This is a genomic window from Streptomyces sp. NPDC020490 (assembly GCF_044335305.1).
Taxonomy (GTDB): domain Bacteria; phylum Actinomycetota; class Actinomycetes; order Streptomycetales; family Streptomycetaceae; genus Streptomyces.
Genome location: NZ_JBIRUY010000026.1, coordinates 56,987 through 112,867, shown reverse-complemented (window position 1 = coordinate 112,867; position 55,881 = coordinate 56,987). Strand labels below are relative to the sequence as shown.

At 73.1% G+C, this 55,881-nt stretch carries 49 protein-coding genes and 3 pseudogenes (2 of these 52 only partly in view); 25 read left to right on the top strand and 27 right to left on the bottom strand.

What is annotated here, in order from left to right; genetic code table 11:
* Positions 1 to 952, top strand: partial view of a sodium:solute symporter family protein gene (locus ACH4ZX_RS25700; protein ID WP_398277071.1) — the 3' portion only. 632 nt of this gene lie to the left of the window's left edge; the window shows 952 of its 1,584 coding nt (coding positions 633–1,584); its start codon lies off the left edge, out of view; it ends in the stop codon at positions 950 to 952.
* Positions 953 to 1,000: 48 nt separating this feature from the next.
* Here the strand turns inward: ACH4ZX_RS25700 and ACH4ZX_RS25695 are convergent, their stop codons facing one another.
* The 3 genes from ACH4ZX_RS25695 to ACH4ZX_RS25685 all read right to left on the bottom strand — a co-directional run bounded on the left by ACH4ZX_RS25695 (position 1,001) and on the right by ACH4ZX_RS25685 (position 7,051).
* A complete protein-coding gene (locus ACH4ZX_RS25695; protein WP_398277068.1) occupies positions 1,001 to 2,116 on the bottom strand; it encodes an ADP-ribosylglycohydrolase family protein in 1,116 nt (371 codons plus the stop codon).
* Positions 2,117 to 2,291: 175 nt separating this feature from the next.
* Positions 2,292 to 5,315 carry a poly(A) polymerase gene (locus tag ACH4ZX_RS25690; RefSeq protein WP_398277065.1) on the bottom strand — a complete coding sequence of 1,008 codons (3,024 nt, stop codon included), beginning with the start codon at positions 5,313 to 5,315 and terminating at the stop codon, positions 2,292 to 2,294.
* Entirely contained in the window at positions 5,315 to 7,051 is a 1,737-nt protein-coding gene (locus ACH4ZX_RS25685; protein ID WP_398277172.1) for an RNA ligase family protein, read from the bottom strand. Before ACH4ZX_RS25685 ends, ACH4ZX_RS25690 begins: the two co-directional genes overlap by 1 nt.
* Positions 7,052 to 7,122: 71 nt before the next feature.
* Here ACH4ZX_RS25685 and ACH4ZX_RS25680 point away from each other — a divergent pair.
* Positions 7,123 to 7,443: pseudogene (locus ACH4ZX_RS25680) on the top strand (DUF2165 family protein); the annotation flags it as partial.
* On the opposite strand, the gene ACH4ZX_RS25675 reads toward ACH4ZX_RS25680, so the two are convergent.
* The 6 genes and pseudogenes from ACH4ZX_RS25675 to ACH4ZX_RS25650 all read right to left on the bottom strand — a co-directional run bounded on the left by ACH4ZX_RS25675 (position 7,427) and on the right by ACH4ZX_RS25650 (position 12,681).
* On the bottom strand, positions 7,427 to 7,990 hold the full coding sequence (locus tag ACH4ZX_RS25675) for a hypothetical protein (RefSeq protein ID WP_398277062.1): 564 nt from the start codon (positions 7,988 to 7,990) through the stop codon (positions 7,427 to 7,429). The pseudogene ACH4ZX_RS25680 and the gene ACH4ZX_RS25675 sit on opposite strands and share 17 nt — an antisense overlap.
* A gap of 80 nt (positions 7,991 to 8,070) precedes the next feature.
* On the bottom strand, positions 8,071 to 10,659 hold the full coding sequence (locus tag ACH4ZX_RS25670) for a bifunctional FO biosynthesis protein CofGH (RefSeq protein WP_398277059.1): 2,589 nt from the start codon (positions 10,657 to 10,659) through the stop codon (positions 8,071 to 8,073).
* 59 nt (positions 10,660 to 10,718) lie between these two features.
* Complete coding sequence (locus tag ACH4ZX_RS25665; protein ID WP_398277056.1) at positions 10,719 to 11,564, bottom strand: LLM class F420-dependent oxidoreductase; 846 nt, start codon at positions 11,562 to 11,564, stop codon at positions 10,719 to 10,721.
* A 73-nt stretch (positions 11,565 to 11,637) separates the two neighbouring features.
* The gene (locus ACH4ZX_RS25660) at positions 11,638 to 11,919 is read right to left on the bottom strand and encodes a hypothetical protein (RefSeq protein ID WP_398277054.1); all 282 of its coding nucleotides are present in this window, start codon (positions 11,917 to 11,919) and stop codon (positions 11,638 to 11,640) included.
* Positions 11,916 to 12,191, bottom strand: coding sequence for a hypothetical protein (locus ACH4ZX_RS25655; RefSeq protein ID WP_398277051.1), 276 nt, complete (start codon positions 12,189 to 12,191; stop codon positions 11,916 to 11,918). The genes ACH4ZX_RS25660 and ACH4ZX_RS25655 overlap by 4 nt, the downstream gene beginning before the upstream one ends.
* Positions 12,192 to 12,241: 50 nt before the next feature.
* A pseudogene (locus ACH4ZX_RS25650) lies at positions 12,242 to 12,681 on the bottom strand (ATP-binding protein).
* Between the two features lie 201 nt (positions 12,682 to 12,882).
* Here ACH4ZX_RS25650 and ACH4ZX_RS25645 point away from each other — a divergent pair.
* A complete protein-coding gene (locus tag ACH4ZX_RS25645; RefSeq protein WP_398277048.1) occupies positions 12,883 to 13,737 on the top strand; it encodes a Scr1 family TA system antitoxin-like transcriptional regulator in 855 nt (284 codons plus the stop codon).
* 10 nt (positions 13,738 to 13,747) lie between these two features.
* A complete protein-coding gene (locus tag ACH4ZX_RS25640; protein ID WP_398277045.1) occupies positions 13,748 to 13,951 on the top strand; it encodes a DUF397 domain-containing protein in 204 nt (67 codons plus the stop codon).
* Here ACH4ZX_RS25640 and ACH4ZX_RS25635 read toward each other — a convergent pair.
* Entirely contained in the window at positions 13,938 to 14,753 is an 816-nt protein-coding gene (locus tag ACH4ZX_RS25635; RefSeq protein ID WP_398277042.1) for an endonuclease/exonuclease/phosphatase family protein, read from the bottom strand. The genes ACH4ZX_RS25640 and ACH4ZX_RS25635 overlap by 14 nt on opposite strands.
* 112 nt (positions 14,754 to 14,865) lie before the next feature.
* Between ACH4ZX_RS25635 and ACH4ZX_RS25630 the strand changes: the two genes are divergently transcribed.
* From ACH4ZX_RS25630 to ACH4ZX_RS25600, 7 genes are all read left to right on the top strand, one after another.
* Entirely contained in the window at positions 14,866 to 15,255 is a 390-nt protein-coding gene (locus ACH4ZX_RS25630) for a nitroreductase/quinone reductase family protein (protein ID WP_398277039.1), read from the top strand.
* A gap of 267 nt (positions 15,256 to 15,522) precedes the next feature.
* Entirely contained in the window at positions 15,523 to 15,954 is a 432-nt protein-coding gene (locus ACH4ZX_RS25625; protein WP_398277036.1) for a DUF4240 domain-containing protein, read from the top strand.
* A 477-nt stretch (positions 15,955 to 16,431) separates the two neighbouring features.
* Entirely contained in the window at positions 16,432 to 17,127 is a 696-nt protein-coding gene (locus ACH4ZX_RS25620) for a DUF4433 domain-containing protein (protein WP_398277033.1), read from the top strand.
* A 37-nt stretch (positions 17,128 to 17,164) separates the two neighbouring features.
* A complete protein-coding gene (locus ACH4ZX_RS25615) occupies positions 17,165 to 18,226 on the top strand; it encodes a macro domain-containing protein (RefSeq protein ID WP_398277030.1) in 1,062 nt (353 codons plus the stop codon).
* Between the two features lie 437 nt (positions 18,227 to 18,663).
* Complete coding sequence (locus ACH4ZX_RS25610; protein WP_398277169.1) at positions 18,664 to 19,071, top strand: tyrosine-type recombinase/integrase; 408 nt, start codon at positions 18,664 to 18,666, stop codon at positions 19,069 to 19,071.
* Between the two features lie 290 nt (positions 19,072 to 19,361).
* Entirely contained in the window at positions 19,362 to 19,721 is a 360-nt protein-coding gene (locus ACH4ZX_RS25605) for a type II toxin-antitoxin system RelE/ParE family toxin (protein WP_398277027.1), read from the top strand.
* Positions 19,722 to 19,731: 10 nt separating this feature from the next.
* Positions 19,732 to 20,082, top strand: coding sequence for a helix-turn-helix domain-containing protein (locus ACH4ZX_RS25600; protein WP_398277024.1), 351 nt, complete (start codon positions 19,732 to 19,734; stop codon positions 20,080 to 20,082).
* A 99-nt stretch (positions 20,083 to 20,181) separates the two neighbouring features.
* On the opposite strand, the gene ACH4ZX_RS25595 is transcribed toward ACH4ZX_RS25600, so the two are convergent.
* The 6 genes from ACH4ZX_RS25595 to ACH4ZX_RS25570 all read right to left on the bottom strand — a co-directional run bounded on the left by ACH4ZX_RS25595 (position 20,182) and on the right by ACH4ZX_RS25570 (position 27,723).
* Positions 20,182 to 21,633: an aldehyde dehydrogenase family protein gene (locus ACH4ZX_RS25595; protein ID WP_398277021.1), complete on the bottom strand. Its 1,452-nt coding sequence runs from the start codon at positions 21,631 to 21,633 to the stop codon at positions 20,182 to 20,184.
* Positions 21,630 to 23,360, bottom strand: coding sequence for an amidohydrolase family protein (locus tag ACH4ZX_RS25590; RefSeq protein WP_398277019.1), 1,731 nt, complete (start codon positions 23,358 to 23,360; stop codon positions 21,630 to 21,632). Before ACH4ZX_RS25590 ends, ACH4ZX_RS25595 begins: the two co-directional genes overlap by 4 nt.
* A 25-nt stretch (positions 23,361 to 23,385) precedes the next feature.
* Positions 23,386 to 24,504 (bottom strand): LLM class flavin-dependent oxidoreductase, encoded by a 1,119-nt coding sequence (locus ACH4ZX_RS25585; RefSeq protein WP_398277016.1) that lies wholly within the window; start codon positions 24,502 to 24,504, stop codon positions 23,386 to 23,388.
* A gap of 124 nt (positions 24,505 to 24,628) precedes the next feature.
* On the bottom strand, positions 24,629 to 25,399 hold the full coding sequence (locus ACH4ZX_RS25580) for an SDR family NAD(P)-dependent oxidoreductase (RefSeq protein ID WP_398277013.1): 771 nt from the start codon (positions 25,397 to 25,399) through the stop codon (positions 24,629 to 24,631).
* 42 nt (positions 25,400 to 25,441) lie between these two features.
* A complete protein-coding gene (locus ACH4ZX_RS25575) occupies positions 25,442 to 26,344 on the bottom strand; it encodes an LLM class F420-dependent oxidoreductase (protein ID WP_398277166.1) in 903 nt (300 codons plus the stop codon).
* Positions 26,345 to 26,499: 155 nt separating this feature from the next.
* Positions 26,500 to 27,723 carry an amidohydrolase family protein gene (locus tag ACH4ZX_RS25570; RefSeq protein ID WP_398277010.1) on the bottom strand — a complete coding sequence of 408 codons (1,224 nt, stop codon included), beginning with the start codon at positions 27,721 to 27,723 and terminating at the stop codon, positions 26,500 to 26,502.
* Positions 27,724 to 27,937: 214 nt separating this feature from the next.
* Here ACH4ZX_RS25570 and ACH4ZX_RS25565 point away from each other — a divergent pair, with 214 nt between their 5' ends.
* Positions 27,938 to 31,006, top strand: a complete 3,069-nt coding sequence (locus ACH4ZX_RS25565) for a BTAD domain-containing putative transcriptional regulator (protein ID WP_398277007.1) — start codon at positions 27,938 to 27,940, stop codon at positions 31,004 to 31,006.
* 204 nt (positions 31,007 to 31,210) lie between these two features.
* Positions 31,211 to 31,396: a hypothetical protein gene (locus ACH4ZX_RS25560; RefSeq protein WP_398277004.1), complete on the top strand. Its 186-nt coding sequence runs from the start codon at positions 31,211 to 31,213 to the stop codon at positions 31,394 to 31,396.
* A 627-nt stretch (positions 31,397 to 32,023) separates the two neighbouring features.
* Here ACH4ZX_RS25560 and ACH4ZX_RS25555 read toward each other — a convergent pair.
* Complete coding sequence (locus ACH4ZX_RS25555) at positions 32,024 to 33,628, bottom strand: FadD3 family acyl-CoA ligase (protein WP_398277163.1); 1,605 nt, start codon at positions 33,626 to 33,628, stop codon at positions 32,024 to 32,026.
* A gap of 108 nt (positions 33,629 to 33,736) precedes the next feature.
* Between ACH4ZX_RS25555 and ACH4ZX_RS25550 the strand changes: the two genes are divergently transcribed.
* The 3 genes and pseudogenes from ACH4ZX_RS25550 to ACH4ZX_RS25540 form a co-directional block, all read left to right on the top strand.
* Positions 33,737 to 34,894, top strand: a complete 1,158-nt coding sequence (locus ACH4ZX_RS25550) for a lipid-transfer protein (RefSeq protein WP_398277001.1) — start codon at positions 33,737 to 33,739, stop codon at positions 34,892 to 34,894.
* A 7-nt stretch (positions 34,895 to 34,901) separates the two neighbouring features.
* Positions 34,902 to 35,321, top strand: a complete 420-nt coding sequence (locus ACH4ZX_RS25545) for a Zn-ribbon domain-containing OB-fold protein (RefSeq protein WP_398276998.1) — start codon at positions 34,902 to 34,904, stop codon at positions 35,319 to 35,321.
* Positions 35,322 to 35,359: 38 nt separating this feature from the next.
* A pseudogene (locus tag ACH4ZX_RS25540) lies at positions 35,360 to 35,848 on the top strand (enoyl-CoA hydratase/isomerase family protein); the annotation flags it as partial.
* 296 nt (positions 35,849 to 36,144) lie between these two features.
* Here the strand turns inward: ACH4ZX_RS25540 and ACH4ZX_RS25535 are convergent.
* Positions 36,145 to 38,478 (bottom strand): PQQ-binding-like beta-propeller repeat protein, encoded by a 2,334-nt coding sequence (locus ACH4ZX_RS25535; protein WP_398276995.1) that lies wholly within the window; start codon positions 38,476 to 38,478, stop codon positions 36,145 to 36,147.
* Positions 38,479 to 38,657: 179 nt separating this feature from the next.
* On the bottom strand, positions 38,658 to 39,380 hold the full coding sequence (locus ACH4ZX_RS25530) for a VOC family protein (RefSeq protein ID WP_398276992.1): 723 nt from the start codon (positions 39,378 to 39,380) through the stop codon (positions 38,658 to 38,660).
* Positions 39,381 to 39,514: 134 nt separating this feature from the next.
* Here ACH4ZX_RS25530 and ACH4ZX_RS25525 point away from each other — a divergent pair, with 134 nt between their 5' ends.
* On the top strand, positions 39,515 to 40,150 hold the full coding sequence (locus tag ACH4ZX_RS25525; protein ID WP_398277160.1) for a TetR family transcriptional regulator: 636 nt from the start codon (positions 39,515 to 39,517) through the stop codon (positions 40,148 to 40,150).
* Between the two features lie 105 nt (positions 40,151 to 40,255).
* Here ACH4ZX_RS25525 and ACH4ZX_RS25520 read toward each other — a convergent pair whose 3' ends face one another.
* Positions 40,256 to 40,732 carry a nitroreductase family deazaflavin-dependent oxidoreductase gene (locus tag ACH4ZX_RS25520; RefSeq protein WP_398276989.1) on the bottom strand — a complete coding sequence of 159 codons (477 nt, stop codon included), beginning with the start codon at positions 40,730 to 40,732 and terminating at the stop codon, positions 40,256 to 40,258.
* On the bottom strand, positions 40,729 to 42,042 hold the full coding sequence (locus ACH4ZX_RS25515) for an acyl-CoA dehydrogenase family protein (protein WP_398276986.1): 1,314 nt from the start codon (positions 42,040 to 42,042) through the stop codon (positions 40,729 to 40,731). Before ACH4ZX_RS25515 ends, ACH4ZX_RS25520 begins: the two co-directional genes overlap by 4 nt.
* A gap of 86 nt (positions 42,043 to 42,128) precedes the next feature.
* On the opposite strand from ACH4ZX_RS25515, the gene ACH4ZX_RS25510 reads away from it, so the two are divergent.
* Both ACH4ZX_RS25510 and ACH4ZX_RS25505 read left to right on the top strand, forming a co-directional pair.
* The gene (locus ACH4ZX_RS25510; RefSeq protein WP_398276983.1) at positions 42,129 to 43,301 is read left to right on the top strand and encodes a thiolase C-terminal domain-containing protein; all 1,173 of its coding nucleotides are present in this window, start codon (positions 42,129 to 42,131) and stop codon (positions 43,299 to 43,301) included.
* 239 nt (positions 43,302 to 43,540) lie between these two features.
* A complete protein-coding gene (locus tag ACH4ZX_RS25505) occupies positions 43,541 to 44,599 on the top strand; it encodes a PCRF domain-containing protein (RefSeq protein WP_398277157.1) in 1,059 nt (352 codons plus the stop codon).
* A 93-nt stretch (positions 44,600 to 44,692) separates the two neighbouring features.
* Here the strand turns inward: ACH4ZX_RS25505 and ACH4ZX_RS25500 are convergent, their stop codons facing one another.
* Entirely contained in the window at positions 44,693 to 45,982 is a 1,290-nt protein-coding gene (locus ACH4ZX_RS25500) for a hypothetical protein (RefSeq protein WP_398276980.1), read from the bottom strand.
* Positions 45,983 to 46,091: 109 nt separating this feature from the next.
* Between ACH4ZX_RS25500 and ACH4ZX_RS25495 the strand changes: the two genes are divergently transcribed.
* The gene (locus ACH4ZX_RS25495) at positions 46,092 to 46,757 is read left to right on the top strand and encodes a pyridoxal 5'-phosphate synthase (RefSeq protein WP_398276977.1); all 666 of its coding nucleotides are present in this window, start codon (positions 46,092 to 46,094) and stop codon (positions 46,755 to 46,757) included.
* A gap of 13 nt (positions 46,758 to 46,770) precedes the next feature.
* On the opposite strand, the gene ACH4ZX_RS25490 is transcribed toward ACH4ZX_RS25495, so the two are convergent.
* From ACH4ZX_RS25490 to ACH4ZX_RS25480, 3 genes are read right to left on the bottom strand one after another with little or no spacing between them, the layout of a single operon-like run.
* Positions 46,771 to 47,382: a GNAT family N-acetyltransferase gene (locus tag ACH4ZX_RS25490; protein ID WP_398276975.1), complete on the bottom strand. Its 612-nt coding sequence runs from the start codon at positions 47,380 to 47,382 to the stop codon at positions 46,771 to 46,773.
* Positions 47,379 to 47,804: a Zn-ribbon domain-containing OB-fold protein gene (locus ACH4ZX_RS25485; RefSeq protein ID WP_398276972.1), complete on the bottom strand. Its 426-nt coding sequence runs from the start codon at positions 47,802 to 47,804 to the stop codon at positions 47,379 to 47,381. Before ACH4ZX_RS25485 ends, ACH4ZX_RS25490 begins: the two co-directional genes overlap by 4 nt.
* Positions 47,801 to 48,253: a DoxX family protein gene (locus ACH4ZX_RS25480; protein ID WP_398276969.1), complete on the bottom strand. Its 453-nt coding sequence runs from the start codon at positions 48,251 to 48,253 to the stop codon at positions 47,801 to 47,803. The genes ACH4ZX_RS25485 and ACH4ZX_RS25480 overlap by 4 nt, the downstream gene beginning before the upstream one ends.
* Before the next feature lie 217 nt (positions 48,254 to 48,470).
* Between ACH4ZX_RS25480 and ACH4ZX_RS25475 the strand changes: the two genes are divergently transcribed.
* Together ACH4ZX_RS25475 and ACH4ZX_RS25470 are read left to right on the top strand one after the other, a co-directional pair.
* Entirely contained in the window at positions 48,471 to 49,715 is a 1,245-nt protein-coding gene (locus tag ACH4ZX_RS25475) for a subtype B tannase (RefSeq protein ID WP_398277154.1), read from the top strand.
* A 163-nt stretch (positions 49,716 to 49,878) separates the two neighbouring features.
* Complete coding sequence (locus tag ACH4ZX_RS25470) at positions 49,879 to 51,066, top strand: flavin-containing monooxygenase (RefSeq protein ID WP_398276966.1); 1,188 nt, start codon at positions 49,879 to 49,881, stop codon at positions 51,064 to 51,066.
* A 37-nt stretch (positions 51,067 to 51,103) separates the two neighbouring features.
* Here ACH4ZX_RS25470 and ACH4ZX_RS25465 read toward each other — a convergent pair whose 3' ends face one another.
* Positions 51,104 to 51,385, bottom strand: a complete 282-nt coding sequence (locus tag ACH4ZX_RS25465; protein ID WP_398276963.1) for a type II toxin-antitoxin system RelE/ParE family toxin — start codon at positions 51,383 to 51,385, stop codon at positions 51,104 to 51,106.
* Positions 51,386 to 51,389: 4 nt separating this feature from the next.
* Positions 51,390 to 51,671, bottom strand: a complete 282-nt coding sequence (locus tag ACH4ZX_RS25460; protein ID WP_398276960.1) for a type II toxin-antitoxin system Phd/YefM family antitoxin — start codon at positions 51,669 to 51,671, stop codon at positions 51,390 to 51,392.
* Between the two features lie 225 nt (positions 51,672 to 51,896).
* Here ACH4ZX_RS25460 and ACH4ZX_RS25455 point away from each other — a divergent pair, with 225 nt between their 5' ends.
* The 3 genes from ACH4ZX_RS25455 to ACH4ZX_RS25445 form a co-directional block, all read left to right on the top strand.
* Positions 51,897 to 53,414: a flavin monoamine oxidase family protein gene (locus tag ACH4ZX_RS25455; protein WP_398276957.1), complete on the top strand. Its 1,518-nt coding sequence runs from the start codon at positions 51,897 to 51,899 to the stop codon at positions 53,412 to 53,414.
* Between the two features lie 128 nt (positions 53,415 to 53,542).
* Positions 53,543 to 55,768 (top strand): acetate--CoA ligase family protein, encoded by a 2,226-nt coding sequence (locus tag ACH4ZX_RS25450; RefSeq protein WP_398276954.1) that lies wholly within the window; start codon positions 53,543 to 53,545, stop codon positions 55,766 to 55,768.
* A protein-coding gene (locus ACH4ZX_RS25445) for an enoyl-CoA hydratase/isomerase family protein (RefSeq protein ID WP_398276951.1) crosses the window boundary here: on the top strand, positions 55,759 to 55,881 show its beginning. Its footprint extends 672 nt past the window's final position; 123 of the gene's 795 nt are visible here — the first part of the coding sequence; it begins with the start codon at positions 55,759 to 55,761; its stop codon lies beyond the right edge, outside the window. The genes ACH4ZX_RS25450 and ACH4ZX_RS25445 overlap by 10 nt, the downstream gene beginning before the upstream one ends.

Sequence of the window (55,881 nt, the reverse complement as noted above, 5' to 3'; positions counted from 1 at the left end):
CCTCGGCGCCTGGGACGAACCCGCCCTGCACGGCCACGGAAAGCCGCTGGTCGGCCCGTACGGCACGGTGTTCCTGCTGGCCTTCCTGTTCATCAAGCTCTTCGAGTACAACGGCGGCATGCTCAACCAGGCCCAGCGCTACATGGCGACGGGCAGCGCACGCGAGGCCGAGCGGTCGGCGCGGCTGTCGGCGGCGCTGTGGCTGGTCTGGCCGGTCGTGCTGTTCTTCCCGATGTGGATGTCGCCGCTGCTGGTGCACGCGCAGAAGCCGGACGGCTCCGACTCCTACGGCCTGATGACCGAACAGCTGCTGCCGCACGGGCTGCTGGGCCTGGTCATCGTCGGCTTCTTCTCGCACACCATGGCCATGTGCTCCTCCGACGCCAACGCGATCGCGGCCGTGTTCACCCGGGACTGCGCGCCCGTGCTGTCGGCCAGGGCCCGGCAGTGGAGCGAGCGGTCGGGCCTGATCGCGGCCCGCGTGGCCACGGTCGTCTTCCTCGGACTGTCGATGGCGGCGGCCACGCAGGTCAACTCGCCGACGTTCAAGGACATCATCACCGTCGTCATCAAGTGGGTCGCGGGCCTGATGGGCCCCATGGCCATCCCGATGATGCTCGGCCTGCTGCGGCCCTTCCGGCGCTCCGGGCCGACCGCGGCGCTCACCAGCTGGGCGCTGGGCCTGCTCGCGTTCTGGCTGGTCAACTACCCGATCAACTGGAACGTCGAGGGCGGCGTGCCGCTGCAGTACCAGGTCTCGGTGCCGCTCGCGGTCTCCCTCGTCCTCTACATCCTCATCGGCTACCTGAAGCCGGAGGACACCCCGGCCCGGCTCGCGATCATCGACCGCGTCAACTCCGACGGGGACGCGGCCACCGCGGCCGCCGTGCCGGCGCCGGTGGGCGGGGGCGAGGGCGAGGACGCGGTGAGCAGGACGGCGGTGAAGGACTGATCCGAGGGGCGGGCGGATCGGCGGGCCGGGGGGAGGCAGTCCGGGGGGCTACGCCCGCGGATACCGGGTCAGCCAGCCGGGGGACGAGCCGGCCGGGCCGTGCAGGGCGGGGCCCTGGGTCATCTCCATGGCGAAGTCGTCCGCCAGCTCCAGGATCGTGGGACGGCCCTCCAGCTCGGCCAGCCAGGCCGGCGGGAGGGCCGTCTCGCCGTGCAGGGCACCCAGCAGGCCGCCGGTCATGGCGCCGGTCGCCCCGGAGGGGCCGTCGTGGTTGACCGCCAGGCACAGGCCGTGCCGGACGTCCTCCCCGACCAGCGCGCAGTACACGGAGGCGGCCAGCACCCCGTCCGCCGTGCCGTCCGCGGCCAGTCCGGCCACCCGCGCCGGGGCGGGCATGCCCTGGCGAACCGCGCCCAGCGCGTGCTGCAGCGCGTCCGACACCCGCTGGTGCCCCGGCCGCACGGACAGCAGCGCGAGCGCCCGCTGCACCGCCCCGTCGAGGCTGTCGCCGCGGGCCAGCCCGTGCACGATCACGGCGTAGGCGCCCGCCGCCAGGAAGGCCGTCGGATGGCCGTGGGTCTGCGCGGCGCACTCCACGGCGAGCTGCACGACCAGTTGCGGCTCCCAGCCCACGAGCAGCCCGAAGGGCGTGGAACGGGCGGCCGCCTCGGGCCCCAGCGCGTCCGGGCTCTTCGGCGCCTCCAGCGTGCCCATCCGGTCGTCGCCGAGCCCGAGCAGCAGTGTCCGGGTCGGCGCCCGGCGCGCGTACAGCCATTCCTCCCGCGCCAGCCAGCCGTCCTCCTCGCGGCGCAGGTCGGGCCCCCAGTCGCGCTGGGTGGCCGCCCAGCGCAGGTACGCCCGGTGCAGGTCGGTCGGCGGATGCCAGGCGCCGGTGTCACGGCGCACCTGGGCGCGGATCAGCCCGTCGACGGAGAACAGGGTCAGCTGCGTGAGGTGGGTGACGGCGCCGCGCCGCCCGTAGCCGGGGGCGAGGTCGAAGAGGCCGTCCGGCCCGTACGCCGCGCGGATCTCCTCGATGCCGAGCCGGTCGACGGGCGAGCCCAGCGCGTCGCCGACCGCCGCCCCGAGCAGCGCCCCGCGCACCCGGCTGCGGAAGTCCTGCTGTTCGGTACGGCCCCAGACGGCGCCGGCTGTCGCACCCACCAAGACCTCCCCGCCCGTTACCCGCCCGTACGGTTCAGCACTGTAATCGAACGGGAACGGTCGGTTGAGGCCGCGCAACGGTCCGCGCACCGCCGCGTGATGAGCGGCCGGGGCGGCCGTCGGCAGGCCGTCAGTACCCCGCGCTCCCGGCCGCCCGCTCCGGCTCCCGTGACCGTCAGCGCAGGGTCGGTACGGTGCCGCAGTCCACCCATGCGACGTCGACGCCGCGCAGTCCGCCGGCCCAGCCTTCGGTGATCTCCGAGAGCCGTGCGGCGTCGGGCGGGGTGGGGCCGAGGCCGATCGCGTACCGCGCGAACCCCGGGCCCGTCCTGAACGGGCGGGGCCAGGCGTACGCGTGTGCCGCTCCGGCGTCCTCCAGAGCGGTGAGCAGCGCTCGCACGCGCCCCCGGACGCGTCCCAGGGTCTCTTCGAACTCCCCGGCAGGGCTCGGGCCCACGGTCAGCACCGCCCAGGCCGCGTGCCGCCGGTGCAGGGGCGGCGGTGACACCAGCTCGGGCCAGGGGTCCTCTCCGGTCTCCGCCGCCTTCTCCAGGATGGTCCAGGCGCGGTAGAGCTCATCCGTCAGCAGGTCCCGGAAGCCGGCGGTGACTTGTCCGGCGCAGTTACGGACCGGATCGGTGGGGGTCATCAGGACCACTGGCGCGTGCGGTCCCGTGTCGGTGGGGGTCGTCAGGGCCACCGGCGCGTGCGGTCCCGTGTCGGTGGGGGTCGTCAGGGCCACCGGCGCGTGCGGTCCCGTGTCGGTGGGGGTGAGGCCGACCGGTTTCCGCCAGTCCCAGGCGGCCCAGGTGCCGAAGAAGTGGCGGAGCGGGTCCGCAGCGGCCGCCCCCTCGGCCTCGCGTGTCGTACGGGCCGCGAGCACCGACCAGGCCAGGCCCGGCAAGCCGCCGAACGGCGCCGAGTCAAGGCCGCGCGCCCCGGCCCACGCCTTCACCTGCCTGGCGAGCCGGGCGAAGCCGGTGTGGCGGTCGCCTACCGCGGCCCGTACCGCGTCCGCGTCGGTGACCGCGCTCAGGGCGATCGCGGCCGCCTCGCCCAACGTGGCGCGCCGGGTCACCGCTTCGCCGGGATCGAGCGTCCCGGTGGACACGACCACCAGGTCGACGTCCAGACCACCGGTGTGCAGTCGCAGGCCCGGTACGCGAGCGCCGGTGACCTGCCGCACCCGGGTGGCATCGGGCAGCGCGGCGGTCACCCGCGACCGGACGGCGGCCAGGTCGGCGCTGCCGGGCAGCGCCGCGACCAGGTCCAGGTCCGCTCCGGCCAGGGCGCAGCCCATGCGCCGTGACCCGACGACGTGGACGACTCCTTCTCCCAGCGCCCCGGAGACGCGCCGCACGATCGCGAGCGCCCGGGCGTCCTGAGCATCGCTCTCCGCGACCGGCTCGGCGACGGCGGACCCAAGACCTTCGGCACCTTCGGCACCTTCGGTATCTTCGGCACCTTCGGCACCTTCGGCACCTTCGGCACCTTCGGTATCTTCAGGACTTTCGGAACTTTCGGGGCTTTCGGGCAGCCACCGCACCTCGCCCGTCCCCAGGGCGACCGTGGCTCGTGGCCGCATCGGTTCGTCACCCCGGCGGGAGAGCAGGACCAGCTCCGCGACCTGTGCCGACATGCTGCCGAGCCGGGCGGCGGACGCGGCGGCGCGCTGTGGGTCCCCGGTCCGCCCCAGGGCCAGGTGCGGGGTGAAGCCCTCGGCGCGTCCACGGCAGCGCGGGAAGCGGTCCTCCAGAGCGCGGCGCAGCCTGGTCCACGGTGTTCGACCGGCCGCCGCCGGGTCGAGCCAGACGGTGGCGTCGTCCCGGTGCTCGAAGGTGTGCACCCCCTCCAGCCGGGCGGTGAAGGGCGCCATGCCGGTCACCGCTTCGGCCAGCAGCGGGGCGGCTCGCTCGAAGTCGGACTCCGGCACGAAGCCGAAGAGCAGGTTGACGTGCGGCGGCCAGCGGTGGAACTGCGGATCGTGCTCCCGCCGGATGTCCTGCAGCGTCGGCCACAGCGCCCGGGGCGGTATCCACGCCAGCGCGGTGCGGGCGGTCGGCCGGGCGTCGAGGGCATCCGCGGGCCCGGTGGCGCTCGGCTGGAGGTCCGCCTCCACGCCGTAGTGGTCCGAGACGTAGAGACCTTCCGTCGTGGGCGAGTCACCCCGCAGGACGGCCCCGGCCGCTCGCAGCCGCCCCGGGCGCAGGAGGATCCGGTCCAGCCGGGAGGCCCGGCCGGACAGCGAGGACAGTGCGGCCAGCGGATTGACGCCCGGGTCGAAGGTGGGCGTCCGGTCGTCGGGGCCATGGACCTGCGTCCAGACGTCCCGCAGTCCGAGCGCGGTGGCGGGTGCGTCGCCGCCGTCGTTGAAGTCACCGACCAGGACCAGGTCGCCGTCCACGCCGCCGAGTCCCTTGGCCAGCCGGTCCAGTTCGGCCTGTCGCCGGGCAGCACCGTTGTCGGAGTGATCACTGCTCAGATGGGTCGTGGCCACCACGAGCGGACCGGCGCCGGTCTCCACGGTGACAGCGGTGACGGCTTTGTGCGGACCGAGTTCGTGCCACCCCGCCTCCCGTACGGGCAGCCGGCTGAGCAGCAGCAGCCCGCTGCGGTCGACGTCCTTTCCTCCCGGGTCCGTGCTCAGGGTGTAGCCGGCGCGGATCCAGGGCGCCCGCAGCAGCAGGGTGAGCAGGCCGGCTTCGACCTCCTGGAGCGCGATGACGTCCGCGTCGGCGTCCTCGAGGGCGGCGAGCAGGGCGGGGCGGCGGCGGACGGTCTCGATGCGGTCGCTGTCGTACCGGTCCCACAGCGTGTTCCAGGTGAGGACGCGGAAGCTCGTCGCGCCCCGCGCGGTGGTCGGCGGTGTGCCGTCGGCGGGGCGCCATCCGGTCGCCGGATCCCACCTGAAGGGCGTCCTGGCCGTGAAGAAGGGCGCCCGCAGCAGGCGTGGACCGCGCACCCGGCCGGCGTCCGACGTGTCGATGCGGTCCACTCCGGTGGCGCGGTCCCAGAGCAGTTCGCCGTCCGCCTCGACGAACAGCACCCGGTGCCACGGGATGTCGCCACCGGGTACGAAGGAGGGCAGCGGGATCCGCTCGGGGGCGGCGCCACGCTGGTGGATGCCCAGCACGAACCTGGCCGGATCGAAACGCGGGTCCCAGCGGACCCGGTGGTAGATCTCGTCGCTCGTACGCATCAGGCCTCTCCTCCGTCCACGGCGTCGTTCAGGGCGCCGCTGGTGTCGGCGACCGTGCCGCCCGGGCCGATGTACCAGGTGCGGTGGGCCTCGCCGGGGTAGGGCGGGGTGTACCGGTGCAGCTGGGAGGTGAGCACCTCGGGCGGCACCGGGTGGGCCCGTGCCCGGTTGCGCCGTGCCAGCTCGTCCTCGTCGACCAGCGCGACCACGTGGGTGACCAGGGCGTCGCGGCGTCGTGCCACCCGGTGCACCAGGGAACGCTGGTGCCGGCTGAGGGACGTGGCGTCCCACACCACGGTCCCGCGGCCGGCCAGCGCCGAGTCGAGCCGCCGCAGGCCCTCCCGCAGGATGTCCCCGTTGGCCCGCTGGTCGGCCCGTGCGCCCCGGGCCCGGCGCAGATCGTCGAGGCAGATGTACGAGTCGGTCCCGGCGAGGCTTCCGGCGAACGTGCTCTTGCCGCTGCCGGACGGCCCGACGAGATGGACCAGCCGTGGAAACTCCCCGGAACGCCACCGCCAGCTCGCCGCCACCGCCTCCTCGACGGTGGTGATCACTCCTCTGGCGAACGCGTCCCGGGCCTCCGCCCAGCACCGGTCGGCGGCATCGGGACCGAGGCCGTCGAGTGCGTCCCGCAGTCCGGCCCGCAGCGGCTCCAGCGGCGATTCGCCGAGCAGCCCGGCGTCCTCGGCGTGCAGCATGGACCATTCGACCTGCTCGCGCGCGGCGGCGTCCCGCGCGACCGCCGCTGCCACCGCGTGCAGCACCCCCAGGTCGGCGGCGAGCGAGAGGCGTACCAGGCCGGTCCGGCGGTCGCTGTCCGGGTACGGACGCTGAAGATGCGGGAACAGTCCGGCCAGGTCGGCGGCACGTCGTGCGGCGGGCATGCCCAGCGGCCCCGCGAGCCGGACGGCGAGCGACACCCGGGGCGTGCCGTGCAGCATCGCGGCCAGGACTCCCGCCAGCCGTGCGTCACCGTACCGGCCCAGTTCGTCGAGCCTCGCGGACACGTCGGCGACGGCGGATCCGGCGGCAGGCGGGTCCTCCGGGGCGACGCCCAGCGCGGCCGACAGGGACGGCACATCCACGGCCCCGCCCGAACGCACCGTCCACAGCGCGGCTTTCGGACCCAGACCGTTCTCCACGACGGCGGCGTGCATCCAGTGCGTGCCGGTCCGTACGTGTCCCGCGCGCACCCACTTGGCGACCCGCTGCCCGAACTCCGGCAGGCGGAACCCCTCGACGGTACGCACGACGTAGCCCTCCTGGCGCTCGGTGTCCAGCCGCAACGCCCGCAGCACCCGCTCGTCGAACACGCCCCGCCACAGCACCGGGGGCGCCGGAACGCCCAGCCGCCGCAGGAACCGGACCGTCCGGTCCCAGTCCAGGCAGCGGTCGCCGTCCCAGACGGAGAACCCGTAGAACCAGCTTTCCAGGTCCTCGTACGCGACCGAGTGCCGTGCGAAGAGGTTCTCCCCGCACACCCGCCGGCCCGCCGGTATCTTCCCGCCGATCCGCCCCTGCAGGCTTTTCACCCATGCCCGCGAGGGATGGTGCGCCGAATCCAGCGACCGGGCGTGGAGCCCGTCGGCGTAGAGGGTGGTGTTCTCGCCGTCGAGCTTCTCGGTGACCACGACCTCGCGGTCCCGCAGCCCGGACAGGTCACCGGCCCGTACGTCATCGGCGGCGGCCCCCGGCGACCACGGGAGATGCGGCGTACGGGGGTAGTGCACACGCATGATCCGGCTCTCCATGACGATGTCGCGTCCGGTCACCGTAAGGGCCCTGCCGGAGGGGAGCCAGCGAATAATCCCCGCGGGTCCAGGACGCCGTGTACGTCGCGATCATCGTGTGGGAGACCGCCGCCGCGCTGGTCCTGATCGCCGGTACGTGGTTCTGGGCGCGCCGGGACCACGACCGCGGGCGGCGGATCTCCACCTACGGTCTGCTGATGCTGATGCTGCTGTTCGGCGCCGGGTTCGTCGCGGTCGGCGGGGAGTGGTTCGCGATGTGGCAGTCGGAGGACCGGAACGGGCTGACGGCCGCGACGCGGGTGCTCCTGATCAGCGGGGTCGTGCTGCTGGTGATCCAGCTGCCGCCCGGCGGCCGGGAGGCTACTCGACGACCGTGACCTTGGTGCCCGCCGAGCCGAACGTCCACAGGGCCGCGCCGTCCGCCGTGCGCATCCGGATGCCGCCGGTCTGCGCGCCCGACGCGGGCGGCGGCGAGGAGCCGTCCACCGCGTTGGAGAAGGCGATGTTGACGCCGGACTGCACGGCGAAGTACACGATGTGCTCGATCTTCACGCCGTCCGAGCCGGTGATGACGCCCCGGGTGCGCACGCCGACCGTGTAACTGCCGGGAGCGGGGCTCACCGTGCCGGGCCACACCGCGAACGTGCGGCGCGGCGCGTCGCTCGCGTCGACCAGCCAGACCCGCTTGTCGCCGAGGGAGTAGACGATCCGGCGGCCGGTGCCGGAGCCGTCCGGCACCGCGGCCGGCGCCGCGGAGGCGGTGGGCTTGGCGGTGGCGTGCGCCCTGGCCGACGCCGAGGCGGCCGGCCGTGCGTCCGCCGCGGCCGACGGATGCGCGCCGCGGTCCGCCTGTACGGTCAGGGCGGCGACCACGGCTATCGCTCCCACCGTCAGACCGGTCACCCAGACCTTCGGGGCTGGCACGGGCACGCATCTCCTCAGCTACGGATCCCCCCTCGCACGAGGGTCGGATCATCGTACCGGCCCCTTCGGTGCCCGCTGTCTCAGTCCAGCACCGGCAGCAGCTCGGGCAGGTGGCCGTCCGAGGCGGCGGCCGCCCGCTGCCGTTCCTCGGGGACCTCGCCGTACAGCGTGGTGCGGGGGCGGGCCGGACGGCCCGCCGCCTCGGCGACCGCGATCAGGTCCCGCACCGACTTGTAGGAGCCGTAGGACGAGCCCGCCATGCGCGAGATGGTCTCCTCCATCAGGGTGCCGCCCAGGTCGTTCGCGCCGGAGCGGAGCATCTCCGCCGCGCCCTCGGCGCCGAGCTTCACCCAGCTGGTCTGGATGTTGGGGATCCAGGGGTGGAGCAGGAGGCGGGCCATGGCGGTGACCGCGCGGTTGTCGCGCGTCGACGGGCCGGGGCGGGCGATGCCCGCCAGGTACACCGGCGCGTTGGTGTGGATGAAGGGGAGCGTCACGAACTCCGTGAAGCCGCCGGTGCGCTGCTGGATGCCGGCCAGGGTGCGCAGGTGGCCGAGCCAGTGCCGCGGCTGGTCCACGTGCCCGTACATCATCGTCGAGGACGAGCGGATGCCCAGCTCGTGCGCCGTGGTGATCACCTCGATCCAGGTCGCCGTCGGCAGCTTGCCCTTGGTGAGCACCCAGCGGACCTCGTCGTCGAGGATCTCCGCCGCGGTGCCGGGGATCGAGCCGAGGCCGGCCTCCTTCGCGGCCGTGAGCCACTCGCGGATCGACAGGCCCGTCCGGGTGGCGCCGTTGACGACCTCCATCGGGGAGAAGGCGTGCACGTGCATGCCCGGGACCCGTTCCTTGACCGCCTTCGCGATGTCGAAGTACGCGGTGCCCGGCAGGTCCGGGTGGATGCCGCCCTGCATGCAGACCTCCACCGCGCCCACCTCCCACGCCTGCTGCGCCCGGTCCGCGACCTGCTGGAGGGAGAGCGTGTAGGCGTCGGCGTCCGTGCGGCGCTGCGCGAAGGCGCAGAAGCGGCAGCCGGTGTAGCAGACGTTGGTGAAGTTGATGTTGCGGGTGACGATGTACGTCACCTCGTCGCCGACCGCCGAGGCGCGCACGTCGTCCGCGACGCGGCACAGCGCGTCCAGCGCGGGACCGTCCGCGTGCAGCAGGGCGAGGGCCTCCGCGTCCGTGAGCTTCGTCGGGTCGTCGGCCGCCGTCGCCAGCGCCGCCCGCACGTCGGTGTCGATGCGCTCCGGCGCCATCCCGGGCGCGGCCGCCTCGCGCAGGGCGCCCCAGTCGCCGTACACCTCGTCGAAGTCCTCGCGGCGGTCGGCGGTGCGGCCCTCGGTGTCGATGGACGTGTGCAGGTCGGTGCGCCCGGAGGAGACGAAGGCCTCTTCCGGTTCCTGCCACGGCAGCCCCTCCGGGAGTGCCTCGGGCCGTGCCAGTCCCGTCTCCGGGTCGGCCAGCGCCCGCACGTGCGGGAGCAGCCGCGGGTCCAGCCAGGGCTCGCCGCGCCGCACGAACTCCGGGTAGACACACAGGCGCTCCCGCAGCTGGAATCCGGCCGCCTCGGAGCGCCGGGTCAGCTCCTCTATCCGCGGCCAGGGGCGTTCGGGGTTGACGTGGTCGATGGTGAGCGGGCTGACCCCGCCCCAGTCGTCGATGCCGGCGCCGATGAGGCGCTCGTACTCGTCGTCGACCAGGTTGGGCGGCGCCTGGAGGCAGGCCGCCGGGCCCATGATGTGCCGGGCCACGGCGACCGTGGCGACCAGTTCGTCCAGCTCGGCGTCGGGCATGCCGCGCATCGCGGTGTCCGGCTTGGCGCGGAAGTTCTGGATGATCAGTTCCTGGATGCCGTGGTAGGCGCGGGAGACCTTCCGCAGCGCGAACAGCGACTCGGCCCGCTCCTCGTACGTCTCGCCGATGCCGATCAGGACGCCGGAGGTGAAGGGGACGGACGAGCGGCCGGCGTCCTCCAGGACGCGCAGGCGCACGGCCGGTTCCTTGTCCGGGGAGCCGTGGTGGGGGCCGCCGGGCTCGGACCACAGGCGGGTCGCCGTGGTCTCCAGCATCATGCCCATGCTCGGCGCGACGGGCTTCAGGCGCTGGAGGTCGGTCCACGTCATCACGCCGGGGTTGAGGTGGGGCAGCAGGCCCGTCTCCTCCAGGATGCGGATGGAGATCGCGCGGACGTAGGCGATGGTGTCGTCGTAGCCGTGCGCGTCGAGCCACTCGCGCGCCTCGGGCCAGCGGTCCTCGGGCTTGTCGCCGAGCGTGATCAGGGCTTCCTTGCAGCCGAGGGCGGCGCCCTTGCGGGCGACGTCGAGGACCTCGTCCGGGGACATGAACATGCCGTGCCCGGCGCGCCGGAGCTTGCCGGGGACGGTGACGAAGGTGCAGTAGTGGCACTTGTCCCGGCACAGCCGGGTGAGGGGGACGAAGACGCTCTTCGAGTACGTGATGACGCCGGGGCGGCCCGCCGCCTCGAGGCCCGCGTCGCGGACCCGGGCGGCCGACGCGGCGAGGTCCTCGAGGGCCTCGCCGCGGGCCTGGAGCAGTACGGCCGCCTCGGAGACGTCGAGGGCGACGCCGTCGCGGGCGCGTTTGAGGGCGCGACGCATGGAGTTCTCGGTGGGGCCGGTTCCCGAGTTCGCCGCGGAAGTCGTCATCCTCCGAGCATACGGAGGCGCCTTCGCTGTTCAGCGGGGGCGGGGGCAGTACCCGTCGGTCACAAATGCGCCGCGTACCCGTCCAGCGCCCGGAGGACCTCCGCCTCCCCCGCCGGCGGCAGCTGCACCACGACCTCCTCGATGCCGAGGTCCGCGTAGTGCGCGAGCTTGCCCGGGGTGGGGTGGACGGCGTACGGGACGACCTGGAGGGCGGCCGGGTCGCGGCCGGCGTCGGCCCAGGCGGACCGCAGCGCGGGCAGCGACTCGGACAGGCCGCGCCCGCCGATGGGCAGCCACCCGTCGGCGTACTCGCAGATGTGCGCGAACAGCTTCGGGCCGGCCGCCCCGCCGACGAGCGTGCGCGGGCCGGTGACCGGGCCGCGCGGCTCCCGCACCGGCTTGGGGTACGCGAAGGAGGCCCGCACGCTGCCGAACTCCCCCTCGTAGGCGGTCGGTTCCGGCGCCCACAGGGCCCGCATCAGGGCCATCCGGTCGCGCACCAGCTCCCGCCGCGTGCGCCACTGCACCCCGTGGTCGGCGGCCTCCTCGACGTTCCAGCCGAAGCCGAGGCCGAGGGTGAACCGGCCGCCGGACAGGTGGTCCAGGGTCGCGATCTGCTTGGCCAGGCCGATGGGGTCGTGCTGGGCGACCAGCGTGATCCCGGTGCCCAGGCCGAGGCGCTCGGTCACCGCCGCCGCCTGGCCGAGGGCGACGAACGGGTCGAGGGTGCGCCCGTACTCGGGCGGCAGCTCGCCGCCCGCCGGGTAGGGGGTGGTCCGCTCGACGGGGATGTGGGTGTGCTCGGGCAGGTACAGCCCGGCGAAGCCGCGCCGTTCCAGCTCGCGGGCGAGCCGGACGGGGACGATGGTCTCGTCGGTGAGGAAGATCGTGACGGCGATGCGCATGCGGTATCTGTACCGGCGCGCGGCCCGGATGTCGATACCGACCGGTCGGCATCGGTGGGGCGCGGGTCCTGGCTCAGTCCACCACCTGTGGATCACGGAAGTAGTAGACGACCGTCACTCCCATGCCAGGCGTATGCGTGTACACGACCGTGATGGCCTCGGCCGAGTCACGGGCGAGGGGTGTGGTGTACGTGTATTCCACGGACGGTGGCCGCCAGCCCGGGACCTCGCGTCCCACCGCCGGATCACCGCTGATCGTCGCGAGCGCGTCCCGGACGACGTCCCGTTCCCCCTCCGTCAGGTCGCCGAACGCCTTCCTGGCAGGCTCGGCCTCCTCCAACGGGACTCCGTTCACGCGCCGCCCGCTTTGGCTCGCGCGTCTTCCAGAGCGGTCATGATCTCGGGCGAGTTCCTGATCAGGACCCGGTGCCGGTAGGACCGGACCACCGCTGCGGCGCCCGCGAAGTCGTTGGCCGAGGCGGCTCCTATGGCAGCCGCCAGCTCCTCCTCGAACCGCTCCCGGTCACCGGGAAAGCCATAGCGGCTGAGCGCACTGCGCAGGTCGTCCACGGTCCGGATCTCGGGCAGCGGCATCGCTCCCCAGCCGTGTTCGGGCTGTGCGCTCATGATCAGCTCCTGACGAACGGGCATCGCTCCGCCTCCCAGTATGGCCCTGGTCACCACGCCGCCGTCCCGGCTCCGCACTCGGCCCACAGCAGCTTGCCGGCGCTCGATGCGTCCGGCCTGCGGAGCACCGTCGCGCCCCACGTGTCCGCGCAGGCCCGCACCAGGGGCAGGCCGCGACCGTGCTCGGCCTCCGGTGCGGGTAGTGGGCGCCCGCGTTCGAAAAGCCGGGCGGGACGCGGGGGTCGGTGTCCCAGACGGCCACGCGGAGACGACCGGGCTCGGCGCAGCGGAGCCGGAGGGCGTAGGGGCCCTTGGTGTGGCAGTGGGAGTTGGCCAGCAGTTCCGCTGCCACCAGCTCGGCGGTGGGGGTGAGTTCGGGCATCTCGTGCGCGGCCAGAATCAGTCTGAGCGCACCCCGCGCGATTCCCGGTGCGCGCGGATCGTGCGGAAGATGCAGGGTGTAGTTCCAGGACGGGGATACGGTGGCCAACGGAATTCTCCGGTCTCTGAGGGGAGTTGAACGGGTGCCTGGTGTCTCTGCCGCGGCGTCCCGCGGTGCGCTTCCGGGCGGGGCGCCTGAGAACGAAGATAGGGGTCTCGCAAAGCTGCTTTGCGAGAATTCGAAGGATCTCGGCGCCATCTCCCTCGTACGGGTGACAAGCTCGCCGTACGCCCGACAAGGGGAGGATTCATGACGCCGAGGCCCGCGCCGACGGCCCGACGCGCCCGGCTCGGCACCGAGCTGCGCAAACTCCGCGAACGGGCCGGGCTAACCTCCACCGAGGCCGCACAGATGCTCGGCACCAGCTCGGGTCAACTCAGCAACGTGGAGTCGGCCAGGTTCGGGGTGAGTCCCGACCGTGTCCGGGCGATGGCACACATCTACTGGTGCACGAACCAGCCCTACATCGAGGCCCTGGCGGACATGGCCGGGGAGAAGGCACGTGGCTGGTGGTGGGACACCTACCGCGAGGTGCTCCCGTCGGGTCTCCTCACTCTCGCCGAGCTGGAGCACCACGCGACAGCCGTCCGTACGGCCTTCACCGCCCACATCCCCGGCATGCTCCAGACCGCCGAGCACGCCCGGGAGATCTTCAGCCAGGCGATCCCCGCTCCCACCCCGCCCGAGGTGGAGCACCGCGTCTCACACCGGATCAAGCGCCAGGACTTCGTGTTCCGGGAGAACCCGAACCCGTACAGCACGGTCATCCACGAAGCCGCCCTGCACATGCGGGTCGGCGGCCGGCGGGTGGCACGTGACCAGCTTCAGCACCTGCTCGACATGAGCGAACGGGACCACATCACCCTTCGCGTACTGCCCTTCGACGTCGGGGCGTTCCCCGGGTCGGGTCAGTCCATCAACTACCTGTGCGGCCCCGTACCGCCGCTGGACACCGTGCAGTTGGACCAGTTCCACGGCCCGGTGCTGCTGGATGCCGAGGCCCATCTGGAGAAGTACCGACGCCTCCTCGACGTCGTCGAGGACATCGCCCTCAGCCCGGAGAAGTCCCGGGACCTGATCCATTCCATCGCCCAGAACCTGTGAAGGAGCCGAGATGCCCACGTACTCCTGGCAGAAGTCGTCCTACTGCCAAGAGGGAGAGGCGTGCGTCCACATATCCGCCACCCCGGCTGCCATACACCTCACCGACCGCGCCACCCCGCCCCGGCCCGTCCTCACCACCAGCCCCGCCGCCTTCGCCGCGCTGCTCCGGGCGGTGAAGACCCACGCTCCCCTGATACCCGTCACCGGGCGGTGACGTCGGCGACGACCGCCGCGTGATCGGAGGGCCAGACGCCGTCGACCGGGCCGTGGCCGGCCCGCCGCGCGTGGCGTACGGCGCCGATGCCGTCGGGGCCGACGGGCGCGCCGACGTGGACGTAGTCGATACGAATGCCGGGACCGGACTCGACGTACGGGTTGCCCGCGCCCCAGGTCGCGGAGGGGGCGGCGGGGTCGGCGTGGTCCCAGGCGTCGGTGAAGACCTGGCCGGGCACGGCGGGCGCGCTGCCGCGGCCGGTGAAGCGGCGGATCTCGGCGGAGTCGGGCGGGGCGTTGAAGTCGCCGGTGACGACGGGCGGGAAGCCGGTGCCGGCGCGGTGGTCGGCGACGAAGCGGGCGAGGGCGGTGACCTGTTCGCGGCGCACGGCGGAGGCGTCCCGGCCGGACGTCAGGTGCACGGTGAAGAAGGGCACCTCATGGCCGGGGGCGGCCAGCCGGGCGTGCAGGGCGAGCCGGCCGTCGTCGACCTCCTCGGGGGCCGGCAGCCGCAGCACCGCGCGCTCCACGACCGGCCAGCGGCTGAGCACCGCGTTGCCGACCTCCACGCCGGTCCGGCCGATGCGCCGCTGCCAGCGGTCGGAGGCGGGCGAGGCGGCCCAGGTCCAGTGCAGGCCGAGCTCACCGGCCAGCCACTCGGCGAGGTTCTCGCCGTCGGCGGCCCACACCTCCTGGAGTCCCACCACGTCCGGCCGCAGTTCCCGCAGCACCGTACGGATCGCCTTCCGCCGCTCCGCCCAGGGGCCGAAACGCCACCACAGGTTCCAGGTCACGACCCGCATGGGCGCACCGTCCCTCGTACAGGAACGTTCGCGATGCCGCGAACCGTTCGAGTCTTCGTCGAGAGACATTGAAGAACACCGTCGCCGCCGCATGAGAGGAGATCCGGAAACCATGCCCCGCGACGCCGAGACGAAGTACCGGACCGTCCGCGCCTTCCAGCGCAGGCTCAACGCCGTGATGCGCCGGATGCCGGGCCAGACCCTGCTGGAGACCACGGGCCGCGTCTCCGGCCTGCCGCGCCGCACCCCGGTCGGCGGACGCCGGGTCGGTGACGCGTTCTGGCTGGTGTCGGAGTTCGGGGAGCGGTCCCAGTACGTGCGCAACATCAAGGCCGACCCGCGGGTCCGGGTGCGCGTCCGGGGCCGCTGGCACACCGGCACGGCCCACCTCCTGCCCAACGACGACACCACCGCCCGCCTGCGCGCCCTGCCCCGGCTCAACAGCGCGGTGGTGCGCAGGGTCGGGGTGGGGCAGTTGACAGTGCGGGTTGATCTGGACTGATGAACAGCGGCAGCAGGAGAAGATTCCTGTGCTGCCCAGTTGTCGGAGTGGCTCCCGTACTGGCCCGACAACGTCATCAAGCCTCGGCGGAAGCCCAGCACCTTCGACAAGTACGAGGCACACGTCCGCACCCACCTCGTGCCCCCCTGGCATCGAGTCGTCGCACTTCATCTGCCACCCTCGCCTGGGGGGAGCTGAAACGCGGGTCGCCGGGAAGGCGCCAGACGCCGTCCCGCCGCTGTCACAGCCGTCCGCCATGCTCTGCGCATGAACGAGGACTCCTTCTGGCAGCTCATCGGCGCCTGCGCACCACCCATGCCCGACCCCGACGCCGAGCAACTGGCAGCCGCACTGACGAACCGTCTGGCTGCAGGGGGACTGGCAATGGTGATCGGGTTTGCCGAACGGCTGTCGTGGGCGCTCTATCGACTGGATCGGAAGAAGTACGGGCACGACCTGTCGAGCGATGCCTTCCTCTACACGCGGGCAGCCGTCGTGGCCGCCGGCCGTGAGACCTACGAAGCAGTGCTCCGCGATCCACAGCGCTTCGTCCCCTACGCCGCAGATCTCATCTGGGCAGAGAACCTGCTCTATGTGCCAGACGAGGCATACAGACGCATCACCGGTGAGGAGTGGGATCGCAGCACCCGCTACTCCTACGAGTCCTACTCGAACACTGCCGGATGGGCCGACGCGTAACCCCTGCAGCCTCAACTACTGCTGGAGAATGCGCGTCTCAGGAGTTCGATCACGCCTTGTTCTTGCCCAGGCAAGACTGACCCGGTCGGCCAGAAAGCGGCCACATGGGTACGCCCGTACGTGCTGCTGTCCGCTGTCGTTGATATCGGGTCTGTGCCCCAGCGTGACCCGTGCGGCGGCCCGCTCGACAGGTTCGCCGTCCGAGGGGGCGCCGTCTCGTGCGTCCGCCTCGCGGTGCCGACCCCCCGAGGCCGGGGCACGAAGCATCTCTGCAACCGCACTTGCCCTGGAGTGCGCACCAGATCCGAGGAGGGATCCGCGGCTGGTCCGCCTGGCCACTGAGCCGATCGATGTAGTCGCCCCGAGGTCACACCTGCGGGTCACGAAAGCAGTAGACGCCCGTCGCCCCCATGCCCGGACCTTTGCCGTTGCCGTCGCCGTCGCCGTCGCCGTCAAGTCCACTGCTGTGAGGCATGGTTGACGGGCAAGCAGCTGACGTCGGCAGTCGCATATGTGGTCTACTCGGCTCTTGTGACGAACGTTGGGGAACGACGGCTGTTCCACTTCACGCACGTGCGCAACCTGCGTGACATCCTCGCCGAGAAGCAGTTGGTCTCGGACACCGTCATGCAGAGCCGAGGGGGCGTGCTGAAGGAGTGCGGAGACAAGGCGGTCAAAGCCGAACGGCGGTCGCGACAGATCACTGTCCCGCCGTACGGCTGTCCAGCTGACTACGTCCCGTTCTACTTCGCCCCGCGCTCTCCCATGCTCTACGTGATCAACCGGGGCGGCGTGGACACCTACCAGGACGGGCAGCCTCCACTCGTCTACCTGGTCACGTCCGTCGACGGTGTCATGGAGTCCCACAGGCCCTACGTATTCAGCGACGGCAACTGTGCAAACGCGATCACCAGGCACTTCACCGACTTGAGCATGATGTCGAGCGTTGTCGACTGGGAGATCATGGCTGCGCGGTACTGGAACAACACGGCCGACGACGGAGATCGCATGCGCCGGCGCATGGCGGAGCTACTGGTGCATGAGTATCTGCCCGTGACTGCTGTGCATGAGGTGGCGACTTACGATCATGACCACGCTCAGCAAGTACGACACCTGCTGCGGGAGGCAGGGGCGGAGCTTCCGGTGACTGTCAGACCTGAGTGGTACTACTGACCTAGCGGTAACGAACGAGCCCCAAGGAAGGACAGCGATGATCACGCGCGGCACCGGCAACCTGCTTCTGGCAGATGTCGATGCCCTTGTTAACACGGTCAATACCGTGGGCGTCATGGGCAAGGGCATCGCCTTGCAGTTCAAGCGGGCCTATCCGGAGAACTTCAAGGACTACAAGGCGTCCTGCGATCGTGGCGACGTCATGGTCGGCCGGATGCACGTACACGAGGTCGAGCAGGTGGGCGGCCCAAGATTCATCGTCAACTTCCCGACGAAGCGCCACTGGCGCGCGCCGTCCCGTATCGAAGACATCGCCTCGGGACTGGTGGCACTGCGGGACGAAATCGTCGAGCGTGGGATCAAGTCCATCGCAGTACCACCCCTGGGTTGTGGAAATGGCGGACTTTCCTGGCGTGACGTCGAGCCAATGATCCTTCAAACTCTAGGGACTATTCCCGGGGTCGAAGTCCGCATTTACGAGCCATCTGGAGCGCCTAACGCTTCATCGATGCCGAACGCCACTCAGGCACCCGCAATGACGCGTGAACGCGCAGCTTTTCTCGCTGCGCTCGATCGGTTCATCAGAAGTGGAATTTCACGCGGCCTCGCTTTTGAACCACGCGTTTCACTCCTGGAAGCGCACAAAGTCGCCTACCTACTGCAGAAGCTTAACCTGACTCTGGGGCTTCAGTTCGAGAAGGGTACCTACGGCCCGTACTCGCAGCCTCTGGACAGGGCAGTCTCCGCGATGGAAGGTCACTTCGTCACGGGTTTCGGCGACGGCACCAGCGGAGCCCAGGCAGTTCTGGAGCTCAATAAGGACTCCGTCAACGAAGCTGAGCAGTTCTTGAAACAGTACCCAGAGTTCGAAGCAGTCGCGACCAGGTTCGCAACTCTGACAGCGGGTTTCGAAGACGCGTTCGGCATGGAGCTCTTGAGCACCGTTCTCTTCGCTGCGGAAGAACTGGTGACGCCTCCGCCAAGCCCCGAATCGGTAACGGCATGCATCAGGGCGTGGAATCACCGGAAAGAGCGCCTCTTCACGGAGACCCACGTCCAGACGGCGTGGCAACGCCTTTCCGAGGCCGGACTGGTGTAAAGGCTTGGGGCCTCCCGGGCACGGGCGCACGGCTGTGGATCCCGTTCAGCCCGGCCAGACGATCGTCTGGACCCCCCATGGGCATGCAGGGCGTAGGGGCCGACGTTGCGGCCTACGCCACCCTTCTTGAAGCCGCCGAAGGGGGCCTCCAGTGGCCGGGGGTGGCCAGCCGGGTGTGAAGCCGTGGAGCCGACCGCCCCAGCCACGGCGTACCCCTTCTGTGACTTCAGGTGGCTGATTGCTGTAGAGCGCGGCACGGGCGCCGGCCGGGCCGCGCGCGGCGAGCGGAGCGAGCCGCCTTGATGATGGAGAGAAGGTCTTATCCCACCGGGATGAGGTGCTTTGTCCGGTCCCGGTAGATGCTTGACGGTTCGGTCCCAGCTGATGGTTGACAGTGGCCGTGATCGGCTCTTCCCCTGTGCGCGTCGTTGCGGCGTGTGTGGGGAGGCCGGGTCGAGCTGCAGGACGGCTGGCTCTTCGACAAGGCGCCGAAATCCGCGGCCGGGGTTCGCTCCGTCTCCTTCCCGGCTGCACTCCTCGACTCGGTCACGCACCGCCTGGAGCACTTCGCCGCTCCCGGGCGCGACGGTCACGTCTTTGTTGGGCCGCAGGGCGCGGCAACTACGGCGGAGCAGCTTCCGGGACGACTGGGTCAGGGCACGGAAGGTGCGGGCGTCACGGCCGAGCTGCACTTCCACGATCTTCGGCACACGGGCAACACGCTGGCCTCGACCGCCGGGGCTGGCAAGCGCGAGCTGATGACCCGCATGGGCCACAGCAGCTCGCGCGCCGCGCTGATCTATCAGCCCGTAGTGGCACGTCTGTGGCAGCCCCTGAAACGCTGAAGGGCGAGCCTGAGAGGAAACCCCTCCTGAGCCGGCCCTTCTGTCTGTGCCCCGGCAGGGTTCGGACCTGCGACACCCGCTTCGGGAGTTCGGTCACCCCGGCGAAATGGCATGCTGCGGCGGTGGGTGCAGTGCCACGGCGAGTTGCGCGGAACTGTGGGTGCGCGCCGTCGTTGGTGTCAGGGGTGGGTGTCGGGCGGGCCGAGGAGCGATGTCCAGGGCACACGACCGACGCTTGCCGGGACTTAAGTAAATTCTTAAGGTTGGTGCTGGTGTCGAATGGAGTCGTCTTGAGTTGGGCGATCAAGGTCACCGATGAGTACGCGGAGTGGTTCAGGCTGCTGATCAAGGAGGATTTGAGCTCGGCCTCCCAGGTCGCACAGGCCGTGGCCGCTCTGCGCGAGGCAGGGCCGACCTTGGGGCGCCCCCTTGTGGACCGGCTGAAGGGTTCGGCATTGCATCATCTGAAGGAGCTGAGGCCGGGGTCGGGTGGACGCTCCGAAATCCGGATCATCTTCGCCTTCGATCCGGCTCGCTCGGCCCTGCTGCTCATCGGCGGTGACAAGGCCGGAAACTGGGAGCGCTGGTACCGCGACAACATTCCGCTGGCCGAGCAGCTCTACCACGATTACACCAGCGACGAGGACTAAGGGAGTGGTCATGGCCAAGAAGGCTGCGCAGAACTGGGAGTCCCTGGAGCAGGAGTTGTACGCGGCCGGTGTGGAGCCTGCCGAGGTGGAAGCGGGGTCTCGCCGGTTTCTCGCCGAGGCCCGTGGCCACCAGCTCGCCGAGGCGCGCAAACAGTCGGGGCTGACCCAGGCGGATGTGGCGTCCCTGATGGGGGTGAGCGTCGCCCGGGTCTCTCAGATCGAACACGGCGAGGGTGCCACCCTGGACGTCATCGCCCGCTACGTGGAGGCACTCGGCGGGAGACTGGATCTGGTCGCGGACTTCGGCGACCACACCCTGCGCATGCCGGCCAGCGGTAATCAGGGCAACGCGGCGGCGTAGTCGTCGGGCGGAGGCGGACGGTGAAACCGTGACCGGCCCGCAAGCCGGGGTCGACGACGGTGGATGCGTCGACCGACCCGCGCAGCTGTGGGGGCCGGTTCAGCCCGGCCAGACGATCGTCTGTACCTCCCCGTAGGCGTGCAGGGCGTAGGGGCCGACGTCGCGGCCTACGCCGCTCTTCTTGAAGCCGCCGAAGGGGGCCTCCATGTTGCGGGCGACGGTGTTCACGCCGACGCCGCCGGCGCGGAGCCGGGCGGCCACCCGGAAGGCCCTGGCCACGTCGCCGGACCAGACGTAGTCGATCAGGCCGTAGTCGCTGTCGTCGGCGAGGGCGACGCCCTCGTCCTCGTCGTCGAAGGGGACGACCACGACGACCGGGCCGAAGATCTCCTCGCGGGCCACCCGCATGTCGTTGGTGCAGTCGGCCAGGAGGGTGGGGGTGACGTAGAAGCCGCGGTTCAGTGGGGGGCGTTCGCCGCCTGTCACCAGCGTCGCGCCTTCCGCGCGGCCGAGTTCGACGTACGACTCGACGCGCTGCCGGTGGGCCGCGGAGATCAGCGGGCCGACGACCGTGTCCGGCTCTCTCGGGTCGCCGACCTTCAAGCGGCTTGCGTAGGCGGCCAGTTGCTCGACCAGTCGGTGGTACACGCCCCGCTGGGCCAGTACGCGTGTCGGCGCCGTGCAGATCTGGCCGGTGTAGAAGGAGAAGGTGGTGCCGATGCCGGCGACCGCCGAGCGGAGGTCCGCGTCGTCGAAGACGAGGGCCGCGCCCTTGCCGCCCAGTTCCATCAACTGGCGTTTCATGTCCCGGCCGCACACCTCGGCGATGCGCTGTCCGACGGCCGTGGAGCCGGTGAAGCTCACCATGTCGACGTCGGGCGACTCCACCGCCGCCTCGCCGACCGAGGCCGACCGGCCGGAGACCACGTTCACCACCCCGCGCGGTACGCCCGCGGCCTCGAGCGCCTCCGCCATCCGGTACACCGACAGCGGGTCCTGCGGGGCCGGTTTCACCACCACCGTGTTGCCCATCGCGAGGGCCGGGGCGACCTTGCCGGCCGGGTTGGCCCAGGGGTTGTTGTACGAGGTGACGCAGGTGACGACCCCGACGGGCCGGCGTGCCGCCAGCGCGCCGGTGACGCCCGCCCGGCCCAGCGGGCCGGCCTCGTCGATCTGCGGCGGGATCGCCCACTCCTGGGGCTCCACGCGCGCGTACCGGCGGAAGCGGGCGGCGGCGACGCCGACCTGCATGGCCCGCGCCGTCGCGGTCGTCGCGCCGGTCTCCGCCTGCGCCAGCCGCGCGTACGGCTCCCGGTGGGCGCGGATGGCGTCCGCCGCCCGCGCGAGCACCGCGGCCCGCTCCTCGGGCGGGGTGCGCGACCACGGCCCGAAGGCCTCGCGGGCCGCGGCGCAGGCCGCGCGCACCTGGTCCCGCGAAGCCTCGGGGGCCAGGCCGACGGTCTCTTCGGTCGCCGGGTCGACGACCGCGTAGTGGCCGTGGTCCGGCTCGACCCACTCGCCGCCGACGAACAGCCGCTGCCCGTCGCTCACCTGGTGCTCACCGTCCTGGTGTCCCGCCCGGAGCGCAGCACCCGGCCGGGCACCGCGCCGCTGACCACGTCGTCCCGGATCACCTCGACGCCGTTCACCCACGCCGCCCGCACGCCGAGCGCCCGGGAGTCCAGCCGTGGGCTGTCGCCCGGCAGGTCGTGCACCAGGGTGGCCGGGGCCGCGTCGATCCGGTCGGGGTCGAACAGCACCAGGTCCGCGTGGAAGCCCTCCTGGATGCGGCCTCGCTCGCGCAGCCCGAACAGCCGCGCCGGGTCGTCCGTCAGCATCTTCACGGCCTGCTCCAGGCCGGTCAGCTTCCGTCCGCGCAGGCAGTCCCCGAGGAAGCGGGTGGTGTACGGCGCCCCGCACATGCGGTCCAGGTGCGCGCCCGCGTCGGACCCGCCGAGCAGGACGTCCTCGTGGCGCCAGGTCTCGGCGCGCAGCGCCCAGGAGGCGGGGTCGTTGTCGGTGGGCATGGGCCACAGGACCGTCCGGAGGTCGTCGGCGGCGCAGATCTCGACCAGGCAGTGGAAGGGGTCCTGGCCGCGTTCCGCCGCGATGTCCTTCACCACCCGGCCGGTCAGGCCCTCGTTCCGCGGGCTGTAGGTGTCCCCGATGACGTACCGGCCGAAGTTCGCGAGCCGTCTGAAGACGCCTGCCTCCTTGGACTCGGCGCGCCGCAGCATCTCGGCGCGGACGCCGGGGTCGCGCAGCTTCGCGATCCGCTCGGGCACGGGCAGGCCCAGGACCGGTCCCCACCCGGGGATCAGGTTGAGCGCGCAGAACGTGCCGAGCGACATGTTCATCGGTGTGAGGATCGGCATGGTGAGAGCCACGACCCGGCCGCCCGCCCTGCGTGCCCGCTCGCCGGCCAGCAGCTGCCGGGGCACGCGCTCCGGGACGGCGGCGTCGACGGTCAGGACGTTCCAGTTCAGGGGGCGTCCCGCGGTCGCGCTCAGCTCGACGAACAGGTCGATCTCCGCGTCGCTGAACTGGTCCAGGCAGCCGGCGACGATCGCCTCGATCTGGGTGCCCTCGTGCTCGCCGACGGCGGCGGCCAGGGCCAGCAGTTCCGCGGGCTTCGCATGTCGGGAGGCGACCGGCCGGCCGTCGCCGTCGGAGTGCGTGGACGACTGGGTGGTGGACAGGCCCCAGGCGCCCGCGTCCATGGCCTCGTGCAGCAGCCGGACCATGGCGCCCTGCTGCTCCGGCGTGGGCTGCCCGCCGACCGCGTCGGGGCCCATCACGTACCGGCGCAGCGCGCAGTGGCCCGCCATGAAACCCGCGTTGACGGCGATCCGCCCCTCCAGCGCGTCCAGGTACTCGCCGAAGGAGTGCCAGTTCCAGGGCGCTCCCTCCTCCAGGGCGACCAGCGACATGCCCTCGACCTTGGACATCATGCGGCGCGTGTAGTCGACGTCGCCGGGGCGGGCGGGGTTCAGCGGGGCCAGTGTGAAGCCGCAGTTGCCGGCGGCGACGGTGGTCACCCCGTGGTTGAGCGACGGGGTGGCGTAGGGGTCCCAGAACAGCTGGGCGTCGTAGTGGGTGTGGGGGTCGACGAAGCCGGGGGCGAGGACCAGGCCGGTGGCGTCCTCGCGGGTGCGCGACTCGCCGGTGACGCGGCCGACGGCGGCGATACGGCCGTCCCGTATGCCGAGGTCGGCGGTGCGGGCGGGCGCGCCGGTGCCGTCGACGACCGTCGCGCCGGTGATGACGTGATCGAGCATGAGGCTCCCTTCCGGGCCCGGGTGCTCAGGCCCCCTGACGGAACCGGGTGGTCCGGTGCACCGGATCCGTGTCGATCTTCGGGATGACGTGCTCCCCGATCAGCCGGATCGTCTGCAGCGTCTCCTCCTTGGGCACGCCCACCGGCAGGCCGAAGGACAACTGGTCCGCGCCCGCCTGCTCCCAGCGCTTGCACTGCCTGAGCACCTCCTCCGGGTCGCCGCAGATCAGCAGCTCCTCCTCGATGAGGATCTCGACGAACTCGGGGGTGTACGGCGGCAGCGTCTCGGGCCACACCGGGAAGCCCTCGGGCCGCGGGAAGGTGTCGTGGTAGCGGAAGACCAGCGAGGGCAGGTAGTGCAGGCCGCCGCCCACCGCGATCTCGATCGCCTCCGCGTGGGTGGGCGCGCAGATCGCCGTGGTCGTCACCATCACGTTGTCGTTGACGAAGTCCCCGACCGGCTCGGCGTTCACCACCGCCGTCTTGTACTGCTCCAGCACCCACTCCATGTCGGACACCTTCTGGATGCTGAAGCCCAGCACCCCGAGCCCCTTGCGGGCGGCCATCGCGTACGAGGGCGGCGACCCGGCGGCGTACCACATCGCGGGGTGGGACTTTCCGTACGGCTTGGGCAGGACCTTGCGCGGCGGGAGCTGCCAGTGCTTGCCGTGGAAGCCGGCGTACTCGTCCTGGAGCCACATCTTGGGGAACTCGGCGATGGTCTCCTCCCAGATCTCCTTGGTGTGGTTCATGTCGGTGATGCCGGGGAGGAAGCCGAGGATCTCGTGGCTGCCCGCGCCGCGCCCGCTGCCGAACTCGAAGCGGCCCTCGGTGAGGTGGTCGAGCATGGCGACCTTCTCGGCAACCTTCACGGGGTGGTTGACCTGGGCGAGCGGGTTGAAGATGCCCGAGCCGAGGTGGATGCGCTCGGTGGCGTGGGCGAGGTAGCCGAGGAAGACGTCGTTGGCGGAGAGGTGCGAGTACTCCTCCAGGAAGTGGTGCTCGGACGCCCAGGCGTACTTGAAGCCCGACCGGTCCGCCTCGATGACGTACTCGGTCTCCTCCATCAGCGCCTTGTGCTCGGCCAGCGGGTCGGTCTCGGCGCGCTTGCCCACGTATCCCTGTACGAACAGCCCGAATTCCAAGGCGGGTCACCGTCCCTAGGTCTCATTACTGACGCTCATTACTGACGAACCATCAGATTGTTGGGCCGACTGTGGCACCGGCCGGGTGCACCGTCAATAGCTGACGAAACATCAGATGCTGCGGTCAGACAATGCTCACCCCGGCCAGCCAGCCCCCGTCGATCACGAACGGCTGCCCGGTGACGTACGAGGAGTCGTCGCAGGTGAGGAACAGGGCGAGGCGGGCCACCTCCTCCGGCCGCCCGATGCGGCCGAGCGGCACCAGCCCCCGGTACAGCTCGTCCAGGGCCTCGGCGGTCTCCCGCGGATCGGCGTCCGGGTCCAGCCGGGCCGGGTTGGACATCGCCGTGTCGACGGCGCCGGGGCAGACGGCGTTGACGCGGATGCCCCGGCGGGCCAGCTCCAGCGCCGCGACGCGGGTCAGTCCGAGGATCGCGTGCTTGGTCGCGGCGTACGCGCCGACGGCCGCCATGCCGGCCAGCGCGGTGTAGGAGGCGGTGTTGACGATCGTGCCGCCGTCCTCCATCACCGGCGCGACCGTCCTGATCCCGAGGAAGCAGCCGACCTGGTTGACCCTGACGACCTGCATGAACTCGTCCAGGAGCGTGTCGACGAGGGAGTTGAAGCGCAGGATGCCGGCGTTGTTGACGAGCCCGTCGACGCGGCCGTACGCCTCCCGCGCGGTGGCCACGGCCGACCGCCACTGCTCCTCTTCGCCCACGTCCAGGTGGACGTACCGGGCGCCGATCTCCTTCGCGAGGGCCTCGCCCTGGTCGTCGAGGACGTCGGCGAGGACCACCTCGGCGCCCTCCGCCCGGAACAGCCGGGCCTCCTGCTCGCCCTGCCCGCGGGCCGCACCGGTGACGATCACGACGCGTCCGTCCAGCTTGCCCATGCCGTTTCTCCTCTGTGGGTGACTACAGGTGGCTGCACATGGCTACAGGTGGGGGGCGATGTCGGCGGCGAACGCCGCCATCTGGTCGGTGAGTTCGGCGCGGTCGCGGCAGCGGAACCGCACCTGGATCTGGTGCACGCCCATCGCGCGGTAGGCGCGCAGCGACTCGGCGAGCGCCTCCGCGGCCCCGGTGAGGGTGCGCCGCCCCACGTCCCAGGCGGGCGTGCCGACGTACAGGGGCTCGGTGAGGGCGCCGACGGTGAAGGGCTCCTCGATGCCCGCCCCGTCCCGCAGCCGCCGCAGCTCGGCGATCTGCGCGGGCAGCCGCTCGCGCGGGTCGCCCTGCGGCAGCCAGCCGTCGCCCCTGAGCGCGGCCCGGCGCACGGCGGCGGGCGAGGACCCGCCGACCCAGAGCGGGACCCGTTCCTGGACCGGCCGGGGACGCTGGCCGAGGCCCTCGAAGTCGTAGCGCTTGCCGTGGTGTTCGGGGAACTCCTGCGGTCCGAGCGCGGCGCGCAGGGCGTCCACGCACTCGTCGAGGACGGCGCCGCGCCGCGCGAAGTCGACCCCGAGCGCCTCGAACTCCTCCCGTACGTGCCCGGCCCCGACCCCGAGGATCAGCCGGCCGCCGCTGAGCCGGTCGAGGGTGGCGTACTGCTTGGCGGTCAGCAGGGGGTGCCGCAGGCCGACGACGGCGACGTGGCTGAGCAGCCGCACCCGCTCGGTCACGCCCGCCAGGAAGGCGAGGGTGGCGACGGGGTCGTACCACGTCGTGCTCATGGCACCGGCCAGCCGGCGCGGGACGGCGACGTGGTCGCAGCAGGCGAGGTAGGCGAAGCCGGCCCGATCGGCGACGCGGGCGATCTCGACGAGGTCCGCGGGACCGGCGTCCGCCTCCCAGGCCTCGGCGTAGAGCGTGCTCAGCGACTGGACGGACAGCTGCATGCCGTACGCCAGGGCGGGTGCGGAGGTCGGGACGGGGGCGGGGGCGGGGGCCGGGACGGATGCGGGGGCCGGCGCGGGGACGGGTGCGGGGGTGGGGGCGGGGGCCGGCACGGGGACGGGTGTGGAGGCGGGGGCGGGGACGGGGGCGGGGGCGCTCACCGCCACAGTCCCTCGGGGGTGAGGCCCAGCAGCTCGATCGCGTTGCGCCGGACGATCCGCTCGACGACGTCGGCGTCCAGGTGCCCCATCTGCGCCTCGCCCACCTGCCGCGACTTCGGCCAGGTGGAGTCGGAGTGCGGGTAGTCGGTCTCGTACAGGACGTTGCCGACGCCGATGGAGTCGAGGTTGCGCAGGCCGAAGGCGTCGTCGAAGAAGCAGCCGTACACATGCCCGGCGAACAGCTCGGACGGCGGCCGGCGCACCTTGTCGGCGACCCCGCCCCAGCCGCGGTTCTCCTCCCACACCACGTCGGCGCGTTCGAGGATGTACGGGATCCAGCCGATCTGCCCCTCGGCGTACATGACCTTCAGCCCGGGGAACCGCTCGAACTTCCCGCTCATCAGCCAGTCGACCATCGAGAAGCAGCAGTTGGCGAAGGTGATGGTGGACCCGACGGCGGGCGGCGCGTCCTTCGACGTGGACGGCATGCGGCTGCTGGAGCCGATGTGCATGGCGACGACCGTGCCGGTCTCGTCGCAGGCGGCGAGGAAGGGGTCCCAGTCGTCGGTGTGCACGGACGGCAGGCCGAGGTGCGGCGGTATCTCGGAGAACGCGACGGCGCGCACGCCGCGTTCGGCGTTGCGCCGGACCTCCCGGGCGGCGAGCTCGGCGTCCCACAGCGGGACGATGGTGAGCGGGATCAGCCGGCCCCGCGCCTCCGGCCCGCACCACTCCTCCACCATCCAGTCGTTGTAGGCGCGCACGCACAGCAGCGCGAGCTCCCGGTCCGCCGCCTCGGTGAAGGTCTGTCCGCAGAAGCGGGGGAAGGTGGGGAAGCAGAGGGCGGACTGGACGTGGTTGACGTCCATGTCCGCCAGGCGCCGCGGCACGTCGTAGGAGCCGGGCCGCATCTGCTCGTAGGTGATCACCTCGAGCCTGATCTCGTCCCTGTCGTAGCCGACCGCGGTGTCCAGCCGGGTCAGCGGCCGGTGCAGGTCCTCGTAGACCCACCAGTCGCCGAGCGGGCCGTCGTCGCCCGGCGCGCCCATCACCGGTTTGAACCGGCCGCCCAGGAAGGTCATGTCCTTCAGCGGCGCCCGCACGATCCGCGGCCCGGTGTCCCGGTACTTCGCCGGCAGGCGGTCCCGCCAGACGTCCGGCGGCTCCACGGTGTGGTCGTCGACGGAGATGATCAGGGGGAATTCGGCTTGGGTGTCCATGGCGGTCACCGTAGCGCCGATCTGACGGTCCGTCAGCTACGCGGGGGCCGGGTTCTCGCGCTCGGATGCCCGGGTCTGTGCGGAAGCGCGCGTAGCGACTGTGAGAGGTTTGTGGTGTCCGTGCGGTCGTCTGTGACGGGCCTCTCCTCGGCTGCCACATCCGGCGTCAACAAGGCAAACTGGCTGGGTTGTCAACATGTCGAGGGGGACGGCGATGGACGGTGTACCGGGGGCACCGGGGGTGCCGGAGCAGGGGCGTCCGGGCCCCGCGGTTGAGCCCGAGGCGCCCGCAGTACCCGCAGTACCCGAGGCGCCCGCAGTGCCCGAGGCGCCGGCAGTACCCGTAGTGCTCGCGGAGCTGCGCTTCGGCGTGCTCGGTCCGGTGCGCGCCCGGCGGGACGGGGAACCGGTCGGCACCGGCTCCCCGCAGCAACGCGCCCTGCTCGCCGCCCTGTTGCTGCGCGAGGGGCGCACGGCCACCGCGGCCGAGCTGATCGACGCGCTGTGGGGCGAGGAGCCGCCGTCGCAGGCGCTGGCGGCGGTACGGACGTACGCCTCACGGCTGCGCAAGGCGCTCGGGCCCGGCGTGCTGGTCAGCGAGTCGGGCGGCTACGCGGTGCGCGGTCTCGGCGAGGGCGCGCTGGACCTGGCGGTGGCGCAGGACCTGGCGGCCGAGGCGGAGAAGGCCCGCGCCGCCGGGGACCTGGGCCGGGCCCGCGAGGTGCTGGGCCGGGCGCTCGCCCTGTGGGACGGGGAGGCCCTGGCGGGCGTACCCGGGCCGTACGCGGAGGCGCAACGGGTCCGCCTGGAGGAGTGGCGGCTGCAACTCCTCGAGACCCGGCTGGACATGGACCTGGAGCAGGGCTGCCACGCGGAGGCGGTCTCGGAGCTGACCGCGCTGACCGCGGCGCACCCGCTGCGCGAACGCCTGCGGGAGCTGCTGATGCTGGCGCTGTACCGCAGCGGACGCCAGGCGGAGGCGCTGGCGGTGTACGCGGACACCCGGCGGCTGCTGGCCGACGAACTCGGCGTCGACCCGCGCCCCGGCCTGCGCGCGCTCCAGCAGCGCATCCTGCGCGCCGACCCGGGCCTGGCGGAGTCGCCGGCCCCCGCCCCCGAACCCGCCGCCGCCCCGGTCCGCCCGGCCCAACTGCCAGCCACCGTGCCCGACTTCACCGGCCGGACGGCCTTCGTGAAGGAACTCGGCGAGGTACTGGCCTCGGACGGGGGACGGGTGATGGCGGTGTCGGCGCTGGCGGGCATCGGCGGCGTGGGCAAGACGACGCTCGCGGTGCACGTGGCGCACCAGGCGCGGACCGCCTTCCCCGACGGCCAGCTCTACGTCGACCTCCAGGGCGCGGGCCAGCGGGCCGCCGACCCGGAGACGGTGCTGGGCTCCTTCCTCAAGGCGCTCGGCACGCCCGACTCGGCGATCCCGGACTCCCTCCAGGAGCGGGCGGCGCTGTACCGCTCCGTGCTGGACGGCCGCCGGGTGCTGGTGCTGCTGGACAACGCGCGGGACGCGGCGCAGGTACGGCCCCTGCTGCCCGGCACCGAGGGCTGCGCGGCGCTCGTCACCTCGCGGGTGCGGATGGTCGACCTGGCCGGGGCGCACCTGGTGGACCTGGACGTGATGGCGCCGGACGAGGCGCTGCAGCTGTTCACCAGGATCGTCGGCGAGGAACGGGTGGCGGCCGAGCGCGAGGCGGCGCTGGACGTGGTGGCGGCGTGCGGCTTCCTGCCGCTGGCGATCCGGATCGCGGCGTCCCGGCTGGCGGCGCGCCGAACGTGGACGGTGTCCGTGCTGGCGGCCAAGCTGGCCGACGAGCGGCGGCGGCTGGACGAGCTCCAGGCGGGCGACCTGGCGGTCAAGGCGACCTTCGAACTCGGCTACGGCCAGCTCGAGCCGGCCCAGGCCCGCGCGTTCCGGCTGCTGGGCCTGGCGGACGGCCCGGACATCTCGCTGGCGGCCGCCGCGGCCGTTCTGGACCTGCCGCCGCGGGAGACGGAGGACCTGCTGGAGTCCCTGGTCGACACCTCCCTGCTGGAGTCGGCGGCGCCCGGCCGCTACCGCTACCACGACCTGGTACGCCTCTACGCGCGCGCGTGCGCGGAACGCGACGAGCAGCCGCCCGCCGTGGGGGCGCCTCCCGCGCCCTCCGGGCAGTGGGGGAGCGAGGCGGCGCTGTCCCGGCTGCTGGACTTCTACCTGGCGACGGCGGCCGCGGTGTACCTGATCGAGCGGCCCGGGGACCGGCTGGTGGACCACCTGGAACGGGCCGGCCGGCCGGGGCTGTCCTTCGCGGACCGGCACGCGGCGCAGGACTGGCTGTACGCGGAGGCGGTGTCGCTGCTGGCGTGCGTGCGGCAGTCGGCGCGGCCGGAGACGGTCCGGCGCGCCGTCGACGTGCTGTGGGCGGCCTGCGACCTGGCGGAGTCGGGCACCAACTCCCGGGAGTACGAGGCGGTCGCCGCCAAGCTGCGGGAGGTGGCGCAGGAGGCCGGGGACCGGCGCGCCGAGGGGCGGGCGTACATGGCGCTGGCCTTCGTGCACCACATCTCCGGCACCCGGTTCGACGAGGCGGGCCGGGAGGCGGACCGGGCGACCGAGCTCGCCGAGGCGGCCGGCGATCCGCTCACCAGCTGCTGGTCGTCGAACGCCAGCGGCGCGATCGCGATGTACCAGGGCAGGTACGCGGACAGCGAGCGGCACTTCACCCGCGCGCTGGACAACTTCCGCGCCGTGGGCGACCGTCCGGGTGAGGCGAGCGCCCTGTGCAACCTCTCGCGCACCCACCTGGCCACCGGCCGCACCGACAGCGCGGTGGCGCTGGCCCGGCAGGGCACGGCGATGTACGACGACATGGGGCACGCGCTGAAGGGGGCGAACGGCCGGTACGCCCTGGGTCTGGCGCTCACCAGCAGCGGGCGGCTCGCGGAGGCGACCGAGTGCCTCGAGCAGGCCCTGCGGGTGTTCCGGGACAGCCGACAGCACCTGTGGGAGGGCATGACCGTCTTCCGCCTCGCGGAGCTCGACCTCACGGCCCGCCGTCCCGCGCGGGCGGCGGTGCACGCCGAGACGGCGCTGACGCTGCTGCGCGGCGTCGGCGGGGAATGGCGGCGCGGCAACGTCCTGACGGTACTGGGCCGCGCCCTCAGCGGCATCGGCCAGCGCGACCGGGCCCAGGTGTGCTGGCAGGAGGCCCTGGAGATCTTCGACGCCCTCCAGGCGCCGGAGGCGGACGAGGTCCGGGGTCTGCTGCGGCCGACTCCGGTCGTGTGAACGGGCGTTCATCGTTCGTTTATCGCGGTCAGGCAGTATCTCCTCTGTCGGGCCGTCGCGTCGGGGGGCAGGCGGAACGGCACCCGGCCGGTCCCTTTGGGGTGAGCCGGCCGACGGGGTCCGTCCGGCAGTCCGTGGGGGAACTGCCGGATGGACCCCGTCCCTTCACCGAACCGAACCGCTCTGCCAGGAAAGAAGGTTGCGATGAGCGACCAGAACAGCACGGACAACATCCACGTCACGGACGAGCCGCTGACCGCCACCACCAAGGACGCGGGCACGGCCACCACCGACAACATCCATGTCACCGACGAGCCGCTGACCACGACCACCAAGGACGCGGGCACGGCCACCACCGACAACATCCACGTCACCGACGAACCGGCCTGACCCCCCGCCCCGCACGGCGGCCACCCGCGGCAGCACGGAGGGGAGCCGCGAGCGGCCTGCCGGCCCGGGGAAGGGACGGACAGGTACCGCCGGTACGGGCCACCGCTCCAGCACAGCCGGCGGACCGGCAGTTCAGGTACGGACCGGTGCCACCGACGCGCCCGGTGCCTGCGGCAGCGCCGCCCGGTACGGTCCGGCGGGCCACCAGGGGGCAGCATCGGCCCGAGCGGCAGCGAGCGAGCGGGCCACGGCCGGCAGGGCTGGAGAGGCCGGCACGGCTGGTGCGGCCGACACGGGCGGGGCGGGCCACCGTGTCCGCCCCGGTCCGCCCCGGTCCGGCACGGACTGGCACGGACTGGTGCGGGCCGGTGCGGGCCGGTGCGGGCCGGTGCGGCGGCGCAGGGGGCGCCTGGGCCGGCACGGCCGGTGGCACCGGCGCGACCGGCGGGTGCCACCGGCGCGACCGGCGAGGGGGGCCGCCGCGCCCGGCGCGGCCGGTGGGACCCGTGCGGGCCGGCGTGGCCAGGGCGGGCCGACACGGCGGCCGACACGGCGGCCAGGGCGGGCCGGTACGGCGGGAGGCGGGTCGGCGCGGCGGGGGCGGGCCGGCCCGCAGGTCGTTCCGGCTCAGCCGTCCTGTCCGCGCAGTTCTCTCTTGAGTACCTTGCCGCTCGCGTTCCGGGGGAGCCGGGGGACGAAGCGGATCTGGCGGGGGACCTTGTAGTTCGCCATTTCGCGGCGGGACCAGGCGATCAGGTCGTCGGCGGTCAGCGGGGAGCCGGGGCTGCGGACCACGTAGGCCCGGCCGACCTCGCCGAGGCGGGCGTCGGGGACGCCGATCACCGCGGCGTCGGCCACCTCCGGGTGCAGGCACAGCCGTTGCTCGATCTCCGCCGGGTAGGCGTTGAAGCCGCCGACGACGAACATGTCCTTGACGCGGTCGGTGATGCGCAGGTTGCCCGCCTCGTCCAGCACGCCCACGTCGCCGGTGCGCAGCCAGCCGCCCGGCGTGAACGCCTCGGCGGTGGCGGCCTCGTCCTCGTAGTAGCCGCGCATCACGTTGAACCCGCGGACCAGGACCTCGCCGGGCCGGCCGGCCGGCAGGGGCGCGCCGTCCGCGTCCGCCACCCGCACCGAGGTGCCGGGGATCGCCCGTCCCGACGTCGACGCGATCACCGACGGCGGGTCGCCGCGGCGGCACATCGTGACGATGCCGCTCGCCTCCGACAGGCCGTAGGCGGTGAGGACCGTGCCCACGCCCAGTTCGTCCCGCAGCCGCTCCACCAGCCGCAGCGGCACCACCGCCGCCCCGGTGACCACCAGGCGCAGGGTGGACAGGTCGTGGGCGTCCCGCGCCGGGTGGTCCAGGAGCGACTGGTGCAGGGTCGGCGGGCCCGGCAGCACCGACACCCGCTCCGCGGCGATGTTCGCCAGCACCGTGCCGGCGTCGAACACCGGCTGCGGGATCATCGTCGCGCCCCGCATCAGGCACGCGATCACGCCCGCCTTGTAGCCGAAGGTGTGGAAGAAGGGGTTCACGATCAGGTAGCGGTCGCCGCGGCGCAGGCCGGCCAGGTCCGCCCACACCTCGTAGGCCCGCAGCGTCTGCGCGTGGGTGATCACCGCGCCCTTGGGGCGGCCGGTGGTGCCCGAGGTGAAGACGATGTCCGACGGCATGCCGCCGCCGACCCGCGCGGCACGGGCCCGCACCTCGTCCTCCCCCACCCCCTCCCCGCCGGCCAGGAAGTCCTTCCAGGTCACGAAGGAGGCCGGGGCGTCGTCCGCGAACACCACGACCCGTTCCAGCGACGGCAGTCCGGGCAGCGGGCCGTCCCCGTCGCCCTCCCCCGCCGCCCTCCGCAGCGACGCCACGTACGAGGTCCCCAGGAAGGTGCCGGTCACCAGCAGCAGCCGCGCCCGCGACCGCGCCAGCACGTACGCCGCCTCCGCGCCCTTGAAGCGGGTGTTCAGCGGCACCAGCACCGCGCCCGCCGACACCGCGCCCAGCGCGGCCACGATCCACTCCAGCGAGTTCGGCGCCCAGACGGCCACCCGGTCGCCGGGCACGACCCCGGCCGCCATGCAGGCCGCCGCGGCGCGCTCCACGCGGGCGCCGAGGTCCGCGTACGACACCCGGGTGCGGCCGTCGACGACCGCCTCGGTGTCCGCGTACCGCTCGGCCGCCGAGCGGACCAGACCCGGGACGGAGCCCCACTCCACGTCACCGCGCACGACCGGCCTCCAGCTCACTCACTCCCACCCGGTAGCTGACTGCCCGTCAGATTAGCGCTAACCTGACGGACTGTCAGCCGACCTCGGCACGGGGAGGTACGACCACGCATGGCCGGACTCCGGGAGTTCAAGGACGCCACCGCGATCGTCGGCATCGGGCAGACCGCGTTCGCGAAACGCCTCGCCGAGGACGAGCGCACCCTCGCCTGCCGGGCCGTCCTCGCCGCCCTCGACGACGCCGGCATCGAGCCCGGCAAGGTCGACGCGCTCGCCTCCTACACGATGGAGGAGACCGACGAGGTGGAGCTGGCGAAGTCCGTCGGCTTCGGCGACCTCACCTTCTTCAGCAAGGTCGGCTACGGCGGCGGCGGGTCCTGCGCCACCGTGGCGCACCTCGCGGCCGCCGTCGCCACCGGGCAGGCCACCGTCGGGGTCGCCTGGCGCTCGCGCAAGCGCGGCAGCGGCCCCCGGCCGTGGACCGACACCGTCCGCCAACTGCCCACGCCCGCCCAGTGGACCCGCCCCTCCGGGCTGCTGCGGCCGGTGGACGAGATCGCCGTGCTGGCGCGCCGCTACATGCACGAGTACGGCGCCACCCGCGACCACCTCTTCAACGTCGCCCTCGCCTGCCGCAACCGGGCCAACCAGAACCCCGCCGCGGTCATGTACGACCGGCCGCTGACCCGCGAGATGTACATGACGTCCCGGTGGATCAGCGAGCCGCTGTGCCTGTTCGACAACTGCATGGAGACGGACGGGGCGCTTGCCTGCGTTGTCACCTCCGCCGAGCGCGCCCGCGACTGCCGGCGGCGGCCGGTGTACGTGCACGCCGCCGCCCAGGGCCTGCCCGCCCAGCACCACGGCATGGTCAACTACTGGTGCGACGACCCCCTCACCGGCCCCGCCTGGACCGCCGCCCGGCACCTGTTCAAGCACGCCGACCTCACGCCCCAGGACGTGGACGTCGCCCAGATCTACGACGCGTTCACGGTGCTGATCCCGCTCTCCCTGGAGGGCTACGGCTTCTGCGGCCGCGGCGAGGGCGGCGCGTTCACCGAGCAGGGCGCGCTGGAGATCGGCGGGCGGCTGCCGCTGAACACGTCGGGCGGCGGGCTCTCCGAGGCGTACGTCCACGGGTTCAACCTCATCACCGAGGGCGTGAAGCAGCTGCGCGGGACGAGCACCGCGCAGGTGCCGGGCGCCGCGACCTGCCTGGTCACCGCCGGTGAAGGGGTCCCCACCTCCGCCCTGCTGCTGAGGAGCTGAGCGCCGGATGACGCTGACCCCCGTCCCCGATGCCGACGGCGCCCCCTTCTGGGAGTACGCCCGCCGCGGCGAACTGCGCGTGCAGACCTGCGCCGACTGCGGCGAGCCGCGCTTCCCGCCCCGCCCCTGCTGCCCGCACTGCCGGTCGTTCGCCGCCGAGTGGCGTCCGACGGACGGCCGCGGACGCGTCTGGTCCTACGTGGTCCCCCACCCGCCCCTGCTGCCCGCCTACGCCGAGCAGGCCCCGTACACCGTGGTCGTCGTCGAGCTCGACGACGCCCCCCGCGTCCGGCTGGTCGGCAACCTGGTCGCCGGGGCCGGGGCACGGCTCGACTCGGTGCCGCGCGAGCGGGTCCGGATCGGGGCGCGGGTGCGGGCCGTCTTCACGGACGCCGGTCTGCCGCAGTGGGTCCTGGAGCGCCCGTGACGCCGACGCCGACACCGGCACCGGCACCGGCACCGGCGGTGACCGTCTCGGCCGACGAGGACACCGGCGTCGCGGTCGTCACCCTCGACCGCCCCGGCCGGCTCAACGCCATCGACCTGCGGATGCGGGACGAGCTGCGCTCGGTCTGGCGCCGGCTGCGCTTCGACGACACCGTGCGCGCCGTCGTCCTCACCGGGGCCGGCGAGCGCGCCTTCTGCACCGGGCTGGACCGGGATGCCGTCGTGCCGCAGCCGGACTCGCCCTTCATGACGGACGATCCGCTGCTGCGCGTCGGGCCCAAGTCCAACGACCTGTGGAAGCCGGTCGTCGCCGCCGTGCGGGGCATGGCCTGCGGGGGCGCCTTCTACCTCCTGGGCGAGTCGGACTTCGTCGTCGCCGACCCGACGGCCACGTTCTTCGACCCGCACACGACGTACGGGATGGTCAGCGCCTACGAGTCGGTGCTGCTGGCGCAGCGGATGCCGTACGGGGAAGTCGCGCGGATGATGCTCATGGGCACGGCGGAGTGGCGGCCCCGGCCCTCGCCGCTGCAGTCGGCTGCTGGGGCGGGCGGGGCCGGAGGGCGTCGGGTGGCGGGGGGTGTTCACCGGGCGTAGCGTCTGGGGCGTGAGCGGTGACGACGCCATCGCGGGCCCGCTCCCGGCAGCGACGGCCGTCGTCCGGAACTCCTTCCGTGCGCCCGGCACGACGGCCGTCCCGGCTGCCGCCCGGTACCGCGCCACGTGGTGCGTGCCGTGCCCGGGCACCGCCCAGCGCCGCGCCACACGGTCCACGCCATCCCCGGGCATCCCCCGGTACCGCGTCACGTGGTGCGTGCCGTGCCCGTGCCCTTCTCCGCGTCCAGGGCGTACACGCACCGGTCCTTGCTGCACGCGTACACCACGCCGTCCTTGACGACCGGGGAGCCGGTGATCTCGCCGCCGGTGGCCAGCTTCCAGCGCAGCCGCCCGTCGTCGGCCTTCAGGGTGTACAGCAGGTGGTCCGTCGAGCCGAAGTGGATGCGGCCCTCGGCCACCGCCGGGGCGCCCACGATGTCGCCGCCCGCCTGGAAGCGCCACTTGGGCGTGCCGGTGACGGCGTCCAGCGTGTAGAGCCCCTTGCCGCTGCCGACGTGCACGTGCCCGGCGGCCACCAGGACCGGCTCGGTCGACGTGCGGGACTCGGTGGCGATGCGCCAGCGGTCGCGCCCGTCGGCGGCGTCCAGGGCGTACACGGTGCCGAGGTAGTCGGCGAGGTAGATGCCGCCGCCGGTCACCGCGGGGCCCGGCGCGAAGGCGGGCGGGCACAGGAAGACCGCCGGCGCCTCGAAGTGCCAGCGGACGTGCCCGCTCGCCACGTCCAGGGCCAGGACGCGGGTGCCGGCCGACACGTACACGTAGCCGTCCGGCGCGTGCGTCAGCCGCACCGGCACGCCGCCGCAGGAGGCCGCGTCGCCGATCGGGTACGACCAGCGCTCGTCGCCGGTGCGCGCGTCGAGGGCGCGCAGGCGGGCGTCCTGCCAGACGTACACCGTGCCCTCGTGCACCGCGGGGCCGGCCTCCGGGGTCTCGAAGTCGGTCTGCGCCCCGCTGATCTCCCACAGCTTCTGCCCGGTGGACGCCTCCCACGCCTGGACGCCGCCGCCCCGGGTGCCGGTGACGACGGTGCCGCGGTCGGCGTGCAGGGAGTACACCCAGGCGTCCGTGTTCAGCCGCCACAGGTCGGCGCCCTCCCGGCACTCCAGGGCGAACAGGGTCGGCCCGTCGGAGGCGTGGATACGGCCGTCCGCGACCGCCATCGACCAGGCGACGTCCCGCGTCTTGAAGCGGCGGCGGCCGGTGGCCACGTCGAGGGCGTGCACCTCGAAGGAGGTGACGTAGACGAGGTCGCCGAAGACGGACGGGGTGCCCCACACATCGTTCGACATGCGGAAACGCCAGGGGCGCCAGCCGGCCGCGGTCTCCGGCGGGGCGGGCGGCGGCGCCGGCACGGCCGGGTCGGCGCCGCCCACGCCGGGGCGGGCCTTGGTCCAGGTGGCGGCCAGGGCGGCCTCCGGCGGCGGCGCCTGCACGGCGGCGGCCCGCACGTCGGACACGCGCGGTCCGGGCCCGATCGGCACCGGGGCGCCGGCCAGCCGGACGGGACCGGTGTCCGGGGCGCCCACCGGCGCCGGCACCACCGGGTCGTGCGGGGGCGGGGGCGGCACCGGGGCGACCCGTGCGCCGCCGCGTCCGGCGGGCGGTCCGGGCTTCCCCGCCGGGCGGCCGTTGCGGCGGGCCTCGATCAGGCCGACCGCCCGCTCGGGCAGCCACGCGGACGCCGTGCCGCTGTCGTCGGAGCCGGAGCCGAAGAGGTGGGGCGCGAGCTGGGCCTGGAGGTCGGCCGGGTTGGGCCGGGCGGTGGCGTCCATCTGCATGCAGGACTCGATGAGCGGGCGCAGCTCGTCCGGGAGGCCCTCCAGGTCCGGGCCCTCGCGCAGCAGCATGAACACCGTCTCGACCGGGTTGGCGCCGTGGTACGGCGGGTGCCCGGTGGCGGCGAACACCAGCATCGAGCCGAGCGAGAACACGTCGCTCGCGCCGGTCACGCTGCGGGAGTCCTTGGCCTGCTCCGGGGACATGTAGGCGGGCGTGCCGACGGCGACATTCGTCATCGTCAGACGGGTGTTCGAGACGCCGGAGGCGATGCCGAAGTCGATCACCCGCGGGCCGTCCTCGACCACCAGGACGTTCGAGGGCTTCAGGTCGCGGTGGACGAGGCCGGCGCCGTGGATCGACTGCAGGGCCTCCGCGACGCCCGCGGCCAGCCAGCGCACCGCCTGGGCCGGGAGCGGCCCGCACTCGTTGACTATCTCCTCCAGGGAGGGCGCGGGGACGTACGCGGTGGCCAGCCACGGCACGGCCGCCCGGGGGTCGGCGTCGACGACGGCCGCCGTGTAGAAGCCGGAGACCGCCCGCGCGGCCTCCACCTCGCGCGTGAAGCGCACCCTGAACAGCTGGTCCTCGGCGAGCTCCGTGCGCACCGTCTTGATCGCCACGCGCCGGCCGGACGCCGAGCGCGCGAGATAGACCAGCCCCATGCCGCCGGCGCCCAGCCGTCCCAGCACCTCGAAAGGCCCGATCCTCCGCGGATCGTGCTGCGTCAGCTGATCCACCACTTGCCTGCCACCTCCCCGTACGAGCCGCGCCACCCACATGTTCACGCGACCGAAGTGCAGCGTCTCACCACCGCACCGCCGTGGCGGCACGCACCCCGATTCTTCCTGCCCGGGCCACTGGTTGCGAACCCGGGGTCGAAGCGGGGTGTCTCGGTTCATACCGGACGGAAATCCGCCGGTCAGCGCTGCAGCAGCGCGAACGACGCCCCCTGATTGTCGGTGACGACGGCGACCAGTCCGTACGAGGTGGAGAACGGCGGCGCCTGCACCCGCCCGCCGAGCCGGTGCACCGCCTCCAGCGCGGCCGCGCAGTCCTCGACCGCGAAGTGGACGAGGAAGTGGGGCGGCATCTCGGCGGGGAAGACGTCGGAGACGGCGGCCCGGCCGAAGTCGGGCCGGGCGCCGGGGCCGAACAGGGCGTCGTGGAAGAGGCCGCCGTAGAAGCCGTTGGCGCGCTCGGTGTCGCGGGCGTACAGCTCCACCCAGGCGAAGGTGCCCGGCTCGTGCCGCCTGCCGAAACCGGCGTGGCGGCCCGGCTGCCACAGGCCGAACACGGCCCCCTCCGCGTCGGTGACCAGCGCCGTCGTGCCCAGGTCGCCGACCGGGACGGGCACGATGACGACCTGCCCGCCGGCGTCCCGGACGCGACGGGCGAGGGCTTCCGCGTCAGGGGTGGCGAAGTACACCGTCCAGACGGTGGGCATGCGCCCGTCCGTCTTGGGCGCGAGCGCGGCGACGGGGGCGCCGCCTTTCAGCGCCCAGGTGGACGCCCCGTACGACTCCTCGAAGGTCCACCCGAAGAGTTCACCGTAGAACCGCTTGCCCGCCTCGACGTCGGGAAGCTGGGCGTCCACCCAGCACGGGACGCCCTCTGCGTATGCGGATGCCCTGTTTTCGGCCATGCGGCAAACGTAGCGGCGACGCACGCACCGCGCAGACCAGGCGCACCCGTCTCTTATCACCCGGGCACCCCATTTGCAGTCGGCCGAATCGCGCTCCCATCACCCCTCGGTAAGCTGACGACATGACAGGACAAGTGCGTACCGTCGACGGCCGCGTGGCCGGCCGGCGTGGGCAGGCGACCCGGCAGAAGCTGCTCGACTGCCTCAGCGAGATGCTCAGCTCCTCCCCCTACCGGGACGTCAAGGTCATCGATGTCGCCCGGAAGGCCGGTACGTCGCCCGCGACCTTTTACCAGTACTTCCCGGACGTCGAGGGCGCCGTCCTGGAGATCGCCGAGCAAATGGCCGCCGACGGAGCCGGGTTGACCGAGCTGCTGGAGGGCCGTTCGTGGACCGGCAAGGCGGGCTGGCAGACGGCCCAGGAGCTCGTCGACGGATTTCTGGAGTTCTGGCGCAAGCACGACGCGATCCTGCGCGTCGTCGACCTCGGGGCGGCCGAGGGCGACAAGCGGTTCTACAAGATCCGCATGAAGATCCTGAACTCGGTGAACAACTCCCTCGCGGACGCCGTCACCGCGCTGCAGGCCAAGGGCCGCGTCGACAAGGACGTGAACCCGGCCGCCGTGGCGGGTTCGCTGGTGGCGATGCTGGCGGCCGTCGCCTCGCACCAGAAGGGATTCACTTCCTGGGGCGTCAAGCAGGCCGAACTCAAGCCGAACCTGGCGCTGTTGGTGCACCTGGGCGTGACGGGCCGGAAGCCCACGCGATAGCTCCCGGAATTTTCTTCTTTGCCATAGTTTCCCACAAGTCCTGTCCGGCAGGCGGCGGTTCACCGCGGGTGAGCCGCCGCCTGCCTCGCTGTGCGGGCGGCCGCGCTACGCGTCGCGCCTGACCAGCCGGAACAGCCGGATCTCCCGCTCCACCCGCGCCTGGTAGGCCGCGTACGGCGGCCACAGGGCCAGCGCCGCCCGCCAGGCCGCCGCCCGCTCCTCCCCCGCCAGCAGCCGTGCCGTCACCGGGATGTCCCGGCCCCGGAAGCTGATCTCGGCGTCCGGGTGGGCGAGGAGGTTGTGGGTCCAGGCGGGGTGGCCGGGGCGGCCGAAGTTGGAGCCGACCAGAAGCCAGCCGCGTCCGCCGTCCTCCGGCACGCAGGCGAGCGGGGTGCGGCGGGGCAGGCCGCTGCGCGCGCCCCGCACGGTCAGTACGACGCCCGGCAGCATCAGCGCGCTGAGCAGCACCCGGCCGCGGGTGAGCCGGTGGACGGCCCGGTCGAGCCCCGGGACGACGTACGGGGCCACCCGGGCGAAGCCCCGGGTGGCGGACACCTTCTGCACGATCCGCCCGACGCTCACACCGCCACCCGCCCCTGCTCCTGCGCCCACCCCTGCTCCTGCTCCTGTCCCCGCTCCTGTCCCTGTCCCTGCTCCTGCTCCTGTCCCCGCTCCTGCTCCTGTCCTTGTGCGAAGAGGTGCGCCGTGTCGGCGGCGTGCGCCCGCAGCCGGTGCACCGGCCCGAACAACAGTTCGTCGCCCCAGGCGCGCTTGAAGTACAGGTGCGCGTCGTCCTCCCAGGTGAAGCCGATCCCGCCGTGCAGCTGGATCCCGTCGGCGGCCGCGGCGCGCAGCGCCTCCAGTGCCTGCGCGAGGGCGAGGGCCCCGGCCCGCTCCCCGTGCGCGGCCGCCCAGGCCGCGTAGTACGCCGCCGAGCGCGCCGCCTGCACCTGGACGTACACGTCGGCCAGCCGGTGCTTGACCGCCTGGAAGGAGCCGATGGCCCGGCCGAACTGCTCGCGCCGCTTCACGTACTCCACGGTCCGCTCCAGCGCCCGGTCGGCGGCCCCGACGGCCTCGCAGGCCAGGACGGCCGCGGCGGCGTCGCCGACGGCGGCCAGGGCGGCGAGGACCGCGTCGCCGGCATCCCCCGCGCCCCCGCTGTCCCCGCTGTCCCCGCTGTCCCCGCCCAGCAGCTCCGCCGCCACGTCCCGCAGTTCCAGGCGGGCCTGCGGGCGGGTCGCGTCCAGGGCGGTCTGCCGTGTCCGCACGAGTCCGCCGGCGTCCCCGCGCACCAGGAACAGCAGGATCCGCGACCGGGCGAAGCCGCCGGTGTGCGCGGCGACCAGCAGCAGGCCCGCGCTGTGCCCGTCGAGCACCTGCTCGGCCTGCCCGTACAGCCGCCACCCCTCCCCCGCCCGCCTGGCCTGCACGCCCCCCGCCCGTCCGCCGCCGGCCCAGTCGCCGCCGTTGCCGCCGGTCAGCGCGAGCGCGGTGGCCAGGCGCGGGCCGGGCACCGCGAGGGCGGCGGTGAGTTCGCCGGAGGCGATGCGGGGCAGCAGCCGGGCGCGCTGGGCGGCGGTGCCGAGGGCGAGCAGGAGCGGCGCGGCGAGGACGGCGGTGGCCGTCAGCGGCGAGGGCGCGAGCACCCGGCCGGTCTCCTCGCAGGCCAGGGCGAGGTCGGTGACCGTGCAGCCGGCTCCGCCGTGGGCCTCGGGGAGCGCGAGGCCGGGCAGGCCGAGCCGTCCGGCGAGGGCGGTCCACAGCAGCGGGTCGTGACCCGCGGGGGTGTCGAGGGCCGCGCGCAGGTCCTCCGGCCGGCACCGCTTGCGGAGCAGTTCGCGCAGGGTGCGGCGGATGTCGTCCTGTTCCGCGGTGAAGCGTGCGTCCACGGCTCTCCCTCCCTCTTCCCCTCGCATCTGACGGTCCGTCATATTAGGAGGGCCGGACCGAGATGCCCAGGGGGAGGAGACCGCTGATGGCTCGCGGCAGCCGGAACGTCGCCGTGGTGGGCGTGGCCCTCGCCGACTGCGGGCGGCTCGACGCCACCACCCCCTACGCCCTGCACGCGCAGGCGGCCCGCCGCGCGCTGGCGGACGCCGGGCTGGAACGCCGCCATGTCGACGGGTTCGCCTCGGCGGGCCTGGGCACGCTCGCCCCCGTCGAGGTCGCCGAGTACCTGGGCCTGCGCCCGACCTGGGTCGACTCCACCTCCGTCGGCGGTTCCACCTGGGAGGTCATGGCCGCCCACGCGGCGGACGCGATCGCCGCGGGCCACGCGAACGCCGTCCTGCTGGCCTACGGCTCGACCGCCCGCGCCGACGTCCGGGCGGGCCGCCGCACCGGCGACCTGTCCTTCGGCTCGCGCGGCCCGCTGCAGTTCGAGGTCCCCTACGGCCACACGCTGATCGCCAAGTACGCGATGGCGGCCCGCCGCCACATGATCGAACACGGCACGACCGTCGAGCAGTTGGCGTCGGTGGCCGTGCAGGCGAGGGCCAACGCGGCCCTGAACCCGGAGGCGATGTTCCGGGACCCGATCACGCCGGACGACGTGCTGTCCGGCCCGATGATCGCCGACCCGTTCACCAAGCTGCACTGCTGCCTCCGCTCCGACGGGGGCGCGGCGGTGCTGCTCGCGGCCGAGGAGTACGTACGGGACTGCCGCACCGCGCCCGTGTGGGTGCTGGGCACCGGGGAGCACGTCTCGCACGCCGCGATGTCCGAGTGGCCCGACTTCACGGTCTCCCCGGCGGCGGTGAGCGGCCGGCTGGCGTTCGGACGGGCGGGGGTGCGGCCGCGGGAGATGGACTTCGCCGAGATCTACGACGCGTTCACGTACATGACGCTGGTGACCCTGGAGGACCTCGGCTTCTGCGCGAAGGGAGAGGGCGGGGCGTTCGTCGGGAAGGGACGGCTCAGGGTGGAGGGCGGGGAGCTGCCGGTGAACACGGACGGGGGCGGCCTGTCGGCCCAGCACCCCGGCATGCGCGGCCTGTTCCTCCTGGTCGAGGCGGTACGGCAGCTCAGGGGCGAGGCCGGCGCCCGGCAGGTGCGCGCCCGCGACGGAGGCACGCCCCGCCTGGGGGTGGCCTCCGGCACCGGGGGCTGGTTCTGCTCGTCGGGGACGGTGGTGCTGGGCCGGGACTGAGCCGGGACTGAGCCGGGACGCTCCGACGGACGCCAGGCGCCGGCCTCCACCGCCGGGCGGACCAGGCGGACCGCACGGACCAGGCGGACCGCGCAGACCAGGCAGACCGCGCAGACCGCGCATACCGCGCAGACCGGGCGGACCGGGCGGACCGGGCAGGCTCCAGGCGCGCGCCGGCTGGCATAGTGGCGCCCGTGGCAGTCGAGGTGTCCGAAGGGCTGAAGTCTCTCCTCTCGACCATGGCGTCGATCGAGGCCGCCCTGGACCTCGACAAGGCGGGGGCGGACATCGCCGTGCTCCAGGAGCAGGCCGCGGCCCCGTCTCTCTGGGACGACCCGGAGGCGGCGCAGCGGATCACGAAGAAGCTCGCACGCCTCCGGGCCGAGGTCCGCAAGGCCGAGGCCCTGCGCAACCGGATCGACGACCTCGTGGTCCTGTTCGAGCTGGCCGAGGAGACGGACGACCCGGACACCCGCGCCGAGGCCGGGACCGAGCTCACGTCCGTCCGCGAGGCCCTCGCGGAGATGGAGCTCCGCACGCTCCTCTCCGGCGAGTACGACGAGCGCGAGGCCCTCGTCAGCATCCGGGCCGGGGCAGGCGGCGTCGACGCCTCCCACTTCGCCGAGCGCCTCGGGCGCATGTACCTGCGCTGGGCCGAGCGGCACGGCTGCCCGACCGAGGTGTACGAGACCTCGTACGCGGTGGTGGCCGGCATCGAGTCGACCACCTTCGCCGTGAAGGCGCCGTACGCGTACGGGATGCTGTCCGCGGAGCAAGGTACGCAGCGGCTGGTGCACGTGTCGCCGTTCGGCAGCCAGGGCCGCCCCTCGGTCTGCTCGGCGAGTGTCGAGGTGCTGCCGGTCGCCGAGAAGTCCGACCACGTCGCCTGCGACGAGTCCGAACTGCGCGTCGACGTCTACCGTTTCGCAGGCGTCAGCTGCTTCAGCGCCACTCCCGACTCAGCGGTCCGGATCACGCACGTCCCGACCGGCATCGTCGTCACGTGCGACAACGAGCGCACCCAGGCCCGGAACAGGGCCAGGGCCGTGGAAGTGCTCCGGACAAAGCTGCTTCACCACCGCCGTCAGGCAGCACGGGCCGACATGCGCGTGCTCGACGACGCCGGCGGCAGTCCCCGGAGCGACGACGAAACCGTGCGCTCGTACGCCCTGTTTCCCGGCGAGGCGGTCGAAGACTTCCGCACCGGCCACGAAACCGGCGATCTCAGGGCCGTACTGGACGGCGACATCGACGGCTTCCTCGAGGCAGGGATTCGCCGGCGCGGTTCGGCGCGGTGATGAACGGCGGCCGGAGCGCGGTCGACCGAGCCAGGTCAGCCGAAGCGCGGTCGACCGAGCCGGGTCAGCCGAAGCGCGGTCGACCGGGCCGGGTCAGCCGGTGACGGTGACCGCGGCCCGGTCGTCGGACGGGTCGGGGTCGTGGCGGCCGGTCCGCGGACTGGCGTCCTTCAGGCTGACGCTGCCCGTTCCCGGCTCACCGAGATTCAGGGTGAACTCGAAGGTGCGGGACGAGCCGGGTTCCAGGTCGCCCACGTCGCAGCTGTAGTCGTAGTCGCCGTGACGGCAGTACGGCGTGCGCGCGTCCTCGTCGATCAGCTCCATGGGCTCCTTCAGCACGGCCGTGCCCAGGGGCGGGCGGAACACCAGCCGGGCGGCGTGGCCGGGGTCGCCGGGGCCGTCGTTGCGGACGGTGAGGCGCAGCGTGCGCCGGTCGCCCGGGGCGCCGTGCAGGTGGGCGCCGGTGACCGCGTAGTCGGCGTGGGTGTCGAGGGAGACGGAGACCCAGTCCCGGTTCCCGGCGACGGCGCCGTTCACCGCGCCGGCCCGCCCCACCCGCGCGGCGCGCAGGGCCGGGCCGGCGCCGCGGTCGCCGCCCGCGGAGAAGCTCTGGTCCTGCCCCGGCCCCGCGTCCGTCGGCCACACCTGCCGCTGGAACGACCCGTACATCCGCGTCTCCGACGCCCGCAGCCGCAGCCCCGGCCGGACGGCGACGGTCTCGCCGGGCGGGATGACCAGGTCCGGGAACCGGCACACCGCCTGCCGTCCGTGCTGGATGCCGGGATACCGGCAGTTGGCGTACCGCCGCGCGAACTCCAGGTCGCCGGAGTCGACGACGAGGGTGAGCCCCCGCGCCGGGACGTCACCGGTGTTGCGGACGACGACGGGCGACGTGATCCCGGCGCCCGGACGGACCCGCCGCGACGGCTCGGCAGGCAGCAGCTTCAGCGCCGGTTCCCCGACGACCACCCGGGTGCGGGCGGTGAGCTTCTTGCCGCCCTTCGCCGCGTACGAGAAGCGGAGGTAGCCGGTGTCGCCCGGCCTGCTGCCCTTCGCGGCGCGCGGCACGAACCCCCGGGTGCCCGCCAGGCGGAGGTCGGTGCCCGTGACGTCGCAGGTGACGTGGGTGGCACCGCCCGCGCAGTCCGGCCCGCTCCCGTCCAGCCGGACGACGCCCTCGGAACCCGGCGCGACGTCCACGGTCAGCTTCCGGGTGCCGGGACGGGCGTACGGGCCGCCGCCGTCGACCGACAGGGGGAAGACCTGGTCGCCGCCGTGCGCACGGAGGTAGAAGACCTCGGGCGCGGAGAGCGCGGTCGGCTCGTCGCCGCCGCACGCGGTGAGAGCCCCCAGCAGCAGAACGGCGGCCAGCAGACGCCTCAACCCGACCGGAACGGAACGGTGTTGCAGCTCCCCCGCCCCCTCTCGACGCCCCGGAGACCAACGTACCGCCGACGAGTGCACCGGGGGCGCGCCGGGTGATACTCGACGCATGGCATCGGATCTTCACGGGCTGCTGAGGTCGCTGCGGGTGTGGGACCCGCGGGTCACCGAGTTGCGGCCGTTCGACCCGGCGGCCGCGCCCGCGGAGCCCCTGGCGCTGTTCACGCAGTGGTTCGCCGAGGCGGTGGCCGCCGGGCAGGCCGAGCCGCACACGATGTCGCTGGCGACGTCGGACGAGGAGGGCCGCCCGGACGTGCGGATCGTGATGCTGCACGGCGCGGACGCGGACGGCTGGTCGTTCGCGACGCACGCGACCAGCCGCAAGGGCGGACAGCTCGCGGCCCGGCCGTACGCGGCGCTCGCCTTCTACTGGCCGGTGCTGGGCCGCCAGGTGCGGGTGCGCGGCCCGGTCAACGCCGCGCCGGCCGAGGAGTCCCAGGGCGACCTGCACGCCCGCTCGACGGGCGCCCTGGCCGCCGCCCTGACCGGCCGCCAGAGCGAAGTCCTGGGCTCGGTGGAGGAGTTGGCGCGGGCGTCGGAGGCGGCGTGGGACCGGGCCCGGCGCGAGCCGGACGCCCCGGTGCCGACCTGGACCCTGTACCACCTGCGCCCGGACACCGCGGAGTTCTTCCAGGGCGACGAACACCGCCGCCACGTCCGCCTGAACTACCTTCGCGAGGAGGGCGGTTGGACCAGAGAGCTGCTGTGGCCGTGAGCCGTGGTCTCCCTCATCCCGTGAGTGTGGCCCCACCCGGCTCGGGGTCCGTCGCGAGCCGTCCGTGCAGGTGCACGTCCCGGAACGCGTCGTGGCGGTTCGCCTCGAACATCGCGCCGCGCAGGGTGCCCTCGTAGCGGAAGCCGCAGCGTTCGGCGACACGGCAGGAGGCGTCGTGGCCGACCGCGTGGCCGAGTTCGAGGCGGTGCATGCCGAAGCCGGTCAGGGCCCAGCGGGCGGCCACGGCGAGGGCGCGGGTGGCGACGCCCCGTCCGCGGGCCTCGGGCAGGACCCAGTAGCCGACGCGGGCGCCGGCCGGCGCCGGGTGAACGGCTTCGACGCTGATGTGCCCCAGCGGCGTGCCGGTCTCCGCGTCGGTGACGCAGTACGACGCCGCCGTGCCCTCCGCGGCGGCCTGCGTCTTGGCGCGCATCGACTCGCGGGCGCTGTCGAGGTCGGTGACCGTTCTGAGCGGGGTGTTCCAGCGCACGAACTCCGGGTCGGTGAGCCCGCGCAGCCAGACGGCGACGTCGGTGTCGGAGTCCGGGTCCCACGGGCGCAGCAGGAGCCCGTGGCCGTGCAGGGCGGGGAACGGGCCGGCGAAAGGCTGGTCGGCGTGGGTCATCCGTCCATTGAATCCGCTGCGGCCGCCCCGCGCGGCCGGAACACCGGGACACCGTTGCGGAACACGGCCTCCAGTTCCAGGCCGGCCCGGAGTCCGTCCGCCGCGCACTCCACGACCTCGGTCATCATCCGCGGTCCCTCGGCGAGGTCGACGACGGCGGCGACGTAGGGCGTGCGGTCCCGGAAGGGCGGCAGGTCGTTGCGGTGGACGACGGACCAGGTGTAGAGCGCCGCGCGGCCGCTCGCCCGTTCCCACGTCACGTCCTCGCTCCAGCAGTGCGGGCAGAACTCGCGCGGGTAGTGGTGGGCCCGCCCGCACGCGCCGCAGCGGCGGATCAGCAGCCGGCCCTCGGCCGCCGCGTCCCAGTACGCCCGCGTGAACGGGTCGGCCTCCGGGACGTCGAAGCGGGCGGCGGCCGTCACCGGAACAGCCCCAGCGCGCTGTCCACCGACCAGGTCTGCCACGCCATGCCGAACAGCGCGACGGCCGAGACCAGCGCCATCATCGCGTTCTGCCCCTGCTCGGCCCAGTCGTGGATCATGAGCGTGAAGTAGAGCGCGTTGAGCACCAGGCCGCCGGCCAGCGCGACCGGGGTGAGGAACCCGGCGACCAGTCCGAGCCCCAGGGCCAGTTCCGCGTACACGACGACGTACGCCATCGTGCGCGGCCGCGGGGCGACCACGGCGTCGAAGCCGGACCGTACGGCGCTCCAGCGGTGCCGCGCGGCGACGTCCGCGGCCCACGCGATGCCGGTGCCGCGCTCGAACCAGCCCTTCTTGTCCTTGTGCCGCCAGCTCTCCAGCCACCACAGGCCGAGTCCGACGCGCAGCACGGCCAGCCACTCGGCGCCGTCGAGCCAGATCGTGTCCATGCATCTGACGGTACGTCAGATCGGGCGATCCGAGAACCCTGCCCGTGGACCCGCACCCCTCCTGTGAACCTGTGCATCGGCCATGAATACGGTCGGATTGTTGGCAATCCTGTCCACACTCTCGCTACCTTCGCAGACGCAAGCCCGGCAACCGTCCCAGCCACCGAGGGAGTCGAGAATCGTGAAGCACAGGGCAGTCAAGCGCAGGACCGTCGTGATGGGCCTCGGCGCCACCGCCGGCGTCGGCGGCGGAGGCACGGGCGGGGGCGGCATGCCCGGCGGCGGCCCCGCCGGCGGCGCCGCGCCCAGCCCCTCGGCCTCCAACGCCAACGGCAACACCAACCCCACGGGCGGCGCCCTGGACACCAACCAGAAGCTGGCCCTGCTGGCCGGGTACGTCGTCGTCGAGCCCGGCGCCCGCGGCCGTACCCTCACGGACTCCGCCGGCGCGTACTACGGCACGGCTCCCGCCGCGATCGTCGACCTGAAGGCGGCGGTGCGGTACGTGAAGGCCAACAAGGGCCGCATCCCCGGCGACGTCGACCGGATCGTGTCCGCGGGCACCAGCGCGGGCGGCGCGCTGTCCGCGCTGCTGGGCGCCTCGGGCGACAGCCCGGCCTACGCGGAGTACCTGGAGGAACTGGGCGCGGCGGACGCCTCCGACGCGGTCTTCGCGGTCGGCGCGTGGTGCCCGATCACGGACCTGGAGCACGCCGACGGCGCCTACGAGTGGAACTGGGGCGCCAACGCCCTGAGCACCGGCGAGCAGGCCGACCAGGCGGTGTCCAGGGCGCTGCGGGCGCAGTTCGCCGAGTACCAGGCGAGGCTGCGGCTGCGCGGCCTGAACGGCCACGGCCCGCTCACCGCCCGCAACTACGACACCTACCTGGTCGAGCAGTACCTGCGGCCGTCCGCCACGACGTACCTCGCGGCCCTGTCGGACGCCGACCGCGCGTCCTACCTGGCCGCCAACACCTTCATCACATGGGAGAACGGCAAGGCGTCCTTCACCTGGGAGGACTTCCTCACCCACGTGGGCGCCCGGAAGAAGACCGCGCCCGCCTTCGACGCGTTCGACCTGTCCACGGGCGAGAACAACGAGTTCGGCGCGGGCACCACCGGGGCCCGCCACTTCACGGCGTACGGCGCGAAGAACGACACCACGGGCCTGAGCACCAAGCGGGTCGCGAGCGACATACCCGAGAAGCTGAACCTGATGAACCCGATGCACCACCTCGTGGAGAAGGTCAACGACGGCCGGGCCCGGCACTGGTGGATCCGCCTGGGCACCAAGGACTCCGACACCTCGCTCACGGTCTCCGCGAACCTCGCCGCCGCCGCGCACGCCCTCGGCGACGACGTGAACCACCTCTACTACTGGGACCAGGGCCACGGCGCGAACACCGACCCGGGCGACTTCATCGCCTGGATCGCCCAGGTGACCGGCCACAGGGCGAGGTAGCCGGCCGGGGCGGGGGCGGGACGTCCCGGATCCCCGGAACGGCCACAATCACGTGAAGTGCGCCACACGTCCCACCCACTCCTCCCCCACACGTGATCAATCCGCAACCAATTCCGGTCTTGACCGAGACCCAACAAACTGGTGCGTGGTTACGCTCGCGCTCATGGCCGACTCCACACCGATCGCAAGCCCCGCTGGTCACCCCATCTACGTCGTCGGCGGCGGGCCCGGCGGGCTCTCCGTCGCGTACGCGCTGCGCGCGCGGGGCATCCGTGCCGTCGTGCTGGAGAAGTCCGACCGGGTCGGGGCGTCCTGGCGGCGCCACTACGACCGTCTGCACCTGCACACCACCCGGCGCCTGTCCGCACTGCCGGGGCTGCCGATGCCGCGCCGGTTCGGGCGCTGGGTGTCCCGGGACGACGTGGTGCGGTACCTGGAGAAGTACGCCGAGCACCACGAGCTGGAGATCGTCACCGGCGTCGAGGTGTCCCGGATCGAGCGCACGCCCGACGGCGCCGGCTGGCTGCTGCACGCCACCGGCGGCCGCGAGCTGACCGGCGCGGCGGTGGTCGTCGCCACCGGCTTCAACCACACCCCGCGCATCCCCGACTGGCCCGGCCGCGACACGTACGGCGGGGAGCTGCTGCACGCGTCGCGGTACCGCAACGCCGAGCCGTACGCCGGCCGTGACGTCCTCGTCGTCGGCTCCGGCAACACCGGTGCCGAGATCGCCGTCGACCTGGTGGAGGGCGGCGCCTCGCGGGTGCGGCTGTCCGTGCGGACGGCCCCGCACATCGTGCGCCGCTCGACGGCCGGCTGGCCCACCCAGTACACCAGCGTGCTGGTACGGCGGCTGCCGACCGGGCTCGTCGACCGGCTGGCCCGGCCGGTGGCGAAGCTCAGCGTGCCGGACCTGACGGCGCGCGGGCTGCCCCGCCCGGACACCGGGCTGTACAGCAGGGTCAAGGAGGGAGCCATCCCGATCCTGGACGTCGGTCTCGTCGACGCCGTGCGCAAGGGCCGTATCGAGGTCGTGGCCGCCGTCGACTCCTTCGAGGGGGACGAGGTCGTCCTCGCCGACGGCAGCCGCGTCTCACCGGACACGGTGATCGCCGCCACCGGCTACGTCCGCGCCCTGGAGGGCATCGTCGGCCACCTCGACGTACTGGACGGGCGCGGCAGACCGGTGACCCACGGCGGCCGCTGCCCCGGCAACGCCCCCGGCCTGTACTTCACCGGCTTCACCAACCCCATCAGCGGCATGTTCCGCGAGATGGCCATCGACGCGGTGAAGATCGCCAAGTCCATCGCCGGGGACACCGAACGGCAGCCCTCCCGGCTCCCGGTCTGACACAGGCGGCGCGGGCCCCCGCGGCTCCCCGCGGGGCCTACGGGACCTGACGGTAGATGTCGCGGCGGTTGCCGACGGCCAGGACCCACACGATCAGCTGGCCGTCCTCGACGGTGCAGACGACGCGGTAGTCGCCGACCTTGAGCCGCCACCGGGCGCTGTGCTCCTGGAGCGCTTTGACGTCCGACGCGGTGGTGTCTCCCGCGTCCATCGCCCTCCGGAGTTCAGTGAGGCGGTACAGGATGCGGAGAGCGTCCTGGCGCGGGATGTCGAGCATGTCCCGCTGTGCGTGCGGCGTGAAGCGCGTGACGTGGGTCATGAGGTCAGTCCTGCTGGGCACGCAGCAAGGCAGCCATCTCCTCGAGGGAGATCGCACCCTCCACGCCCTCGGACTCGGCTTCATCCGCCAGCCGGTTGAGCCACGCCTCTTCGGCGTTGTCCGCGATCTCACGCAGGCGCTGGTACTCCTGGATGTCGATCACGACGGCTTCCTGCTTGCCGCGGCGGGTGATGATCGTCGGGGTTTCCTCCCGGCGAGCACGATCGATGACGTCAGCGAGGTGCCTGCGGACCTCGGCCATGGATGCGACCACCGGCTCACTCATGTAACAGATGTAGCACATGTACACGAGGGGCCTGGGGCGCCGGGCAGGCGGCCAGTGCTGTTCCGCCGACCGGCCATCAATCCTCCTGCCTGCAGCTTTCCTTACTCGGGAGTCAGATGTGGCCCGAGAGCTGTACCGCGCCGCCCTGCCGCGCCAGAATGTGAGCGCTGTTCACCTTTTCGGGTTCCGGCTCCACCCACCTCTCGCTCATGACGGAGGACGCACGTGGCACGTGAAAGACAGCTCTCCCGGCTCTCCCGGCGCTCCCTGCTCGGCGGTGCCGCCGCGGCGGCCGGCGCCGTCACCCTCACCGGCACCGCGTCCGGCACGGCGTCCGCGGCCGTCGGCACGGCGTCCGCGGCCGGCCGGGACGTGGACGTCTGTGTCGTCGGCGGCGGGCTCGCCGGGCTGACCGCGGCCCGCGACCTGGTGGCCGGCGGCAGCACCGTGGCCGTGCTGGAGGCCCGTGACCGGGTCGGCGGCCGGGTCGTGGGCCTGCCGCTGCCGGGCGGCGGCGTCACCGAGGGCGGCGCCGAGTTCATCGGCCCCACCCAGGACCGCATCAAGGCGCTCGCCGACTCGCTGGGCGTGGCGACCTTCCCCACCTACAACACCGGCAAGAACCTGCTGTACAAGGACGGCACCAAGACGCCCTACGCCACCGACGGACTGCTCGGCGCGGTCCCGCCGGTCGACGCGGCCGGGCTCGCCAACGCCGCGATCGTGCAGGCGGCGCTCGACGACATGGCCAAGAAGGTGCCGATCGACGCGCCGTGGACCGCGCCCAAGGCCGCCGAGTGGGACCGGCAGACCTTCGAGAGCTGGCTGAACGCCAACGCCGTCGTCCCGTCCGCCAAGTTCCTCCTCGACGTGGCGACCACGTCGATCTTCTCGGCGCAGCCCCGCGAACTGTCCCTGCTCTACGTCCTGTACTACATCGCCGCCGCCGGCAACGAGTCCACCGCCGGAACCCTGGAGCGCCTCACCGACACCGCCAAGGGCGCCCAGGAGTCCCGTTTCGTCGGCGGTTCCCAGCAGGTGCCGGTGAAGCTGGCCGCCGTGCTCGGCGACCGGGTGGTGCCGAGCGCGCCGGTGCGGTCGATCGCACGGTCGGGCGCCCGGTACGCGGTGACCGCGGACGGGATCACGGTGACCGCGAAGAAGGTCGTCGTCGCGCTGCCGCCGCCGCTGGCCGCCCGCATCGCCTACGACCCGCTGCTGCCGGCCGCCCGCGACCAGCTCACCCAGCGGATGCCGATGGGGTCGATCGGCAAGGCCATCGCCGTCTACGACACCCCCTTCTGGCGCGCCGCCGGCCTGAACGGCCAGGTCGTCAGCGACTCGGGCACGGTCCGCTCGACGTTCGACAACTCGCCCCCCGACGCCTCCTACGGCGCCCTGATGGGCTTCATCGAGGCCGACGAGATGCGGGCGTACGACGCGGCGAGCGTGGACGAGGTCAAGGCGGCCGTGCTGAAGGACTACGCCGTCTACTTCGGCGACAAGGCCAAGTCGCCCACCGCCTTCGTGCTCCAGCGCTGGGACAACGAGGGCTTCTCACGCGGCGGCCCGGTCGCCTACGCGCCGCCCGGGGTGCTGACGGAGTACGGGGCCGCGCTGCGGGAGCCGGTCGGCGGCATCCACTGGGCGGGGACCGAGACCTCCACGTACTGGACCGGGTTCATGGACGGCGCGGTGCGCTCGGGCGAGCGGGTGGCCAAGGAGGTGCTGGCGGCGCTGTGAGGGCCGGCCGGGCGGACATGAGCCAGGGACGGCCGGGCTTTGCCTGCACGAACCGTTCCTGACACAGCGTCAGTTCAGTAATCTGACAGAGCGTCAGTTATTGCTGTCACACAGGAGCGGGCGGACAGATGCTTGGATCGACCCACGGCACCCTCACCACCGACTCCCGCCGGGCCCGGGTCATCGCCTGCGGCGAGCAGCCCGGGCCCGCCGTCCACGGCCGGCCGGCCGAGGCGGACGACCTCGACGTCAGCGGCCGGCCCCTGTACGCGGGCGTCCCCGACCTCGACCGCTTCTTCCGCCCCGAGTCCGTCGCCGTGATCGGCGCCTCGGACGCCGAGGGGCGGCCCAACACCGGCATCACCCGGCAGCTCGTCGGCTGGGCCGAGCGGGTGGGCGCCCGGCTGCACCCGGTGCACCCGCACCGCCCGTCCGTGTTCGGCATCCCCTGCTCCGCGTCCGTCGCCGAGCTGCCCGAACAGGTCGACGTCGCCGTGGTGCTGGTCGCCGACCCGCTCCCGGTGGTGGAGCAACTCGCCGCGGCCAAGGCCAGGTTCGCGGTCGTCTTCGCCTCCGGGTTCGCCGAGACCGGCGCGCGTGGGGCGGCCGCGCAGGAGCGCCTGGCCGCCGCCGTCGCGGGGTCCGGCATGCGGCTGCTGGGGCCCAACACCAACCTCAACGCCTTCGAACGGTTCCGGGACGACCTCGACGGCCCCGCGATCGCGCTCATCACCCAGTCCGGGCACCAGGGCCGGCCCGTCTTCGCCCTGCAGGAACTCGGCATCCGGCTCTCCCACTGGGCGCCCACCGGCAACGAGGCCGACCTGGAGACCGCCGACTTCGTCTCCTACTTCGCCGAGCAGCCCGAGGTCGGCGCCATCGCCGCCTACGTCGAGGGCCTGAAGGACGGCCGTTCCTTCCTGCTCGCCGCCGACCGGGCCGCCCGGCGCGGGGTGCCGGTCGTCGCCGTCAAGGTGGGCCGCACGGAGGCCGGCGCCCGCACGGCCGCCTCGCACACCGGCAAGCTGACCGGCGCGGACGCGGTGGTGGACGCGGCGATGCGGCAGTTCGGCGTGATCCGGGTGGACGGCCTCGACGAACTCCAGGACACCGCCGCCCTGCTGGCCCGCGCCCGGCCGCCCCGCGCCGACGGCGTCGTCGTCTACTCCATCTCCGGCGGCACCGGCGCGCACGTCGCCGACCTCGCGGCCGGGGCGGGACTCCGGCTGCCGGTGCTGTCCGAGGCCCGGCAGGCCGAGCTGCACCAGTGGATACCCGAGTACCTGAACGTGGCCAACCCCGTCGACAACGGCGGCCACCCCGTCGGCGACCACCGCGGCCGGAAGATCATCGACGCGATCCTCGCCGACCCCGAGGTGGGCGTGCTGATCTGCCCGGTCACCGGGCCGTTCCCGCCGCTCAGCGACAGGCTGGTGCGGGACCTGGTGGACGCGGCCGAGGAGACGGACAAGCTGGTGTGCGTGGTGTGGGGGTCGCCGGTCGGCACCGAGCCGGCGTACCGCGAGGTGCTGCTCGGGTCCTCCCGGGTGGCGACCTTCCGCACCGTCGCCAACTGCCTCACCGCGGTGCGCGCCCACCTCGGCCACCACCGCTTCGCCGCCGGCTACCGCTCCCCCTTCGACGCGGCCCCGCGCACCCCGTCGCCGTCCTTCCGCAAGGCGCGGGCGCTGCTGCGGCCCGGCGAGCAGCTGAGCGAGCACGCGGCCAAGCAGCTGCTGCGGGCGTACGGCATCCGCGTGCCGCGCGAGCAGCTGGTGACCAGCGCGGCGGCGGCCGTACGGGCGGCCGGGCCGGTCGGCTACCCGGTGGTGATGAAGGCGTCCGGCGCGCGGATCGCCCACAAGACGGAGCTGGGCCTGGTCAAGATCGGCCTCACCTCGGCCAGCCAGGTCCGGGACGCCTACCGCGAGCTGACCGACATCGCCCGCTACGAGGGCGTCGAGCTGGACGGCGTACTGGTGTGCCAGATGGTCGAGCGGGGCGTCGAGACGGTCGTCGGCGTCACGCACGACGAGCTGTTCGGGCCGACCGTGACGGTGGGGCTGGGCGGCGTGCTGGTGGAGGTGCTGCGCGACGCGGCGGTGCGGGTGCCGCCGTTCGGGGAGGAGCAGGCCCGGGAGATGCTCGACGAGCTGCGCGGGCGGGCCCTGCTCGACGGGGTGCGCGGGCGGCCCCCGGCCGACCTCGACGCGCTCGTGGAGGTGGTCCTGCGGGTGCAGCGCATGGCGCTGGAGCTCGGCGACGACATCGCGGAGCTCGACGTCAACCCGTTGCTGGTGCTGGAGCGCGGGCAGGGCGCGGTGGCCCTCGACGCGCTGGTGGTGTGCCGTTGAGCGCCCCGGTACGGCACGAGGCCGACGGCCACGTCGCCCACCTCACCCTCGACCGGCCCGAGGCCCTCAACGCCCTCACGCCCGAGGCGCGCGACCGCGTCGTCGCGCTGCTG

Bases quoted from the DNA above. Each gene is read 5' to 3' on its own strand.
- ACH4ZX_RS25635 (WP_398277042.1), bottom strand. From the start codon at position 14,753: ATGCGGGTCGTGACCTGGAACCTGTGGTGGCGTTTCGGCCCCTGGGCG.
- ACH4ZX_RS25475 (WP_398277154.1), top strand. From the start codon at position 48,471: ATGGGCCTCGGCGCCACCGCCGGCGTCGGCGGCGGAGGCACGGGCGGG.
- ACH4ZX_RS25580 (WP_398277013.1), bottom strand. From the start codon at position 25,399: ATGGGCAAGCTGGACGGACGCGTCGTGATCGTCACCGGTGCGGCCCGC.
- ACH4ZX_RS25565 (WP_398277007.1), top strand. From the start codon at position 27,938: ATGGACGGTGTACCGGGGGCACCGGGGGTGCCGGAGCAGGGGCGTCCG.
- ACH4ZX_RS25505 (WP_398277157.1), top strand. From the start codon at position 43,541: ATGGCGTCGATCGAGGCCGCCCTGGACCTCGACAAGGCGGGGGCGGAC.
- ACH4ZX_RS25645 (WP_398277048.1), top strand. From the start codon at position 12,883: ATGACGCCGAGGCCCGCGCCGACGGCCCGACGCGCCCGGCTCGGCACC.
- ACH4ZX_RS25470 (WP_398276966.1), top strand. From the start codon at position 49,879: ATGGCCGACTCCACACCGATCGCAAGCCCCGCTGGTCACCCCATCTAC.
- ACH4ZX_RS25550 (WP_398277001.1), top strand. From the start codon at position 33,737: ATGGCCGGACTCCGGGAGTTCAAGGACGCCACCGCGATCGTCGGCATC.
- ACH4ZX_RS25630 (WP_398277039.1), top strand. From the start codon at position 14,866: ATGCCCCGCGACGCCGAGACGAAGTACCGGACCGTCCGCGCCTTCCAG.
- ACH4ZX_RS25590 (WP_398277019.1), bottom strand. From the start codon at position 23,360: ATGCTCGATCACGTCATCACCGGCGCGACGGTCGTCGACGGCACCGGC.
- ACH4ZX_RS25450 (WP_398276954.1), top strand. From the start codon at position 53,543: ATGCTTGGATCGACCCACGGCACCCTCACCACCGACTCCCGCCGGGCC.
- ACH4ZX_RS25665 (WP_398277056.1), bottom strand. From the start codon at position 11,564: ATGCGCATCGCCGTCACGATCTTCCTCACCGACGAGACCATCGTCCCC.
- ACH4ZX_RS25670 (WP_398277059.1), bottom strand. From the start codon at position 10,659: ATGACGACTTCCGCGGCGAACTCGGGAACCGGCCCCACCGAGAACTCC.
- ACH4ZX_RS25690 (WP_398277065.1), bottom strand. From the start codon at position 5,315: ATGCGTACGAGCGACGAGATCTACCACCGGGTCCGCTGGGACCCGCGT.
- ACH4ZX_RS25560 (WP_398277004.1), top strand. From the start codon at position 31,211: ATGAGCGACCAGAACAGCACGGACAACATCCACGTCACGGACGAGCCG.
- ACH4ZX_RS25655 (WP_398277051.1), bottom strand. From the start codon at position 12,191: ATGAGCGCACAGCCCGAACACGGCTGGGGAGCGATGCCGCTGCCCGAG.
- ACH4ZX_RS25490 (WP_398276975.1), bottom strand. From the start codon at position 47,382: ATGACCCACGCCGACCAGCCTTTCGCCGGCCCGTTCCCCGCCCTGCAC.
- ACH4ZX_RS25545 (WP_398276998.1), top strand. From the start codon at position 34,902: ATGACGCTGACCCCCGTCCCCGATGCCGACGGCGCCCCCTTCTGGGAG.
- ACH4ZX_RS25685 (WP_398277172.1), bottom strand. From the start codon at position 7,051: ATGCGTGTGCACTACCCCCGTACGCCGCATCTCCCGTGGTCGCCGGGG.
- ACH4ZX_RS25465 (WP_398276963.1), bottom strand. From the start codon at position 51,385: ATGACCCACGTCACGCGCTTCACGCCGCACGCACAGCGGGACATGCTC.
- ACH4ZX_RS25460 (WP_398276960.1), bottom strand. From the start codon at position 51,671: ATGAGTGAGCCGGTGGTCGCATCCATGGCCGAGGTCCGCAGGCACCTC.
- ACH4ZX_RS25510 (WP_398276983.1), top strand. From the start codon at position 42,129: ATGGCTCGCGGCAGCCGGAACGTCGCCGTGGTGGGCGTGGCCCTCGCC.
- ACH4ZX_RS25600 (WP_398277024.1), top strand. From the start codon at position 19,732: ATGGCCAAGAAGGCTGCGCAGAACTGGGAGTCCCTGGAGCAGGAGTTG.
- ACH4ZX_RS25625 (WP_398277036.1), top strand. From the start codon at position 15,523: ATGAACGAGGACTCCTTCTGGCAGCTCATCGGCGCCTGCGCACCACCC.
- ACH4ZX_RS25640 (WP_398277045.1), top strand. From the start codon at position 13,748: ATGCCCACGTACTCCTGGCAGAAGTCGTCCTACTGCCAAGAGGGAGAG.
- ACH4ZX_RS25480 (WP_398276969.1), bottom strand. From the start codon at position 48,253: ATGGACACGATCTGGCTCGACGGCGCCGAGTGGCTGGCCGTGCTGCGC.
- ACH4ZX_RS25575 (WP_398277166.1), bottom strand. From the start codon at position 26,344: ATGCAGCTGTCCGTCCAGTCGCTGAGCACGCTCTACGCCGAGGCCTGG.
- ACH4ZX_RS25615 (WP_398277030.1), top strand. From the start codon at position 17,165: ATGATCACGCGCGGCACCGGCAACCTGCTTCTGGCAGATGTCGATGCC.
- ACH4ZX_RS25495 (WP_398276977.1), top strand. From the start codon at position 46,092: ATGGCATCGGATCTTCACGGGCTGCTGAGGTCGCTGCGGGTGTGGGAC.
- ACH4ZX_RS25570 (WP_398277010.1), bottom strand. From the start codon at position 27,723: ATGGACACCCAAGCCGAATTCCCCCTGATCATCTCCGTCGACGACCAC.
- ACH4ZX_RS25530 (WP_398276992.1), bottom strand. From the start codon at position 39,380: ATGGCCGAAAACAGGGCATCCGCATACGCAGAGGGCGTCCCGTGCTGG.